The sequence below is a fragment of the Duncaniella muris genome (genome assembly GCF_003024805.1).
Lineage (GTDB): Bacteria > Bacteroidota > Bacteroidia > Bacteroidales > Muribaculaceae > Duncaniella > Duncaniella muris.
Genome location: NZ_PUEC01000027.1, coordinates 1 through 47,629, shown reverse-complemented (window position 1 = coordinate 47,629; position 47,629 = coordinate 1). Strand labels below are relative to the sequence as shown.

Genomic DNA, 47,629 nt, shown 5'->3' with positions numbered 1-47,629 from the left:
CTCAGCGGGTATACCGCTGTCCTGATACATTCTCACATAGCGGCGCACCGTGTTCCGGGATATGTCAAAGGCACTACTGATGCCTTTTATGCCCATCCCTGATGCGTGACATAGGAGAATATTCTTTAATTTTGTGTTCATGTTTTCTTTGAATTATATCCCCCGTCGGCCAAAACGGAACTCAAAGATACATATAAAATCCCCTGCTGACATTACGTCGACAGGGGTCATTTTTATATTGGGCAAAAGGGTCAGTGATATTTTGGCTTAAGGGGTCAATTCAACCTGGTCTAAGGGGTCATCCGAGCCTGGGTTTTCCACATACTGCATCACATTCTTTACACATCGCAAATAGCGTACTGCCGCATTGTTGGCGCATGCCTTCTTCATGCGCAGGAAATGCTGGAAGTCGTCGAGTATGCCAGAAGTCACGTCCTTAATAGGAATGTCAGGAGTGTTGAGACTTGTTTTGAAGAATTCCTCCATATAGTCGGCACAACGACTCCAACGCTGATCAGTGGCTTTCACAATATCGCCACGTTCATACTCTTCTTTGCGTATCTCGTTTGCATTACGGAACACCTCTATCATCATCTTTGGCTTCTCTCCGTTACCGAGGAACAGCGACTTCAGAATAGCCGGGTTGACAGGCTTGTTTTCTCGGATGAGCATATTGTGTATATCACAAAGTTTGGAACGTACCAGTTCAAGGTACTTGTTCAGTTCAAGGTCACGACGAGAGCGACCACGGCACAGATGCTTTTTGGCATCCCAATTTTCCGGGTCAACGGTGCGACCGATTTTGAACTCGGTAGCTTGTCCGGCCACCGATATGCGGGCAAAGATTGGATATTCCGCCCGTCCTGTCTGTGGCTTCCGCACATAGAAGCCAAGAGTGAAATAAGAATCGGATGTCATACGTTTGTGGTTTAATGGTTATATAAATATAATCATTTTTTTCGACACATCAAAACGATGAAGTCCGTTGAAGTATATGTATGTGCGCTGGCTATGATCCTGTCATACCACTACACTCTACTGTGAATTGTCACTCACAGCAAATAATGCTGAAATACGCAGAAATCAATGTTGAGGGTTGAATTTGCGGATGAAACTACGTTAATAAATCTTTCAAGAGTTAAAGTGTGTTTAGAAAACTCTGGAATTGCGACCCAAACCGGGTCTAAGGTTCGTTCCCACGCTGAAAACCCCACTTTGTGAACTGGTATATGATGGTAACATAGTGTGTTTCAGCCAGCTCACAGTCGAGAATTATCAACTGTGAGTGGAATCGCTCACAATCGTGACCACTCACACATCACTCACAGCCGACCGTAATATTTTTCAGTGTTCCTCGATTTTGGCAAAAAGAAAAAGCACTGAAAATCAAGTGATTTCAGTGCTTTGCGGCGTTTTGCCATTTTTGATTGTGACCCCGGAGAGGCTCGAACTCTCGACCCACTGATTAAGAGTCAGTTGCTCTACCAACTGAGCTACGGAGTCTTGCTTTATTGAGCGTTTTTCTCAATTGCGATGCAAAGGTAAGGCTTATTTTTGATTTCACCAAATTTTTTGAAAATATTTTTATAAAAATCTTGCAGAAAGTTTCCAAGAAAGTTTCCAACTGCGTTACGTGTGTCGTAATGACGATAGCCTAACAGAAGGCCTCTCCATAACTTACGCGCTTGTCTCCGTCATGATCATAGTAGTAATCGTAAACCGGATTGCCGGCCCAGCGTTTTTCAAAACTTAGCGGCAGTTTACCGCTGGGGGTCACCTTTTCGAAAAGGATCTCTGCGCTGCCTGACCGCCTTCCTGTCCGGGATACCACAGATATAGCAGGGCCGGGGCTCGTTGCTGCCAGTGACTCATATCCACGTTGCTCCCGGCATTGAACAAGACTATGGTGTTCGGATTTGCATCCAACACACAGTTGACAAGGCTGTTTTGAAACTGAGTAAGTTCAAACGGGCGGTCATTGCTTTCACGCTCAAGGCTTTCATTGAAATCCACACTGTCAATGGCCACATAGATCGGCGTGACGAGCACAGTGAAATCATGAGCGGAGACTGCACCTGCGCCTATCATACCTTGTCTCTCTCCGGACGGATGGTAGATCCGAGCTGTGGTGATCCGTAGTTGACAAAGGCCATTGCGCTGTTCATCAGCATAGAGATCGGACCGATGTCGCTCCACTCGTCGCCATATGCTTCAAATTCGCGGTTGCCGGTCATGTAGGTACCCTCGGAATTGAAAGTATAAAGACGTGCACCTGTCATGTAGCCGGCGAGCGGAAGAATGATGCTATTGCCGTTTCCCGACGCTGTCAGCACCACTGCGCAGGTGTCGCCGAAAGTCATCGCTTCGAAAGTGCATGCGTCGAGCAGTTCCTCGCACTCAGCGGCTGTGGGGAGCCGCCATCCGTCACCAAGCAGCAGCGCCGCAGGATCATAGGCTGTTCCGGCTAAATCCGCTGACCCGATTTTTCTATCAATAAGAGCGATAAGATACAAAAAAAAGAATGAGCAATCAGGACCGAAGTCCAAGAATTACTCATTCTCCTCTCTCCTCAGCGGTATGGACGGGACTCGAACCCGCGACCCCCTGCGTGACAGGCAGGTATTCTAACCAGCTGAACTACCACACCAAGTTGAGTTTTTTTTCGAAACCATAGCCGAGTCCGTTTCTCTCAACGCCTCATAAAGGCTGCCGTTTCGTTTGTGAGTGCAAAGTTAAGCACTATTTTTTAATTGTGCAAATATTTTCTCAAAAATCGAAAATAAAATTCGCTAAATCTTCAGTAAATCTTCAGTTTCTCGGAACGACTGATGAATTTTGCCGCCTCAGTCCTGGTATACTGATCGACAAAATCGACATATCCGGAAAGATTGTCACCGCAGATGCCATGTCAATGCAAAAGGATATTATTAAAAAAATCAGGAAGAAAGGTGGCGATTTTCTCATAGGGCTCAAGGCCAACCAGCCTTCGCTGCGTTACGGAGTGGAAGACAGGCTCAAGGAGCATAAGCCACTGTATTCTTACACGGAAGGTCCCGAACTCGGTCATGGAATAATTGAAACAAGAACCTACGGCATATATGACGGTCTCGGAATTATTGCCGACAAGGAGAAATGTGGCGGAAACATGACGATTATGGAATACAAGGCCGAGACCGTCAGAAAGAAGACCGCGATACATACACGTGAAAAACGTATGTATGTGAGCAGTCTGCCGACCGACACACCCTCCCTTGGCTCTATCGCGCGCCATCACGGGGCCATAGGAAGTATGCATTGGGGACTGGATGTCAATCTGTTGCCTGCTTGAAATACAATTATATAAATTTAAAATCTGCAACCCTGACGTTAACATTTATATGAACAAGGTACTCATTGTAGATGCCTCCGAATCTGACCGTCGGCTTATGGCGTGCTTGCTTGTCAAGTCCGGCTATGAGCCGATTACCGCCGTGCTGCGATATTGGATTTGGCGCTATTCCGAAAATGTTGTTAATTTGCAGCAAATTCGGAATAGGAATGAATAACGACACATTGATATCGGTCTGAGAAACGCAAGGTTGAATTTTCGTCAGCAAAAGCCGACGCATATAATTGGATTCAGTCTCCGTATTCGATACCGTCAGAGGAAACCCGCATCTCTCCTGAAGACCTCCATCGGCGTTTATACGCAGAATATTGAAGTGGAGTGGTGAGCCAAAATGTCGGCTCAAAAGTTGATGGAGTTTGCATTCATTCACAATCAAAGCACTCGGCTTGTCCGAAATATCATCGCTTCTGTCAGATACAGCCCTGTCTGGACAGAGCGACCGGCCAGCACGACATTTCTAATTAATGTCCTTTTCTGGATCATTCTTGTTGTTTCAATATAACAGTGGAGAGCCCCCACGGACCCTCCACATGTAAAATCAACCTTAAAAATCTTCTATTACCTTATATGTATTGTACCTTGGCTATGTGTCTGAGTCGGATCAGAATGCCGGGTAGCCGGGATTCTGGACATAGATACCGCCTGAGAAATTATACTGAGCCACCGGGATCGGGAAGTATTCCTCGCCGGTCTCGAACGAGACGTTCTGATAATATATGCAGTTATCTTTTTCAGCTGCGAAGAAGTTGTTCATGGTCTCCTTGGCTATGCCCCAGCGCACTAGGTCGAAGAAGCGTTCACCTTCCATTGCCTTCTCCAGACGCATTTCGGTGCGGAGAGCCCGGCGGGCATAGTCCTGAGTCCAGCCTGTGGCGGGATAGAGCCCTATCTTATAGTTGGCGGCATCTTTCGAGGGGTCATTGAAATCTTTGACATATGAACTGTTCATGGCGCGGGCGCGGACTCTGTTGATCAGCGTGCGGGCTTCTTCAAGACCGTTGCCACCGAGTTCGATGAGAGCTTCGGCCTTGTAGAGCAGCAGATCGGCATAGCGGATGATCTGCCAGTTGAGAGCCGAGGCTCCCCAGGGCCAGCCCTGTTCGGCATCTTTGGATTCGGGCGAGAGCCAGAATCGCTTGGTATTGTTGTAGCCGTAGACATCGCTGTTGCGCACCCACAGGCCGCAGGCTCTCTCCTCGAATGTCTTGTAGCGGATGGTCGGACGGCCTGTGATAAAGTCCAGGCGCGGGTCCACGTTGCCGTCGGTATTGCCCAGCGAATAACCGCCGTTGCTGTCAAAGACCACTTTGCCGTAGTCGGGACGGTTCTGGTAGTCAAACACCGGCAGACCGTCGGCATCTGTCTGATAGGCGTTGATGAGGTCCTGCGAGGGGAGGAAGAAGCCGTCGCCCTGCCAGGGGCAGCCGGGGCCGGTCATGGAGTTGAGGAGCATACTCCAGTTGATGCGTCCCACTCCGCTTGAGCCGTCGTCTTTCGAGAACTGGATGGCAAACACTGATTCCGGACCGTTTTCATATTCAAGCAGGTCGAGCTGCTGGAAATCAGCGAGCAGGTCATAGCCCTGGATTCCGTCAATCAGATCCACCACTTCCTGCAGCAGTGTGCGGTTTATGCCGGTGACGGCATTGGTCTGCGGATCTTGTTCGTAGGCCTGGTAGAGTTTCACTTTAGCGGCATAGGCAAGAGCTATGCGGCGGTTGATACGGCCTATCTCACTCTGGCTGTCAGGGAGGTCATTGGCGGCTTCGAGCAGGTCATTGGCTATGCGGTCAAGGTGTTCGTCGCGGGTAAATTCATCGTTGCGCACTGAAGTGTAGTCGTTTTCAGGCAGATCGATATCCATGTAGGGGATGCGGTTGAACAGGCGCACCAGCTCGAAATACCAGTGGTCGCGGATCACTCGGACCTCGGCTATACGCGAGGCCTTGTTCTTGTTCTGCGATTCGTCAACCTTGCGCAGGGCGCGGATGGCCGAGTTGCAGCGCGATATTCCGCAGTAGACGTTGAACCACTTCCCGTCGAGAAATCCGTTGTTGGGCTGTATGCGCGAGGTTTCCATGTCGTGTATCTCCCAGAGGTCTGTCTCGCTGCCTCCGCCTTTATAGGCATTGTCGGCGCGGACTTCGCCATAGCTCCAGTTGGTCACCGGGAAGAGATGGGGGTCATTTGAGTCGGCGTAGCGGCATCCGAATGTGGCATAGGCGCCGTTGACAAGCAGATCTACCGCCGAGGGATCGTTCATATTGCCGTCAGAGAGCGAGCCCTGGGGCTTGTTTTCGAGGAAATCATCGCTGCAGGCGCTCAGTGCAAGTCCGGCAAGTGCGATGGTGAATATATTTTTGAGTTTCATTGTGATTTCGATTTAAGATGATGTATTTAGAATCCGAATTGAATGCCGAATGTGTACTGGCGGGGCAGCGCGTAGGGATAGCCGAGGCCTTCGGGGTCAGCGCCGCTGTAGCTGGTGAGAGTCAACAGGTTCTGGGCCTGGAAATAAACGCGGGCATTCTGCATTTTAAGTTTGTTCTGAATGTTTTTGGGCAGGGTGTAGCCGAGCGAGAGGGTCTTCAGGCGCAGGAACGAGCCGTCTTCGATGTAGTAGTCCGAATCTTCGTTCTCCTTGTTGTTGTTGTCGATAGAGGGAGCCGGGACGCTTGAATCGTAGTAGCCGGTCTGGAGATAGCGGTCATAGGCCTTGGCGGCTCCGAGAAGCTGGGTGCCGTGGTTGCCGGTCCAGAGGGGGAAGAAGTCGGTATAGTACTTGGAGTTGTTCCAGGCGTCGCGGATTATGCTTGAGAAGAACAGGCTGAGGTCAAACTGCTTCCAGTTTGCTCCGAAGCTGAGGCCGAACTGGGCTTTGGGAAGGTCGGTGCCGAGCCAGGTGCGGTCACGGTCATTGATCTCACCGTCGCCGTTGGCATCGACGTAGCGCACACGGCCCACTGCCGGACTGCCGAAGCTGACATTGTATCTGGCCATATAGGCGTCTACCTCTTCCTGGGTGCGGAACACTCCGTCAGTCTTGTAGCCAAGCCATGATCCGAGAGCATGGCCGACGATGCTCTTGTCGATGCCGTTGCCGCCGCCCCAGGTGTAGTAGATGTCTTTCATCAGGTCAGTGACTTCGTTTTTCATCGCGGTGACGTTGAGGCCCACGCTGTAGCTGAAATCCTTGTTGAGTGACTGGCGCCATTCAGCAGAGATCTCGAAACCCTTGTTGACCATCGAGCCGCCGTTGTACCAGCAGTAGCCGCCTTCGCCAATAGTGGCGATGTAGGGTTTCTCGACGAGCATGTCATCGGTGCGCTTGTGGAAGTAGTCAACCGAGAGTGACAGGCGGCTGTTCAGCAGTGAGGCGTCGAAGCCCACGTTGGTCTGATAGGTCTTTTCCCATGTAAGGTCGGGGTTGGTGCTGCGCGAGCGCAGTGCGCCGGGCATCAGTGTGTTGCCTCCGCCTGTGGCATAGGCCGCGCGGTCAAGATCCATCGCATATTTAGCATAGAAAGCGTCGTTGGCAATAATATCGTTGCCGTTCACGCCATATGCGCCACGGATCTTAAGGTCGCTGAGCCAGGAGCGTGTGCCTTCCATGAAGCTCTCCTGCGAGATGCGCCATCCTGCCGAAACAGAGGGGAACCAGTCGTAGTTGTGGCTTGTCGAGAGGCGTGATGACGCGTCGCGGCGCAGGGTGAAGGAGACGAGATATTTATTGTCCCATGTGTAATTGAGTTTTCCGAACACGGAGAACATCGAGTAGTTCGAAGCTCCGGAGCCGGTGTTTTTGTTTGAGGTGACATTGCCCAAATAGAGATAGTCAGGATCTTCGATCTCAAGGCCTTTGCCTTCGCCGAACATATCTTCGAAGTGGTTGCGTTTGGCCTCGATGCCGAGGAGCGCCATGATGGAATTCTTGCCGAAGTCGGCGTTATACTGCGCGGTGTTGGTCCAGACCCAGTCAGTGGTCTTGCTTGAGTACTGATAGAGGCTGTTGGTCTTGTCGCGGAGGTTGGCGGGGGTGAATGTCTTGTCGTTGCCGTTGTGGTAGTTGAGACCGAAGTTGGTCTTGATGATGAGGTTTTTGATCGGTTCGACAGAGAGATAGGCGTTGCCGAACACTCGCCAGTATTCATGCTTGTTGTTGGCTTCCTCCGAGATCTGGCGCATGATGTTGGGGGTGTCGTTCAGGCCGAAGGCCACCTGATCGTTGTAGTTGCCTTCCGAGTCATAGACTGTGCGGGCCGGGTGCATCTTGATGGCGTTTTTCTCGATTTCTCCGGGCGCGTTGTGCTGGCGCCACCAGTTGACGGTGACGTTGCCGCCGGCGCGCAGGCGGTTGTTGATGAAGCCGTAGTCTGAACTGAAGCGGGCGTTGGCTTTCTGGAAATCGGAGCCTTTGATGATACCGTCATGGTCGAGCCAGCTCAGCGAAAGTGATGACGAACCGTTTTCATCGCCTCTGGAGAGGCCTACGCTGTAGGTCTGCATAAGCGCTGTGCGGTGGATCTCTTTTTCCCAGTCGGTATTCTGCGGGTTGACCATTACTCCGTTGAGGTTCACGTAGGGCTGGAGTTTGGGGGTGGCGCCGCTGCCGTAGAGCTCAGAGGTCGGGGTGGTGCCGTAGGAATATTTGTAGGCTGACCAATAGACATCGCCCCACTGGTCGGCATTGAGCATGTCAAGGCCGCTCTGATAGGTCTGGAGTGTGAGTGTGGCGTCGAATGTCACGCGGCTTTCACCCTTTTTGGCGCGCTTGGTGGTGATGATGATCACGCCGTTGGCTGCCTGGGCGCCGTAGATCGAAGCCGAGGCTGCGTCCTTGAGCACCTGGATCGACTCCACGTCGTTGCTGTTGAGGATGGTGCCAGGATTCTCGCGGGTCATCACGCCGTCGATCACATAGAGCGGACCGTTGGCCTCGCTGCGGAATGAAGAGGCGCCGCGGATCGAGGTTCCGGTGCTCAGACCGCCCGGTGTTCCGTCAGTGGTGATGTTCATGCCGGCCACACGGCCCTGGAGTGCCTGGATTACGTTGCCGGTCGGGGTGTCAGATACATCTTTCATCTTCACCACAGACACCGAGCCGGTGAGGTCTGATTTCTTTTCAGATGAGTAACCCACCACTACTACTTCGTCAAGAATCTCGATGTCTTCGCTGAGGTGTATGGTCATTTCAGGTTCAGCCACGAGAGTAAGCGGCAGATAACCTACATAAGAGATGGTGATCTTTGATCCTTCCGGAACTTTGAGAGAGAACCGACCGTCGATGTCGGTGCTTGCTCCTGTCTTCATGGCTTCTGACATGACGGAAGCCCCGATCAGAGGCTCGTCATCGGTCTTTGATAAAACCGTTCCGTGCACTGTGATGTTCTGTGCCTGTGCGCTGATTGCGGCGAGCAGCATGAACAGCGCATATAAGATAGTTTTTTTCATTGGTTAAAAGATTGGTAAATTTCTGACGCAAATTTATCACTGAATATATTGTAGTGCATATAACACCTGTTGCATTGGCTATAAAATATCGTGCTATGAATGATTTTTTATACATAAAGCACCATTTTTGACAGCCCTCCGGCGAATCAGACTCTCCCGCCGGAGAAAAGGAAACACACCGGCAGCTCCTTTGCGCAGGAGTGCCGGTGTGTCTTTATGTCAGGAGGTTTGTCTGTGGGGGCTTGACAGTTGTCATGAAACACCCTATTAGAGGTTGTACAAATGTACGGCCTCTTATTTTGATGAAAGCCGTTCGCGCAGTTCGGTAGGGGTTTCGCTGAAGGCTTCTTTGTAGCACTTTGTGAAGTAGGCCGGGGTAGAGAATCCAACTTCATAGGCAATCTCGCTGATTGATTTCCGGGTGGTGGTCAGCAGGTCGCGCGAGCGTTTCAGTCTGAGATTGCGAAGGAGCTCCACCGGACTGTAGTTGGTCAGGGCCTTGATCTTGCGGTAGAACTGCGAGCGTCCGAGCCCCATGCGTGAGGCAAGCTGATCAACGTTCAGATCAGAGTTGCCCATCTCTGCGGTGACTATCGAGAGAAAGCGGGCATAGAATTCGTTGTCAAGATCGCCGTTGGGGGCCGCAGCCTTGTCGGGGGGCAGCGCCGGGCGCGGTCTGTCGCTCATGCCGCCTATCGGGTTTGCCGACCAGAGGTCCTTGATTCTGCGCCGGTTGTCGATCAGATTACGGCATCTCGATTTCAGCACCGAAGAGTTGAACGGCTTGGCCACATAGCCGTCGGCACCGCTGTCGTAGCCCTGCGCCCGCTGTTCGTCCATCGAACATGCCGTCAGCAGGAGCACCGGAATGTGAGATGTCGACACCTCTTCCTTTATACGGCGGCAACATTCAAGTCCGTCCATCAGAGGCATCATTACATCGCAGATGATTAGATCAGGGACATATTTGGCCGCGAGCCGCAGACCGTCCTTGCCGTTGGCCGCGAAGATCATCACATAGTCATCGCTGAGAAGTTCGCGTATCATATGGCGGATGTCCTCGTTGTCATCGATCACAAGCAGCAGAGGCTTGTCGGCGTCGATTTCCTGTGGTTCCGGCTCGATTTCTCCGAGTTCGGCGTCGACAACACTCTCGCTGATGATGCCCGGCGTCACCGTCTCGGCTGTGTCGGAGATGTGTCTGACCGGAATGTTCACGGTGAATTCCGAGCCTACGCCTAACTGGCTCTCTACCGAAATGCTGCCCTCGTGGAGTTCTACGAAGGCTTTGGCAAGAGAGAGCCCTATGCCGGAGCCGTTCGGATGGACTTTGTCAACCTGATAGAAGCGGTCGAAGATATTGCCCAGGTCCTCCACCGAGATTCCGCGTCCGGTGTCAGCCACGGCAAACATCAGTTTTCCGTCGGCCAATGAGGCTGTGAAACGTATGCTGCCGTTAGCGGGAGTGTACTTGAATGCGTTTGACATGAGGTTGAAAAACACCCGCTCGATTTTCTCCACGTCGATCGCTATCGTGAAGTCATCAGGCAGTCTGATGTCCACCGAAAGTTTTATGCCGCTTTTGCGCGCTATGGCGTGGAATGCCTCGGTCCAGTCATGGACGAGCGAGCCGAAATGCACCTCCGTGAGATTGACATCGAGCTTGCCGTTTTCATATTTGCGGAAGTCGAGTATCTGGTTTATCAGCCGGCGGAGTATCCTGACATTCTTGTCAGCTATCTTCATCAGAACCTGCTGCTGTGGGGTGAGGTTTTCGGCCCTGACAAGCTGCTCTACCGGCTCGGCTATCAGTGTCAGAGGTGTGCGCAGGTCATGCGAGACGTTGGTGAAGAAGACGAGTTTCGACTGAGTGGCGGCGTGGAGTTGTTCGTTTAGTTCTTTCTGAGCGTCGCGCTGTTCTTCAAGCAGCCGGTTCTGCTCCATGAGCTGGTGCTGGTGGCGCTGACGTTGCCAGAATGTGCGCAGAAGCAGAAACAGAACGCCGACAAGCAGCACAAGTATGGCTACGGCGGCATAGAACAGTGAGGTCTGTGCCGAATGGCGGCTCCAGAAGTCGTCCACCTGGCTTTTGAGCAGTCTGATTTTTTCGGTCTCTTCATTGAGCGATCCGTTCTGAAGCAGAAGGATGTCGGCGTTGGTGATGTCGACCGGAGAGGAGAGCGGCAGAGTGGACACCCGCTCGTATGGCTTGCCTTCGAGTATGGCAAGCGCTGTCCGGATAAGCCTGTAGCCCTCGGTGGGATAGAGAAAAGTAGCGTCGATCACACTGTCGGCCACAGCTTTGATGCCTATCTCTGGAGCGGCGTCAATGCCTATGATCTTCATTTTCAGTCCGCGGCGGCGGGCAACGTCGGAGGCTGCTATGGCCATGCGGTCATTGTGGGCATAGACCATGTCTGCGTCAGGATGCGCGGTCAGCAGTGAATCGGCTACCGGTACGGCTGATTCGTAAGTCCAGTCGCCTGAAGCAGATGCCACGACTGAAATCCCCTCGGCTGTAGCTCCGCGGTGGAATCCTTCGTGGCGTTCTATGGCCGGGGTGGAACCTTTCAGTCCGCAGATCTCTATGACCTTGCCACCCTCGCCTATGAGGTGTCGGGCATAGTGGGCCGCCGACTTGCCGATTTCGGTATTGTCTACCCCCTGGAACGCTGTGTATGTGTCACCGTTGATCTTGCGGTCAAAGACTATCACCGGAGTTCCGGATTCATAAACCTCTTTTATTATAGGTGTGATGGCGTCGGCCTCGTTCGGAGCGGCGATGATGATGTCAAAACCGTTGTCCATGAAATAACGGATGTCGGCAATCTGGCGTTCATTGCTGTTGTCGGCCGAGCGGATCTCTACTGTCGCTTCGGGATGAAACATGATCTCGCGGTTGATCTCATCGTTCATTTTCATGCGCCATCCGTCCTGGCTGCATTGGGAGATGCCGATGCGGTAAGGCTCCTTCTTCCGGCACGAGGGGAAGAAAAGCAGTGACGTCAACATGAGTAAGAGTATGATGATTCTGTTCATGGCTGATGTTAAGAAGCAGTTTGCTGTGTGTCCGGCAAAGATAAGGATAATATTATGAAAAATAAGTACTTTGCTTGCAATTTTGCGCCCATGCAACATATTTGACAGCGATTGCACTATTTTTTATAGTCATAATCGGCAGGAGTTGATAGTTTTGCATTGTCAAACAACTGCTAACACAATAACATTAATAAAATATGAACCGAATTTCTAATATCGTGATGACGATGATTGCAGCCACGGCAATCGGAGCAGCCGGCTCTCTCCGGGCTGCTGAAAGAGGGGTCGAGATTGAACATCTCGGCGTCAACAATACTCTTGTGCGCGTTACCGCTGACGGTAAATATCTCATACTCCCGGTCCAGGAGTCGAATGACGAGGCCACGGTCAACGTGCTTGTCGACGGCAAGACTGACAAGACTCTCAGCGTGCGTCTGGCCAAGTCGAAGGTCGACTATACCGTGCCTCTGAAAATAGAAGACTATAAAGGAAAGAAAGTTTTGCTCAATGTGGTCACCTCGCAGAGCCGCTCGTCGGTCCGCGAGGCCAAAGAAGATGCCTGCTGGCAGAACATATCTGTTTCCGATACCTTCGATACAAGCAATCGTGAAAAATTCCGTCCGGCCTATCACCACACTCCGCTCTACGGCTGGATGAACGACCCGAACGGAATGTTCTACAAAGACGGCGAATGGCATCTCTGCTACCAGTGGAACCCCTACGGCTCGAAATGGCAGAATCTCTCATGGGGACATTCCGTCAGCCGCGACCTGATCCACTGGGAGCACCGTCCCGACGCTGTGATCGAGCCTGACGGCCTCGGAATGATATTCAGCGGAAGTTCAGCAGTAGACCGCAGCGGCAGCGCCGGTTTCGGCAAGGACGCGGTGGTGGCTATGTACACTTCGGCTGCCGCAAGCCAGATCCAAAGTCTCGCCTGGAGCGATGACAACGGAGAAACTTTTACGAAATATGACGGCAACCCGGTGCTCACGCTTGACAGCGAAGCCCGCGACCCGAATATGTTCTGGGGTGCGGAGCGCAATGTCTGGATTCTGGTGCTCGCCCATGCTCTTGACCATGAGATGCTGATTTTCTCTTCGCCCGACATGAAGGACTGGACTCTTGAAAGCAGCTTCGGCCGCGGTCTCGGCGCGCAGGACGGTGTCTGGGAATGCCCCGACCTCTTCGAACTGCCCGTCAATGGTGAATCCGGCAAGAAGTGGGTGCTTCTCTGCAACCTGAATCCCGGCGGGCCTTTCGGCGGCAGCGCCACACAGTATTTCATCGGCGATTTCGATGGCAAGACTTTCACTTCTGACACCGATGACTCAGGCAAGGTTCCCACCAAGTGGCTCGACTACGGCAAGGACCACTATGCCACCGTAAGTTTCAGCGATGCTCCTGACGGACGCCGCACGGTGATAGGCTGGATGAGCAACTGGCAGTATGCTCCTGAGGTACCGACAATGCAGTTTCGCAGTGCCAACACTCTTCCGCGCGAGATGGGTATCTTCCGTGCGCCCGATGGTCAGCTCTACGTGTCGTCCACACCCTCGCCTGAGGTCGACGCTCTCAGAGGCGCGCTCGTGAAATCAGTATCAAAAACTTCTCTCGGCTCAAAGGCCAGGACATATTCCATCCCCGAACTCTGCGAGATCGACATGGAGATCAGTCCCAAGAAAGCCGAATCAGTGGAAATAGAGCTTTCAAATGCCGCAGGCGAGAAGGTCGTGATGGTCTATGATGCAAAGTCTGACAGTCTGTCATTCGACCGCCGCAAGAGCGGAATAGTGGACTTCAGCCAGGACTTTCCGGCAGTGACCGTAAGCCCGGCCTATACCGACGGCGACAAGGTGGGTCTGCGCATCTTCATTGACCGTTCAAGCATTGAGGTCTTTGGTAAAGACGGCCGTTTCGCCATGACCAACCTTGTGTTTCCCAACAGTCCCTACAGCCGTCTCTCAGTGCGGGCTACCGGAGGGAGCGCCCGTCTCTCCGATCTTAAGATCTACTCGATAACAGTTGAATAAAATCTCCTCAAAATACTCCGAACAAGTTATGGAAATTTCACAGACTTTAGCCGGCGACAAGAAAAGTTCGCTGATACAGATAGCCCCAGTGATGCTCTGCTTCTTCGCAATGGGTTTTGTCGACCTGGTTGGCACCGCATCAAACTATGTGCAGAAAGATCTGGGCCTGACCGATTCGCAGGCCAATCTCTTCCCCTCGCTCGTATTCTTCTGGTTTCTGATATTCTCGGTGCCCACCGGAATGCTGATGAACCGCATCGGGCGCAAGAAAACAGTGCTTCTGAGCCTGCTTGTGACAGCCGTCTCGCTGATACTCCCGATCACAGGCGACAGCTATACCACCATGCTCCTCTCGTTCTCTCTGCTCGGCATCGGCAATGCCATCATGCAGACCTCTCTCAACCCGCTGGTGTCAAATCTTATAAGCCCCAGCCGGCTTGCGTCGACGCTGACATTCGGACAGTTCGTCAAGGCCATAGCCTCGTTTCTCGCACCGGTGATCGCAGCCTGGGGAGCCACAACATATCTTCCGACCTTCGGACTCGGCTGGCGCGCGCTGTTTGTGATCTACGCCGTGATAAGCCTTGTGTCAATCTCGGCCCTCGCCGCCACTCCCATCGAGGAGGAGCGCTCGGACAAAGCTTCGGGCGTGGGTGAATGCCTCAGACTGCTCGGCCGACCCTTCATTCTTCTCTGCTTCCTGGGCATCATGTGTCACGTAGGTATCGACGTGGGCACCAACACAACCGCTCCCAAGATCATCATGGAGCGTCTCGGCCTGCCGCTCGAAGAAGCCGGATTCGCAACGAGCGTCTATTTCATCTTCCGTACAGCCGGCTGCTTCCTCGGAGCTTTCATACTGCGTTCGGTGTCACCGAAACTGTTTTTTGGAATCAGTGTGGTGATGATGCTTGCAGCTATGGGAATGCTTTTCACCTGCGAGTCGCTGACAATGATCTATGCCGCGCTTGGCCTGATCGGCTTCGGTAACTCCAACATATTCTCTGTAATCTTCTCGCAGGCTCTGATGGCTTCGCCCGATGAAAAGAACGAGGTCTCCGGACTCATGATCATGGGACTCTTCGGAGGCACCGTCTTCCCTCTCGCAATGGGCTATGCCGCCGACGCCACCGGCCAGGCAGGCGCAGTGGCAGTGATGACTGTCGGAGTGGCTTATCTGTTGTATTACACATTAAAAATCAAATCGTCAAATAATCAATAAATTATCAGACACCTTCCAAATCAGCAAGATCATGAATAACTATGTAGTAGGAATGGGCGAAGCCCTGTGGGACGTACTCCCCGAAGGAAAAAAGATAGGTGGCGCACCTGCCAATTTCGCTTATCATGTCTCTCAGTTCGGGCTTCCCAGCTGTGTGGTGAGCGCTGTCGGCGAAGATGCCCTCGGCAAGGAAATAGTTGATAATTTCACCTCCAAGGGCCTCAACCAGCTTATAGCCGAAGTGCCTTATCCCACCGGAACAGTGCAGGTTGAGATCGACCAGGCCGGTGTTCCGCAGTATGAGATCAAAGAAAACGTTGCGTGGGACAATATACCCTATACCGCCCATCTCGAATCACTCGCAGAAAAGACAAGGGCTGTCTGCTTCGGATCACTCGCACAGCGCAATGTGGTGTCACGCAACACGATCAACCGTTTTCTTGATGCCATGCCTCAGAACGACGATACGCTGGTGGTCTTTGACGTCAACCTCCGTCAGGGATTCTACAACAAGGAGATTCTCTGCAATTCGATGAAGCGCTGTAACATTCTTAAGATCAACGACGAGGAACTGGTTACCGTGAGCCGCATGTTCGGCTATCCCGGAATCGACCTCCAGGACAAATGCTGGATCCTTCTTGGAAAATACAATCTCAAGATGCTGATTCTCACCTGTGGCATCAACGGCAGCTATGTATTCACCCCCGGCAATGTATCTTTCCAGCCTACACCGAAAGTTGAGGTAGCCGATACCGTAGGCGCAGGTGATAGCTTTACAGCCGCTTTCATATCGTCGATTCTTAAAGGCAAATCCGTGGCCGAGGCCCATTCACTGGCAGTCCAGACTTCGGCTTTCGTCTGCACCCGCAAGGGAGCCATGCCGATTCTGCCTGAAGAACTGACCACAGCGTAAGTTGCACACGCTAATCTCTGATAATCGAGTGAGTCCGGAATAAAAATTTCACGACCAAACAATTAAACAATCAGCCACTTAGCTTAGCGCTAAATGGCTGATTGTTTAATTTTGCCGAAAAGCGGTCATTAACTCCGCTGACGGTTGGTTTGTCCAATCAAGAATATCAGGCCGGCAGTGGTTGGTGACGGTCTTCGCCTGTCGGATGGCTTCTGAACTGGGTGTCACGCAATTTGGCGTAGGCACGCAGATACTTACGCAGGCCCGAAACCATTTCCTGAGTTTCCTGAAGCATGTTCATATACACGTAGAGCACTGTCATTGAGGCCGAATCGCCCTCGCGGAGCTGATCATACAGCCGGTGATACGTCTCAGAAATCAAATCCTTGATCTCGTCACAGTGCCGGCGCAGCATCGGAATCGCCTCTGTGCCCCCGGTATCCATCATGGCCAGAGTGTCGTTAAACAGAATCTCTACCCGCGAGCAGATCTCCCGGAATTCCCCCACATAGGCCTGCGGGAGAGGCAGGAAGTTGTTTTCCACATGCTCCTTGCAGATCTCGCTGATTCGCCGCAGATTGTAGAGAATCCCCATGCAGCAGTTGTTGCTGAGATAGAACCAGGTGCTTTTCTCGATGGCCGTCTCATGGGCCACCTGACGCAGACAGAGCGTCTCCTTTCTGCGGTCGTTTTTCAGTATGCTCTTCTGACGCGTCAGATTCGACTCAGCCTTGCCGAGCGCTCTGACATTCTCGCTCACAAAAGCTTCGGCTATGCCGCGGTATGACTCTCCGGCATATGACAGAAACTTTTCCTGCTGCTGGGTGATGTAGAGCAGAAGCAGATTCCAGTTCTCGCTCTTATCGCCAGAAGAAATGATGGTCTGAAACATCACATCGCCGTTTTCCTCCTCCTTGCGGGCCTTGAAGCGGCGGTTGCTGCGTATGATCAGGAAGATGGTCAGCGCTCCGAGAGCTATCATCACCCAGTGGCCTCCGAGATGCATCAGCAGGGCAATGACTCCGGCGCCCATGAAAGCCGCACCGGCGGTGATGAACCATCCGCCAATGACGGAGATGACACCGGTGATGCGGAACACAGCGCTCTCACGCCCCCATGCCCGGTCGGCAAGCGAAGTACCCATCGCCACCATAAACGTTACAAACGTAGTCGACAGCGGGAGCTTCAGCGATGTGCCGAGCGCGATCAGAGCGCCCGCCAACACCAGATTCACAGCACCTCTGATAAGGTCGAAGGCCGCACCCTGGTCCATGATGGTCTCATCGGTATTGAACCTGCGGTTAAACCAGCGGCGCACATGGGGCGGCGTCACACTCCTGACCCACGCTATAACCCTGAGAGCCCAGCGCACAAGCCGGCGGGCTATGCGCGACGACCCGAACAGCTCCTCGCCTCCCTGCTGCGAGCCGAGCCCGATTTCGGTTTTTGAAACATTGTGGGTCTTCTTCGAGGTGGCAAGCGAAACCACCATTATCACTCCGGCCCCGATCAGGAACCACACCGGAGTGTCTGACGGACCGTTGAGCGACCCCATCAGAAAACCGTGAGCATCGCCGGCACCGTTTGCCATATAATCATTATATGACTCAAGTCCGCTCAGCGGCACTCCAATGAAGTTGACAAGGTCATTGCCGGCAAAAGCCATAGCCAGCGCAAACGTGCCCATCATCACTATAACCTTCAGCACATTGACCTTCAGCATATGGAGCAGCTGCATGACCACAGTGAATAAAACCAGGCTTCCGCCGAGTATCAGCCACGTATTGGCCCCGATCCAGGCTTTTGCCTCAGGAGTCATGAACACCATTTCCTTCACACCCTTGAGAAGAAGGAAGTAGACGATGGCCGTAGCGCAGATACCGCCGAAGATTCCGATTTTCCACTTCATGTGGCTGCGGTAGTTGAACGAGAAAATCATTCTCGAAATGAACTGCACCACAGTGCCGAAGAAAAATGCCACAGCAACCGAAAGAAAGATACCGAGGATGACCGACAGTGCTTTTTCGGTGTTCAGCAGATCATTGAAGCCGAGCTCCGAGCCTCCGGCCATCTTGATCATAGCCACCGCAAACGTAGCGCCCAAAAGGCCGAAAACCATCGAGACGGTGGTCGAGGTTGGCATTCCGAGAGTATTGAACACGTCAAGCAGTATGATGTCCGTGACCATCACCGCCATGAAAATGCAGATCAGGTCATAAAACGCAAAATGCTCCGGCCTGAAAATGCCGTGGCGGGCAATGTCCATCATACCGTTGCTCATCGCAGCGCCGATAAACACACCTATCGAGGCTACGATCAGTATTCGCTTGAACGAGGCCGCTTTAGAGCCTATAGCCGAGTTCAGAAAGTTGACAGCGTCGTTGCTCACCCCCACCGACAGATCGAATACCGCCAGCAGAAAAAGGAAGATCACAACGCAGAGAAACAATATGTCCATGTAGCGTGAGGATTACTTGATGTTTATGAATTAAATCTTGTATTTGTTTTATAACAACAAAGTAAGAGCTTAAACATTTCAAAAATGTTTCAAAAACATCAATCAATTATGAAATTTCGGAGCAAGGTTTCACTAACGGCGGTGGAATGCCTGACGACTTCAAGCACTTTCTTGAACAGAAAATCACCGAACGCCTTTCAAATCATAGCAATATGAGGCAAATGCCCCGGCATGAGCATCGAGGAAGCCTTGCGCTGTTTCTGAAATGAGCACAGAGCAAAATTGCGATGAAAAGGCCATAAACTACACTGACATCAACTGCCATCAAGAGAAGCAAAGATACCGGCCGTTGATCCTATCAGCAGAGGAACACCCTCCGAGAATCAACACAATAAGCATTATTAAGTAATGTCGCGCATTGATGCCTTTGTAAATCCCCGGTGAGAAAACTCCTGTCGAGCCACATCGAGAATACGGCGGTTTATATCTTGTTTAAGAATCTGCATAAATGAACTAAGTTCTATAATTCACTGTAAAATTACTCAAAAGCAATGAACTACACAATACCTAATAGTAGTGAGTGACCGATTGTTGATTGCAAATCAATCAGATAAACTGCAAACAATGAACAAACAAAAATAGTGTTCATTATTGCGTGTCAAGGGCTACGGACAACATGGTAAACTTCTAACCCAATACTACATCAAGTACCATCATAAGGGCAAAACCGACAGCAAAACCGATCGTCCCAAGATTGGAGTGTCCATCTTGGGCTGTTTCAGGTATAAGCTCTTCAACCACTACATACATCATTGCTCCCGCACCAAAAATTTAGAACTTTTTATTTCATACAGCAAAGTTAGATTGAAGTAGAGTATCCCACAATACTTAAAAATTGGATAAATCAGGGCTGAGAGATTGTCTTAATGTATAATTATCTATGTGGGTTTACATCTTTTATATCAACTAAATTATTGAGTATCGCAAAAACCGCCAGTCCCACTGATGAATGGATTTGTAGTTTGGCAGAGATGTTTCTGCGATATGTTGTCACTGTATGTATAGAAATTAATAACTGTGACGCAATTTCTTTATTTGACAAGCCTTTGGCAACGCAGCATATTATATCCTTCTCCCGATCAGTCATAGAATCCAGCAAATCTGTTTTTTCATCGTCGCTGTTGCTGTTTTTTACTGATTCATGACGTGACAACTTCAATGACTTTTCGAGTTTCTCAACTGCCGGGATAAAGAGTTTATTCTCAATCTCACAATGGTTCTTTAACTCATTGCCACAATAAATTATGTCGAATAATGCTGATGTCAGTATTTCATTGTCCTTCACATGATAGTGTCTTATAAACAGGTCTTTAATTTGAGAAAGCTTTTCTGTCATACTACTGTGATGTGAGGAGTAGTCAGTAATTCGGAACTGCTCATTAGTAACGTCGTTCAATAAGTCGGTCACATAGCAAAACACCTCATCGTTTTCATGTTCCATGTGATTGTGTACTTCCTTCACATAATCATCAAAGAATTTCAGAAGCAGAAACGCTACGTCGTTTATATCGGAGCAATTAATAGCCTCTATGAGTTTCCTACGGATGGAAGGCAATAGAAAGTCAAGGAAGTGTGTATGGGCTTTCCTTAGATATCCCATTAAAGCAGGCAGCGATATTTCAAATTGTGAATAGTTTTGTCCGTATAGGAAATTGGAAACTGCAAGGAATGACTCCATATGAACATTGTCTTCCTTACATGCTTCGCCAACTGTCTTATCGCCGAATCCGAAAGACAGTCCAAACCGACTTAAAACTCCTAATATATGAGGTTCATCCTCTATAATGGCTTTAAGGCGATCACCAGGAAATATTGATTGATTCTTTGACATAGTTTGATAGTTGAAACGGGGCTGTAAATCCCCATGCAAAATTACTATGAATATAATACCTACACCATACCTAAAAATGAGTGTTTTTCCCTGGGGAATTAAATCATGACTACCTTAATTGCTCTAATTTATCCGATTTTTGAGTATTGTGTCAGTTTCCGGATACAAATAATTTTGCGCCCAAAATTTATCATCAACATGAAACCAAAGAAGCACAAAAAATGGAAATGGCTCCACAAATGGGCGGGACTATTGGTCTCCGTCTTCATGTTGTTGTTCTGTCTATCCGGGATAATCCTCAATCACAGGGACACGTTTTCACAATTTAATATTGACCGCTCCTGTTTACCTTCATCATACAAATTAAAGAACTATAACTATGGGATAATCCGAGGTACATTGCCACTTGACAAAGATAGAATACTTGCCTATGGCTCATGTGGGGTGTGGTTGACGGATTCGATATTCAGCAATTCTTATGATTTTAATGCCGGACTACCGACAGGTATAGATCGACGAAATGTCAGAAATATCATAAAGGATCAGAGTGGACAAATATGGTGTGCCACAACTTATGATTTATATAAATTAAAAGGTCATGAATGGAAGCCGGTTGATTTACCAAAAAATCACTCAAAGATATCTGATATTTCATCTACACCTGACAACTCAGGAATAATTGTCCTTACTCGTTCAAACATCTATAGAGTATCACATGATGATATTAAGGAGTTAACTTTACAGGCTCCATTTGATGAGGATAATAAAATAAGTCTATTTAAGTCAATATGGAATCTGCATAGTGGTGAGCTGTGGGGGCTACCAGGTAGGATTGCTGTTGACATTATAGCCATAGTATTGATAATCCTGTCTTTGACGGGTATTATCTTGTTTATCTTGCCATTTTCTATTCGTCACAGTCATAAAACAATCCTTCCAGCGAAGATTCTAAAATGGAATTTCAAATGGCATAATCTAATCGGCTATTTCACTATTGTCCTTACGATACTTGTAGTGTTTACAGGAATGTGTTTACGCCCACCATTGATGATACCTTTTGTCATGACAAAGACATCACCGCTTCCCGGATCGAGTCTTGATACTGATAACTATTGGCATGATAAACTCCGTGCTATACGCTGGGATGAAGATAATCAAAATTGGATGATTTCAACATCAAAAGGATTCGTGCAATTAAAGGATTTTTCATCAAATCCAGTCATTATCCCTTCGGATAAAAGCCCGGCAGTAAGTCCGATGGGAGTCAACGTATTTTATAGAGAAGCTCCGGGAGTATGGATCGTCGGGTCTTTTAGCGGAATCTATCGTTGGAAACCCAATGAGGGGAAATGCTATACTTTTCATGATAACACTATTGTTGACCCCAATAGACGAAATTCATTTGGATTGGCAAACGACATAGTTAGTGGCTACAGTGCTGATACCTATAAGCCTATCGTATTTGATTATGCTAAAGGGACTGAAGAACTGCATCCTATGGGCAGTGACATGAGAAACCAACCAATGTCTTTATGGAATTTTGCCTTGGAACTTCATGTCGGAAGATGTTATTCATCATTTCTTGGTCCGGTATCAAACCTTTTTGTCTTCCTGTCGGGCATTATAATATTGTTAGTGTTGGCATCAGGCTATATAATAAGTTGTAAAATCAAAAAATCACATAACATAAACCAATAATTTTTTTAATCACATGAAACAAATCAAGTTTCTTTTTGCCACAATGATGGCGGTTGTCTTCTTGACAACATTCTCGTCGTGCAGCGACGAGAAAGACGAGCCTGCGGTTCCCGCAGCGAAAACAATTCAGGGTACATACGCAGGTGATCTGGAATGTACAGTGATGGGCAGTGCTTCGATATTCGAGGACAAGACGTTCACTGTCAACGCCACGGATGAATCAACTGTTTCTGTTGTGCTCCCTGCTTTTGGCGAAGCACCAATGGCATTGCCGTCCATCACTCTCACCGGAGTAAAAGTAACAGAAGCAAATGGCGTGGTCACTCTGGCTACTACAGAAGTAACCGGTCAGACCGATGCAGGAAAATCCTACACATGCACCTTCTCCGGCACGGTTCAGGATAAAACCCTGAATCTTAAGTTCAATCTTCAATATGGCGCAATGCCTATGCCGATGATTTGTTCTTCAACAGCTCTGAAACAGTAACTCACTCCGGCAATGGAAAGAATTAAAATTTTCCTTGCCATCTGCGGACTAACGCTCCCTTTCATCGGACTCGCCGATACCTTTAACGGCCGGGTGGTCGATGAAACGGGGAGTCCGTTGATAGGCGCAACGGTCAAGGCATCCAATGATAGGATTACGACTACTAATACTGATGGTGATTTCAGTATTAGTGTAGAAGGCTCCACTGCAAAGCTTCAAATATCATATATCGGATTCCTTACAGAGACGTTTATATTAAAAAGCAATACCGGCAAACATGAGTTACGGATGACTCCGGATATAGGTGCCTTAGAGGAAGTAGTGGTCACTGCAACCCGTACACCAAAGGCTCTGAAAGATGTTCCTGTTGTCACACGATTAATAACTGCGGATGATATACGCAAGACTGACGCAACAAATATACAGGACTTGCTGACAGAAGAGCTTCCGGGACTTGAATTTACATACGCAATGAGTCAGGAGACATCATTAAATATGAGTGGCTTTGGTGGAAAATCCGTTCTGTTCCTTGTTGACGGAGAACGGCTTGCCGGAGAGACAATGGACAACATTGACTTCAACCGACTCAATCTTGACAATGTCGGTCAGGTTGAAGTTGTGAAAGGTGCTTCATCTGCGTTATATGGTGCCAATGCCGTAGGTGGCGTTGTCAACCTTATCACCCGTGAGAGTAAAGAACCATGGCGTATCAATCTCAATTCAAGATATAAAAGTCTCGGAAATGAATGGAGATCAGGCGCAGACCTTAACTTTCATTCCGAGAAATGGACATCAAACACAAACTTTCAGTATAATACTTCTGAAACTGTCAAGCTTACTGATGCATTTGATACCGAATCGAATCTGCAAAACTTATATGGAGGACGAACATTCAACGTCAAGGAACGACTGTCTTTCCAGCCATCGAATGCATTACGCTTGACAGCAAGAGGTGGATATTTCAATAGGACGAGCACTCGAATAAATTATGACGACCACTATATTGACTATACTGCGGGGCTCCGTGGAGTATGGAATATAGGAGTCGGAAAGACTCTTGAATTATCATACAGCTACGACCAGTACGATAAGCAACGATATGTAAACGACCGACGCACCCACGACCATGACTATAGTAATCGTCAGCATATCGCTCACGCTTTATATACTCAGTTCTTTGGGAATAACGTATTAACGGCTGGAGCCGACTACATGAATGATTATCTTCTGACTTATCAGTTCGTAAGTGGAGAAACTCATTCACAGTCTTCAGTTGATGCTTTTGTTCAGTTTGACTACAACCCATTGTCTTGGCTGAATATTGTAGCAAGTGTACGTGAGGATTATTTTTCGGAATCAAAAAACAATTCGGTCACAGCCCGACTTGCCACTATGTTCAAATTCAACCGTTTTTCAGTGAGGGCTAACTATGCCGGAGGTTTCAGAGCTCCAACCCTCAAAGAAATGTATATGAATTTCGATATGGCAGGAATACAAATGATTTATGGCAATCCTAACCTTAAACCGGAGAAAAGCCACAACTTCAATCTTGCGCTTGAGCATAATGGTCAGATCCGTAACAGTATTTTTGCCGGTTCCTATAGCATGAATGCAATGGGCTATTTCAACAGGTATGACAGCCGAATCACCACCACTGACTATCCTGGGGATTCGACCAATGAACCGGGAGCCATCTATTGTAACGAGGATGGAGTAAAAGTAGCAGGTATAGATATTTCAGCACGTTACAGACTACAAATGGGATTGGGAATGACGTTGAATTACAATTACCTGCATACAATGGGAAGAACCGTTGACTCTCAGTTTTCCAATCCCCGTCCACACTCCATGACTTGGAGGCTGGATTATGAAAGACGCTTATGCAGTGCGTATAAATTTTATGCCGGTATATCCGGAAGGTATCTTGCCAAGCCGGAATCAAAGTATGACACAGACAATGCTTATTCTGTTTGGAAATTCACGCTCCAACAGGAGGTATGGCGCGGGATAAATGTCAATTTTATAATTGACAATCTGTTGAACTATCGACCTAAAGTATATTACTGGAACTCACTTCCTACGCTTGGACGGACTTGGTCGATAGGAGTATCATTAGATATTGACACAATGTTCAGATGAAAATGACAAGAAAAAAAATAATTCTTGCATCAGTAGCAGTGGTGATTTTAATTACCGTTGCTATTGTTGCGTGGAGAAGTATGGCATCATCCACAAAAATAGCGTTCGTAAACTATCAGCCAATCACTCTCGGAGAAATCGGTAAAGCCAATGATAACTCTTTCATTAAGATAGAAAATCTTGATGTCGAAGATTTAGAAAATGCCTCTAAATTCGACATGGTATTTGTCAATGGAATGGGATTGAGAATCACCGAGGAGCAGCGTGAGTCATTGTCAAAGGCAGCGGAGTCCGGCACACCTGTAATAACGACAGCCGCCACAAATCCCGACAATTATATCGTATCAATCGATTCCGTTGACACGGAATTTCTGAAACAGTATCTTCAAGGCGGTGGTCGTACGAATTATAGAAGTATGCTCAACTATGTAAGAAAATATATAGATGGCAAAAAACTATTTATTGGCGAAATCAGCGACCCCAAACAGGCACCAAGCGGAATGTTTTATCACCAAGACCTCAAGGATCCTGACAATGAAATGTTATATTTCGATTCATTGTCTGAATATAGGAACTTCCTAAATGAAAACAATTTGCTTAAATCCAACTCTCCTGAAATTATTCTGACCGGACAGATGGGGGTCCCCGATGAATTGATAGCCGAATTGGAATCAACAGGCAACATCGTTTACCCCATTTCAAATATCCAGAAGGCAATCAACAACGGAATAACAGACAGTATCTCCCCATCGGCAATGATAAACATGGCTCACGGAAGGATGGGCGATGTCGTCGTGGAGTATCTGAAAGAAAAGAATATACCTCTGTTTTCGCCATTGAATGTCAATCGCGATTATGATGAATGGATGGATGACAAGATGGGTATGAACGGCGGTTTCATGTCCCAGAGTATCGTGACTCCCGAGATTGATGGTGCTATAAGACCTTACGCCCTATTTGCACAGTTTGAAGGTACCGACGGAGTGCCGGTGATAAAAGCTATTCCTGAACGACTGACTGAATTCGTTGAGACTGTCAATAATTATGTGAGTCTAAGGCATAAGTACAATAGAGAGAAGAAAGTTGTAATTTTCTACTTCAAAGGCCCCGGACAAAATTCTCTTGTCGCCGAAGGATTGGAGGTCGCACCCTCTTTATACAATATGCTCAACCGGCTCAAACAGGAAGGATATAAAGTGGATAACCTTCCTTCATCACTCGCAGTGTTTGAGAAATTGATCAATGACCGTGGTCGGGTATTCGGAAATTACGCGACAGGGGCAATGTCTGATTTTGTCAAAAAAGCCAATCCTGAGATTATAACCCGCTCCGATTATGAAAAATGGGCTGTAAATGATCTCGGTCAAGAAATGTCGGAAGAGATAACAGCTGTTGATGGTGAGTTTCCCGGTCATGGTCTTAAGACAGACAACGGAGATCTTGCACTTGCCAGACTTCAATTCGGCAATATTGTCCTTATTCCTCAGACGGCAGCCGGACTTGGAGATGATGATTTCAAAATTGTCCATGGTACGGATATGGCACCCCCTCATGCTTACGTCGCTTCTTATCTTTGGGCACGTAACGGCTTTAATGCCGATGCAATCATCCATTTTGGAGCACACGGTTCACTGGAGTTTACACCGAGAAAGCAGGTGGCACTCAGCAGTCGTGACTGGTCAGACAGACTGGTCGGCACAATACCTCATTTTTATATCTATTCCACAAGTAATGTAGGTGAAGCGATGATGGCAAAACGCCGAAGCTATGCCGGAATCATAAACTATCTTACCCCTCCATTCATGGAAAGCAATGTACGTGGCATTTACAAAAATCTGACTGATGCAATAGCATCCTATAATAAAGAAGTCGAATCAGATAATCCTGACAACAGTCGTCTTGATCCGGCCTCACGACTCGTGAAAAAGTATGTTGTAGAGCTTGGAATACATAGAGAATTGCGATTGGACAGCCTTATTTCAAAACCCTACTCAGCAAGTGAAATTTCCCGAATAGAGAGTTTTGCGGAGGAACTTGCCAATGAAAAAATTACAGGCGCACTCTATGTCATGGGAATACCATACGATAAGGATAAACTAAAATCGACCGTGTTGGCGATGACTGTTGACCCGATAGCGTACAGCCTGCTTTCTCTCGACAAACAACGTGGCAGGATAAAAGGCAATAAGTCTGAAGGACTGGCATTCACCGGTAGATATTTGACACCGGCCCGCACACTTGTCGCAAACATACTTTCAGAGAATCGAGTTGCCACTGATATCGAGATTTGTAAAATTGCCGGCATTTCAATGGATGATTTGCAAAGTGCCAGAGCAATTACTGAAGACCTCAATGGTTCAAAAGACCTATTCTCCAAGATGATGGTAATGGGGTCATCTATGCCGGTAGCCGCTCCAACTGCAAAGTTGTCTGAAAGAAAAGAAAGTCCCTCTACCAAAATGAAGAAAATGATGAATGCCACCGGTATGTCACCGGAGAAAGCTATTGAAATGGCAAAGAAAATGGGAGCAGATTCCACTGCCATTGCAAAAATGAGCGCCGCCATGAAGCGAAATTCATCAAAGTCAAAAGATAAAGGTACAGCTACTTCGAAAGCCATGACAATGTCAGCACAAAAATATACTAAAGAGGAGATAGATAATGCGACGGCAATAATGGAGATTGAACGCGCTGTCAGGAATGTCAGTCTTTATGCCGAAGCGTTGGCCAACAGCCCCGAATATGAATTGGCATCGGTTATCAATGCTTTGAATGGCGGTTTTATCGCCCCGACATCAGGCGGCGACCCGGTTCTCAATCCATTGGTTTTGCCGACCGGAAGAAATATGTTTGCTATAAATGCAGAAGAAACGCCTTCGGCTGTAGCATGGGAAAAGGGAAAAACTCTGGCAGATAATACTCTCAAAATGTATCGTGAGGCCCACAACGATTCACTGCCTCGAAAGGTCAGTTATACATTGTGGAGCAGTGAATTTATCGAAACCGAGGGCGCTACAATAGCCCAGATTCTATATATGCTTGGTGTTGAACCGCTGAGGGATCCTTTCGGACGTGTCACAGATTTGCGACTTATACCGTCTGAAGAACTTGGACGTCCGCGAATTGATGTTGTAGTCCAGACCTCCGGACAATTACGGGATCTGGCAGCTTCCAGATTATTTCTGATTACAAGAGCAGTAGAAATGGCATCACAGGCAAAGGATGACAAATATCCCAACTACGTTTCGGAAGGTGTAGTTGAATCCGAAAAGCATCTTGTAGATAAAGGAGTATCACCCAAAGAGGCTCGTGAGATGTCAACTGCAAGAGTGTTTGGAGGTGTAGATGGGAACTATGGAAGTGGAATACAGGAAATGGTTGAGGCTGGAGACAGATGGGATGACGAGACTCAGATAGCCGAGACTTATATCCATAATATGGGAGCTTCTTACGGCTCAGAGAAAGATTGGGAAAAAATGCGTGATTTCGCATTTGAGGCAGCTTTGACCCGTACCGATGTGGTAGTTCAGCCTCGACAGAGTAATACTTGGGGTGCGCTAAGTCTCGATCACGTGTATGAGTTCATGGGTGGTATGAATCTCGCTGTACGTAACGTAACAGGTAAAGACCCGGATGCTTACCTTGCCGATTACCGAAATCGCAGTCATGCAAAAATGCAGGAAGTAAAAGAAGCTATCGGCGTAGAAAGCAGGACAACCATCCTCAATCCGACATACATCAAGGAAAAAATGAATGGCGGTGCCGGGGATGCCTCAGGAATTGCTGATGTCGTAAGGAACACATACGGCTGGAATGTGATGAAACCTGATGTCATTGACAACGAATTATGGAACGACATCTACGACACATACATCGCTGACAAGCATAATCTCGGAACAATAGATTATTTCAAGTCTGTCAATCCCGCAGCCATAGAAGAAATTACGGCTGTAATGATGGAGACTGCGCGAAAAGGAATGTGGACTGCTACAGACGAACAGCTTTCTGCGCTGGCCAAACTTCATACGGAAGTCGTAAACGAGTATCAGCCCTCTTGCTCCGGATTTGTATGTAACAACACCAAACTCCGTGAGTATATCGCGTCAAATGTTGACAAGGCTACTGCCGATGCATATAACAATTCCATCAGCAATATTCGTGCGGAAAATGCCGGGGGCGATGATGGAGTAGTAATGAAGAAAGACGAACTAAACAACATCGATAAGGTCACACGTCGCATTAATAGCGGACTTGTGCTCGGAATAGTCGCGATATGTGCTCTTATCGTGTTCCTTGTCATAAGACGTCGCAGAAATTTGAATAAGTAATGGAGACGGTTGTTATTCTCATCATGTTTATGGTCGGTTTGAGCTTCGTGCTCAAACTGACCTTCATGCGCCCATGGCAAATGATAGCCGAAGCCGTGAGTCTGGCATTTGCTACCATATCAACTACAGATATTGCAATCAGCCAGTCGAAAATACAGATTTCAGAATGGCTACAGACTCCGGACTTGATGCTTTACCTGGCGGTAATCCTCACGATTGACGTTACATTACAGATTGCATTTTGCCTATTTATGATTAATAAACCGGATAAACTCAAGGGTAGAATTATAAAGAGTCTGCTTCTGTATATTCCCGGTTTGCTTATATTCCCCGTAGCATTTTATCTGCTCGTCCAAATTATATTCTCTAATGCCGGAATGGATTTTGACAATCTTGGCTACTGTCTGGGGATAGCAATAGTGATTATGATTCCATTGCTTGCTTATGGCGTAAGATACTTACTTCCTGAAAAGTCAGAACGGCTCGAACTGATTTTCTACATTAACTGTATCATTGGGCTTCTTGGAATTATAGCTACCGTAAATGGTCGGACTGCAACAGCCGGTGTAAATGAGGTTAACATTAATTCTTTATTGGCAATTATTGGAATCGCTGTAACCGGCAGTATTTTAGGGTACTTGCTATTTCGTAAAAATCAAAATAAACACTATAAACAATCATGAACGTAATTTCTAATATCCTCTACTGGATTTCGACGGGACTGCTTGTGCCTGTCATCGTATTGCTAATCTATTTCTTCATAAGGTCAATAATCCTCATAGGCGGATTCTTCGGACAGTATATGACAGAAAAGAAAACCGCAACAATGTTGGATGAGAAAGTCAAGGACCTCAATCTTTCAAACATTACTGATTTTCTTGCATCTTTTTCAGAGAGGAAAGGGATCTTGGTCATCAACTATCTGAATGAAATCTATAAATCAGCAGATAGCCCTGCGAGATTGGATATGCTCGTTTCAGAATACGAGCTTACCGCAGAGAAAAACATCGCGACATCTAAGATTCTTACTAAAATGGGCCCGATACTTGGTCTTATGGGGACACTGATTCCGATGGGACCGGCACTCGTAGGTCTCGCTACAGGAGATATAGCTTCTATGGCATACAATATGCAGGTAGCTTTTGCTACAACTGTGGTTGGGCTTGTGGTAAGTGCTATAGGATTTGTAACACAGCAGGCTAAGGAACGCTGGGCGTTGCATAATCTCATGATTCTTGACTTCATTGTTCAAACACTCAAAGAGAAAAAATAATGGCACGAAGACGTTCTATACTCCGGCGCGGAGAGGATTCTGATCCTATGAGCGTCGTGAGCAATCTTTTTGATGTGGCAATGGTGTTTGCCGTAGCTCTGATGGTTGCTCTTGTCAGTCGTTATAATATGACCGAAATGTTTTCTCAGGAGGATTTTACAATGGTGAAAAATCCCGGTAAAGAGAATATGGAAATCATTACAAAAGAAGGCGAAAAAATAAATCGTTATACACCTTCGGAAGAGCAAAACTCTTCCGGTAACAAAGGGAAAAGAGTTGGAACAGCCTACGAACTTGAAAACGGAGACATCATTTACGTACCCGAATAAATAGTTATAGCTGAGCGTTTGCATAAGAAGATACTTCACACGATGCATGGTATTTCGTCGAAGCGCAGGAATGTCTACTATGTAATATCGTTTGAAAAATCGATAAATATTGCTTCAAAACGAAAGACAGCCGACAGCATAACATAAATTATGACTGCCGGCTGATCTTTTAGAGTTTGGGACCTGCGGCGCGAAAGCCTCCGGGTGGAGTGGCTCCGCACACTCCGATTACTATGCGAGAACTTAACGGCTCACGCTGGTACGGATTGGTAGGCTCAGCCACTTCGGCATAGTGGAACGGACTTTGTACAATTATTTGAAGCGAAGCGCGTTTATATGATATAACAGCCCTCCGGGGATGGCAAGCTGGCAATTTAGACCTAAGCGCCGCCCGGAGGGCTTCTATTTTGAACCTATTTTGCGGATAGACGGCGTGAGGAGCTATAATAATCCTCTCGCCGTCTATTTGATTGCATTGGAAGTTTTATTACCTTTGCAAAGTAAGACCACCGAAAAGGCGCGACAACTTCAAGCCGTGTGGCAAAATAACGATTCCGTAGCTAATGACTACCGATTCGTTGCAGAAGGAGGAGCGGATTTTACCGTTCCTCCGACTTTTTAGAATTGGTCAAAAAGTCGAATGTTCCCAAATGGAACGCAACCCCAATTTTCTCACGTTTCGTTTTATTTTGTCACACTACTTGGAACTGTCAAAAAATCAGAATCATCTATTACACTGATTATAAATATGATAGATAGGAACTGCCGATTTTACGCCATATAAGTGTCTTTAAAAGGCATGCTCGGTATAGACTTTATAATCAACAACTTGGCAGAGGACCTAATTTTTAGCGGCGTGTTCCGTTTTGCACTTTATGTTTTGCGGATTACAAATAATTAAGTTAAACAGATATGTAATATTTATTATTCTGTCATGTTTTCAATATTCCCAGCCATAATGAATGGTAGATTTCTTTTTATTCTATCCTTTGTCCAATCCCACCACCGAAGCGACAGTAGTTGCTCAATAATATCCGGGCTATACCGTTTGCGGATTACTTTTGCCGGTATGCCGCAAACGATAGAGTAAGGAGGAACATCCTTGGTTACGACTGCTCTTGTTCCTATAATGGCACCATCTCCGATTTTTACACCGGCAAGAATAACTGCCTCAAGACCAATCCATACATCATTGCCTATCACGATGTCACCTTTGTTATCCCAAGCGGAGGCTACATTTGACTTTTCCAATTCCCAATCTTCATAAAACAGAGGGAAGGTATAGGTTGACAAAGATTTTAGAGTATGGTTGGCACAGTTGAACAGAAACTTTACACCACAGGCAATGGAACAAAACTTGCCAATTATCAGTCGCTCATGATTAATAGGGTAATGATACAGCACATTATTCTGCTCGAACTGACGAGGGTCTGAGATAAAATCATTGTAAATCGTGTAATCACCTACCTCAATCGACGGATCTTTAACCACTGCGTTCAGATAAACGGTTTGTGTGTCACCCTTACGGGGATATATTTTATTCATCATATCCTGTTGTTTTTTGAATTGTATAATTTCAGATAAATAAAAGATTGAATACCGAGCATTATCACATATAGATATTCTACGCTCCAATAAGTTGCCAATCGGACATTGAGATTACTCAATCCCCATAAACAGAATAAATAGGCGATAGTAGTGATTACTTGAAAAAAGAATACGGTCTTTGTCGCACCGGTACCTGTCACCGCATTAAGATAAATATAACCCGGCAGTGCGAAGAAGTAATTCAGAAGCATAACCACATATGGTTGCCATGCGATTTGCTTAACAACCGGATTTTCAGTATATGCCCCGATAATTAATTGATGAAGTGACAACGCAATAATAATCAATGGGGTACCGATATAAAGCCCCAATCGGATTACCTTATGACAAAGCGGAAAAACAGCATTTCTCTCACCTGCGCCAATTGAATTGCTTACCAAAGAGCTTGTGACAGCCCCCAATGCAGTTACTATAACAGAGAATAAAGCGGAAACACTTCTTACAATATTAGATACCGCCAATTCGATTTCTCCCAATCTCTCAATAGCGATAAAAAACAAGAACCAGATGGCTACGCTTGTAAAAAACTGGAGCATACTCCAGACAGAGACAGAAAACACCTCTTTTAGTATTTTTATGTCTATACGCCAAGATAAACCATACTTGTGTTTTCTTACGAAAAGAAACATATAAGCTACCAATATCAACAATGAGCACAACTCTGCAAATGAAGAGCCGATAGCGGCTCCTGATATACCCATATCATATCTGAAAATCAAAAGCCAGTTGAGAGGAATGTTCATCAATACGGCAGTTAAAGCAGCTAAATTCAGAGGTTTTGTTTCTGTAATGCCGACTAAAAACGAGCGGATAGCAAGAAACGGGAAAGAGAAGAACAATCCTATTATACGCCAATCCAGATACTTGACAACTGCATTATAGACTTCGGCAGAGGTAATCAGATACCTTAATAGTTGCGGAGAAAAGAACTTTGATAACAGACAAAGTAATGACGCAAGTATCAGTAAGAAACACAAGCCTTGAAAAAACGTTTTTCCAGTTTCTTCGTATTTTTGTTCTCCGTTGCGTCGTGCAATTACAACTTGCAGCCCTACACTGAACCCTAAGCCAAGCATATAGATTGCCAAGAACCATATTCCGGCAAGTGCGGATGCGCCAAGTTCGATTTCACCGACATGCCCCAAGAACAAGGCATCGGTTATATTTATCAGCTGTTCAATAAGAAAGCTCATCATCACAGGATATGCGATGAGCCATATTTGTTTATAGCTATAATTCACTTGTTCAAATCAATATGATAAGATACAGTAAGCCACACCACATAATGCGGTGTAACGCTGCCTAATGTAAAATGAAATTGTAAAATGGGGATATACGGCAAAGCAATAAAGGGCAGGCTTCGATAAGCCTACCTATTGCTGAATAGCATTAGTTGAGAGTGCTATTCGTTGAGCGTAGCTATATGCACAACTGCCATTTCATATTGTTGAACTGTGCTGTATTTTCGATTTGTTCCACAAAGTTAATCATTATATATGAGTTTGCAAAATAATCCCTTTTTGAGTGAGTGTTATGACGGCTACGGTAAATCCGTATCCCTCAGTCTTCTGCCAGTTGGTTAACTCCTGCGCTGTGCCACGGACGAATTTAATCGCCGCGACAACCTTTAGCTCAACGAGTTTACGAGTTAATCACTGCGCCGGGTGGAAGTTTCTCTCTACGCTTCGCTGAGAGCGCCAAGGCGATAACACCACCTCGTCTTTTGCAGCCTCCATCGTCTCGACTGCTATCGGCTCGTAGCCGGCTCGCGTAAGCAAGCCAACCATGAGCCGACGGTCGGAGCCGGAGGCATCTACAATGAGGATTTTGTCCATTGTTAGATAAATTTAGATTATTAAAATACACAGTCAGATACGTTCCATGAAAGAGCATGAAACGTATCTGAGTTTTGTAGTTATTTGTCAGAATATCACATAAGCCACGCACTATTTGGTGCGGCTTACCACATGTATGGTTTTGCCTTCTTTATCGAGCAAATTCAGTTTAAGATTCTCTTTGTCGGCGGTCAGGACAGAGAATCCGGGAGAATCGTTGCAAAATACGGTGCCCTCGATTTCTTTCGGAGTCCGTGTGAGGGAGCCGGATGTGTTGACCACATAGTCGATTTTTGAATCCGGGCGGCGGATGTGCTGGTAATTGTGGATATGACCGCAGATATACATGTCCACATTGTGCTTCCGCAGAATTGTGTCAACTTTCTTCTGCATGTCTGCCCGCTCAGATTCCGACTTGTCAGTATAGGCATAGATGGGATGATGACCGACCACAACGATCCAGTCTTCCGTCGCCTCTGTCAAAGTCTTTTCGAGCCATTGCAACTGGGCTTCGGTATCCTGATTCACAGCATCGGGATATGTGTCGGTCTTTTTCCTGTATTTGTCAATCAAAGGAGTAGTGTCGAGAAATACCACCTTGACAGTTGTCCCGTCATCTTCAAAGGTCTTGGTGTAATATCTTGCCGGCATCTCCCAACGGCGGGATATGCCGGAATAGTCGATAACCGCTTGGGGGTTGCCGCGATATTCATGGTTACCGCAGACGGGATACCAGTTCACCATAAGCTCCGGGTGGTCGTAGATAAGCTCATAGTTGGTCATCCACAAGGGATCTGTCACACTCTCCACTCCGCCGTAGTGATGTGTGTCGCCAAGAGCAAGAATAGCATCGGGTCCTATTTGTTCTGCAATTCTACCCATCGTCGCGGCAACAGGCTTCTGGTCATAGTGACCATTACGTCCGAGGTCTGACACTACCATCAGGTTCACATCGCCTTTGGCGATTTCAGTTTGGGCAATGGCTCCAAAAGAGGGGATGAGAGCCAAAGCCGCGATAAGTAATTTACGAATCATTGTTTTGTATTTTTAGAATGTTACTTTTACACCGCCGTTGAGTTTCACTCCGTAATATTCCTGCTGCATCGTGTAGTCCTTGCTACCTTGATAATAGCGCAGAGGCTGGTTGAGGAGGTTATTGCAGTCGGCATATACGGTTATTTTTGTTTTGCGCCCGAATGTGTAGCTGACGTTCAGGTCCAGATATTTCACGGCATCATAGTATCGGTCGTAGAACGAACTTGCGCCCATTTCATCGATAAATGCCGAGGCATAGTTGAATGAGGCTCTTGCGGAGAAACCGCACTTGTCGAAATATAGCGAGAGATTGGCTGTATGCTCGGGAGAACCGGGCAAGCTAAGGCCTTTCTCGTTTTCACGACCCTCGAAGTTGAAGTCGGTAATGCGTGAGTGGGTATAGGTGTATGTAGCGTAAAGTCCGAGACACTTCATCGCCGGTGTGATGAAACTGAAATCGCGCTGCCATGCCATTTCCACTCCGAAAAGATTAGCGTTTCCACCGTTTTTAGGTTGTGTGAACTTAGTCCAGACAGTACCCTGATACTCCTTGTTATAAGCCACCTCATCAACGATGAATCCTTCTATTCTTTTATAGAAAATTCCGGCGGAAACAAGTCCGATTGATTTCCAGTAATATTCAGCGTTGAGGTCGATATTGTGAGATGTCGTTGCTCTCAGACCGGGATTCCCGATCCTTATCTCATTGTCGCCACGTTTGATATTCATGCCGGGAACGAGTGCGGAATATTTTGGCCGGGATATGGACTGGTTATAACCGGCACGCAGCATGAAATCCTTGTTGATGTCCCATTTCAATAATAATGAGGGGAGGAAATTTATATAATTTGAAGTCTCAGGCTCGGTCTTGGAGACGCTGTTGGATTCATCATCGTAATTTCTGCCTATGTAACGCAGTGATGTGTTCTCGACACGCAGACCGCCCATAAAGTTAAGGTGGTCGGAAAGTCTGGAATCAATACGCACATAACCTGATGCCACATTCTCCCTCGCATGGAAATTGCCCGCAAGTTCCTCTGCAATTTGCTCTCGCTTAAACAAATTGGAATCGTCAAGATTGAGGGAGCCAAGAAATTTCTTGTCAACGAATGTGCCGGCCTGATATTTTGAGGAAGGCATGAATCTGTCAGTACTTTGGTCTGTGGTATGTGCAAGCGCATCTGCGTTAAATGCCTTTTTGTCAAGCGGAGTGTATTCGTAATAGTCTATCTCCTTATCTTTTGTCTTGTTCACGAACTTGCATCCAAACTTGATTTTTGAGCGTTCGCTAAGTCGGGCCTTGAAATCCAGTGCCGCCTTGAAGTCCTGCTCCACAATATCCTCCTGCTGCTGTGTAAGCTCTTTGAGCGAAAAGTCATCATTCAAGGTCATTGTATATCCTTCATCGGGAGTGGCAAATGGCTCTCTCGGATTACTCAGGTCGAAACTGAACCTCTGCGATTTGAGATGGTAGTCGATGTATCTCTCATTCGGGCGTTTCTCCGTAGCCCGTGCATATCCCAGTTTCCAGTCCATGCCAAGGATACCTAAACGGTTTTCACCTCCCAAAGTGAAATCCATTGTCCGTTGGCGTTCAAGACGGGCGTTTCGTTCGTCACCCGAACCTCCTTTTGTCTGGACACGCACATCGGCTTTCCCTTCGGGCGTAATGTCTTTGAGTGTTGTCCTGTAACGGTTTTCCCAATCATTGCGGTTGTTGAAAATACCCTTGAACCAGACCTTGTTGAAGTCATTGAACTTCCAGTCGAGCGACAATGAGTAGCTCTGTCGCTCTCGTGTGACATAATACTGCCTTATCTGATAGTCGTTGACATAGATTTTGCCGTCGTCATCCTTTTCCCATATAAATTCTGTATTATATGATCCGGCTGGCGCATTATTATAGGAGGCCGCAAGCATCACTCCGAAGCGGTCATTGAAGAAACGGTTACCGAGAGTGAGGCCGAAATTCATCTGAGCCTTACGGCTTATCCAGTTGTAGCCTGTTCCCGCTACGGCTCCGACAGTAAATCTGTGTGGCGAATTTTTAGTAACGAGGTTGATAGAACCGCCGATAGCATCGCCGTCCTGATCCGGCATAAGTGTCTTGCTGACCTCTATTGTCTGAATCATATCGGACGGTATAAGGTCAAGCTGAACATTGCGAATGTCTCCCTCGGCCGATGGCAGTCTTGACCCGTTGATTGTCACTGAACTGAACTCAGCCGGAGTGCCGCGTACCTGACCGAAGCGGGCCTCGCCCTGATCATACTGCACATTGATACCGCTTATCCGTTTCAGAGCGTCTCCGATATTCGAGTCGGGGAATTTGCCAATCTGGTCGGCAGACACCACATTGGTTATATTGACATTATTCTTCTGGGCATTTATGGCTCTCTGCTGCCCGGAGAAAACGCCGGTCACTACAACTTCATTCAGTTCCCGTGATGTATCCGACATTACAATGTCATCAACCGTCGATTTTTCCGAAACCACGATTGTTTTACTGACCGGAAGAAAACCGATATAAGTTACTTTCAGATTATGATTCCCGGATGAAAGGTTGGCAAACGAGAAAAAGCCGTCGAGATCTGTAACCGCCGACAGCTTGTTGCTGTCAATGATAACCACCGCCCCCGGCAGTGGGTTCTTCTCATTGTCAAGGATGCGGCCTTTAAGTTGTCCGTATTTCGGACTGTCAGCCGCCATAATGGTCAGACTTGAAGCAAGTGCGACCCAAAAAGTTGACATTACTTTTTTCATTGTGATTGTTGTTTTGTTTCTGATTCACGCTGCAAAATTCGCCAACTAATATTTCATGGGTTTATCAGATTTGTTTAGATTTTATGAAATAAATTGTGTCATTAAACTTTTATTAAACTTTTGATCATTAGGATAGTATTTAACCGATTATTAGTAATTTTGCAGCATGGAAACAAAAAAGAAGATACTTGTTGTCGATGATGAGGAAGCCCTGTGTGACGGCCTTGGATTCAATCTTGAAGCGGAAGGCTATCAGGTCGACATGGCGTATAGCGCGGAGGAGGCTCTTGCCCTCAATCTTGCCGCCTATGACTTGATACTCCTCGATATTATGATGGGGGAAATATCCGGGACTCAACTGGCACGCATAATGAAGTCGAATCCGGCAACGGCCTCCGTTCCCATCATATTCTGCACAGCAAAAGACACGGAGGAGGATATGATTTCGGGACTCGATCTCGGGGCTGATGACTATATCATGAAGCCATATTCTCTTAATTCTGTGCTTGCCCGAATAAGGACTGTGCTTCGCCGTACGGCGGCTTATGTCGCACCTGCCAAGACTGATTCTGACCTTGTTTCATACAGGGGGCTGGTCCTGTCTGCAAAAAACAGGACCTGCACGGTTGACGGGACAGAGGTGAGAATGCCCAAAAAGGAGTTTGAGATACTGCTCAAACTAATCTCCAACCGGGGGCAGGTTTTCACCCGCGCGGATTTGCTCAACGAGATATGGTCCGACGAGGTTGTGGTGCTTGACAGGGTTGTAGATGTGAACATAACCCGTATACGCCAGAAAATCGGCATCTACGGCAAGAATATTGTAACTCGCTCGGGCTACGGTTATGGGTTTATTGAATAAGCTCTCCTATCCGCAGCGGCTGTTCGTGTGGCTTCTTGGATATTCCTTGCTGATGGTCGGTTGCTTTGTCGTGTTTCAGTATCACAGGGAAAAGGAATTCAAGGCGGAGGAGATTGACAAGCAACTACAGCTTATCAACACATATATCCTTACCGAACTTGGTGAGGGACACGATGTGCCGGATATCAGACTGGACGATTTCAAACCGTTTGACGATATCCGTGTCAGCGTAATTTCCGACAAAGGACATATAATATATGACAACACACTTGATTCCCTGCCTAAAACCAACCACCTTGACCGTCAGGAAATACGGGATGCCGTACGGCATGGGGCGGGCTACGCTGTAAGACGGCACAGCGAGAGTACGGGCAACTACTATTTTTACTCGGCGAAAAAGAGCGATGACGGGAATATTGTCCGTACTGCGGTGCCATATTCGGTTTCATTCAGAGGACTGTTGCAGGCCGACTATGGCTTTCTGTGGATTATGGGGATTATCACAATGGTGATGTGCGTACTTGGCTATTTCGCAACCCGAAGGGTCGGCCTCCACATAATCAGGCTGAACAGATTTGCGGAAAACGTAGAAAACGGTGCCCAGATTTCCGACACAGAACCGTTCCCTCATGACGAGCTTGGCGAGATTTCAAACCACATTGTCCGCCTTTATGCCCGTTTGCAACAGGCTGTCGCCGACAGGGACAGCGAACATCGCGCCGCCCTCCATGAACAGCTTGAAAAGGAACGCATCAAAAAGCAACTCACGAACAACATAAATCACGAACTGAAAACCCCGGTCGCATCAATCAGGGTTAGTGTGGAGACGATGCTGGCACACAGGAATATGAGCGATGAAAAGCAGATATTGTTCCTGCAACGTTGTCTTACAAACACAGAAAGGCTCCAAAGGCTTCTGACCGATGTCTCGCTCCTGACACGCATGGACGACGGAAGCGCCTCTATATTGAAAGAACTGGTTAATCTCACGGATATAATAAATGACGTAGTTGAGGACCGACAGATAATCGCCGCCACAAAGGGCATAAGGATTGAGAATTTTGTTTCTCATAACGTAATCATGGCCGGTAATGCTTCTCTGCTTGAGGCCGTTTTCAACAACCTTATAGACAATGCGATTGTTTATAGTGGAGGAACCAGAATAAAAATAGAATTAATCAGTATCGACAACGATAAAGTTGTAATTGCATTGTCCGACAACGGATGCGGCGTTCCTCCCGAACACCTGCCAAGACTGTTTGAAAGGTTCTATCGCATTGACAAGGGACGGTCACGAGCGGCCGGTGGCACCGGACTCGGGCTTTCGATAGTGAAAAACGCCGTGATTCTTCATGGCGGTGAAATCTTCGCCGAAACTCAATGCTCAGGCGGATTATTGTTCAAAATAACATTTTTAAGAAACTCAAAATGAAGACAAAACTAAAAATCGCGCTTGTAGCTCACGACCAACGCAAAGCCGATATGGTAGATTGGGTAAAATTCAACGCCCAATACCTTTCACAGCATGAGCTGGTATGTACCGGCACGACTGGAGGGCTTGTAAAGAATGCTTTCTCAGAAGCCGGAATAGATGCCCAAGTCGAATGTATGAACTCCGGACCGATGGGCGGTGATGCCGAAATAGCGGCAATGGTGGTAAGAAACGAAATTGATCTTGCCATATTCCTGATAGACGACCTCAATGCGCAGCCCCACGAGGCGGACATTCAGATGCTTTTGCGTCAATGTCGTCTCCACAACGTGCCGATTGCCTGCAACCGAATAAGTGCGGACCTGATGATTTCAAGCTGTCTGTGGAATGACCCGACGTATAAACCCATCGAACAGAGCTATATAAGGTTTGACCGCAATTAAACACTCTGTCAGTCCGGCAGTTTTAATAAATGGTTAAGGATTTTGAAATAATCATGAAATGTTTTCTTAGTTACTTTGCGGCAGAATAAGTAATTGAGAAAACAATGGAAATACTGTTTCTTTGCGTAGTAATTTTTCTTTTCCTGCTGGCCGTGTTCGACTTGTCAGTGGGTGTGAGTAACGATGCTGTCAACTTCCTGAACTCGGCTATCGGGTCTAAGGCGGCATCATTCAAAAGAGTCCTGATTGTCGCTTCCATCGGTGTGTTCATCGGTGCGGCAATGAGTAACGGAATGATGGAGATTGCCCGGCACGGAATTTTCCGTCCCGAGCATTTTTCGTTCTATGACCTTATCTGCATCTTCATGGCGGTAATGGTCACGGACATCATCCTTCTCGACGTGTTCAACTCGCTGGGTATGCCTACCTCTACAACCGTGTCAATGGTTTTCGAGCTGCTGGGAGCCACCTTTGTCGTTGCATTGATTAAAATGGCAGGAGGCATCGGTCTCGGTTTTGATGACTTGCTTAACACGGAGAAAGCCCTGTCGGTGATTCTCGGAATATTCCTGTCGGTGGCGATAGCCTTTTTCTTCGGAACGGTGGTGCAGTTCATATCCCGTATGGTGTTCTCGTTCAATTACCGGAGCAACCTGAAATGGAAGATAGGAATATTCGGAGGTATATGTGCAACTGCGATTGTTTACTTTCTTCTGATTAAAGGAGCTAAAGATCTTTCTTTCATGACCCCTGAACTGAAAGCGTGGATAAAAAACAATACTGCGCTGATCATACTGTCCTGTTTCGCAGTTTTTACAGTGCTGATGCAACTGCTCCATGTCTGCAAGGTTAATGTGCTGAAAGCAATTGTGCTGATGGGTACATTCTCGCTTGCCGTGGCATTTGCAGGTAATGACCTTGTGAACTTCATAGGTGTTCCCTTGAGCGGTCTGGCTTCATATCAGGATTTTATGGCTAACGGCGGAGGGGACTCCAAAGGTTTCCTTATGGATTCACTTAACGGCCCGGCAAATACACCGATATATTTCCTCATCGGTGCCGGAGTCATAATGGTGGTGTCACTTGCAACGTCAAAAAAAGCCCGGAATGTGACCAAGACTGAAATCGGTCTCGGAAGCCAGCAGGGTGGCGATGAGATGTTTGGTTCTTCCCGCATTGCCCGGCGGCTGGTAAGATGGACCTTATCATTCCTTTCTTGGTTAAGGCGTGTCACACCCGCGAAAGTACGCCGTTGGTTCAACCGTCGTTTTAATGTGGATGAGACCATTATGGATCAAGGTGCGGCTTTCGACCTCATACGCGGCTCTGTCAATCTAGTACTTGCCGGAGCACTCATTGCCCTCGGCACCTCACTGAAACTGCCCCTGTCAACCACTTTCGTAACATTTATGGTCGCTATGGGTACTTCTCTTGCCGACAGGGCATGGGGGCGTGAAAGTGCTGTGTTCCGCATCACCGGCGTGATTTCCGTAATCGGCGGTTGGTTTCTTACTGCGGGTGCGGCGTTTATCGGCGCAGGACTGATTGTTGCAGCAATGCACTATGGTGGTCAGTGGGTGATGCTTCTGTTGGCGGCTTTGACGATATTCATAATCATCAACAGCAACCGGAGGTTCAGAAAGAAGACACAAGAAGATAACGGTGATGCACTGTTCCAGACTATAATATCCACTCAGGATAAAACACAGACATGGCCGTTGCTTATGATGTATATCACCGAGCAACAAGAGAAGTTCATGACCTATGCCGAGGAAAAATACCGGGATATAACATCGGCTTTCATAACTGAGAGCGCCGGGATTCTCGGCAAGACGGAATCGAGTCTCGCCCGCCAGAAAACCACGCTTAAAAACGCCCGCCGTAAGGAAACTCTATGTCTGCGTCATTTGACACGCGAGATGGCGATAGAAAAAAGCACTTGGTTCTATCTCAGCAACAACTGCTGTATGGGCATACTTTACAACCTGCGCCGCATCAACGAGGTCTGCAAAGAGCATGTCGACAACAATTTCCTTCCTCTGCCTCCCAAATATACTACTGAATACGAGATGATACGGACACAAATAAGTACACTGTTCAATGATACCGTCAAACTTATGGGGAGCGGGGATACAGATATGATAAGTACACTTCGCCGACACTGTGACGAGATAAAGGATACTGTTTCCGACACATATCATCGTGTGCATGACCAGCTCCGCGACGGAGACACATCGGCAATGGCTGTTCTGTATGTCTATGTCAATCTGCTTCAGGAAACGCAGGAAATGGTATCGTCAATAAGGAAATATCTGCGGGCGTTTGCCAAGCTGCGCGACTCGGATTTCCGCACACGCCCTGCCAAAATCATGGTACCAACAGCATAAAGTCTAAGGTAAAAAAGATTGTTCCTAAGATTGAGATGGGAGTGCATATCTCCCATCTTTTTTATGTCGTAATTGACTGATAGATTTAATGTTTATCTAATATTTCCGATATAAACTTGAAATAAAAATGCGGTTACTTTGTATCAAAGAAATACTATAAATCATGTACGTTACAGTTCTCTCGATAATGGCTTTGGCCGGAATCATCATTATGTTGCGACGGCATATACGCAGACGTAAGGTCAAGGAAATGTATTGTTTTATCCCCGCCCGTCCTGTTGAAAAGTCTTGCTTGACTATGACGATGCAGTCATGCGGTCCGATTATCGACAAAGCGTTGGAATGTCTTTCAAACAATGATAATATTGCGGTATGCAAGAATCATCGAATCGGTTCGCAGACCATTGATATAATCAGCGATAAAGTCCGGAATAGTTCGGCAGACACTGACGATACTATCGGCAAGACTGCGCTATATTGTGAATATATGCTTGAGGCTACGGACAAGATTGCCGAAACCACACGTCATCTTGTCACGTCCCCGGATGGCTATATACCTATCTCTTACAAATGTGAGATCGAAACAATTCGTGGAGGGATTGTCCGACTGTCTCAATTAGCTGACAGCATACTCAGTTCAGATGTTGATACAGTGAAGATTAATGGAGATGCGGGCTTGGAGAAAGATTTTATCGAACACAGCATCGCCATACATTCCAAAGGGATGACCCATGAAGATTTTGATGAAGGAGCCCCCTCATATTCCTATCTGATGCTCTTGTATTATCTTCATTCCTTTATCAGTTCCTTTCTACAGGCAATCAAAAACATTAAAACAAGCAATAAACCAATGACAGCATGAAACGGATTTTAATTATGACGGCATTGTCAGTATTTGCATTGTCTGCCGTGGCTCAGGATAAAAATCCATTTATCCCTGAAATACACGGGACTATCCGGGCCAAATATGAATATGAGCCTCAAATAGATAAGGGACGCTTTGAGATACGCAATGCGCGTCTGAGCGTGGAAGGCAAGGTGATTCCTATTGTAAGATACAAAGCCGAGATAGACCTTTCGGACGAGGGTACTATAAAGATGCTTGACGCATATATACGTCTGCAACCTAAAGACGTGTTAAAGTTCACCTTCGGTCAGATGAGAGTGCCGTTTACCATTGATGCCCATCGTTCACCTCATCTACAGTATTTCGCCAATCGTTCTTTCATAGCAAAGCAGGTCGGCAATGTGCGCGATGTAGGGGCATCAGCATCGTGGACATTCAACGACCGTATGCCCATTACGCTTGAAGGAGGTATATTCAACGGCTCAGGACTGACAAATCAAAAACATTTCTGGACCAACAACTATAATTTCTCGTTCAAGGCGCAGACAATGATTGCCCGGCAATTTAATATCACACTCAGTTGCCAGAAGGCAAATGCCGGGGATGTGAACGTGATGATGTACGATGCAGGGGTCTACTGGCAAAACCGGAGATGGCACATCGAGGCGGAATATCTCCGCAAGCACTATGCCCACGGCTCTTTCACGCCTGTAAATGCGGTTGACGCATTTGCCGCATATCGACTTCCGATGAAAAAAGGTCTGACTTCCATATCATTCCTCGGAAGGTATGACTATATGTCAGATCACAGCAAAGGTACGAAAGATGAATCCGGCAATCTCAAAGTAGATGATCCTGAAAGGCATAGACTGACTGGAGGTGTTACATTGAGTCTGGGAAAGAAATCATTACAGGCAGATATTCGCCTCAACTATGAACAATATTTTTATAACAAAGGAGTAACTCCGGCAATTTCAGAACAGAATAAGATAGTCATGGAATTTGTAGCCCATTTTTGACTTATGGCAAAAAAAGACAAAACCGACAGCATTTGATTACACCTGCTGACCGATGAGATAACCGCTGTCAAAAGATAGTCGCAGGAAGCGTTTTCGGCTGAAAACATCACGGCAAATCAACCGTGAGTCGGCAAAAGCCATTCTCTTATGGAATATATGGATTTGGCATTTTGAACCGTGAGCCGGAAAATTTCTATACCCGTGAGTCCGAAGGACTTTTAACGCTTTGGCTCTTTGATGATTGGAAATAAAGCATTACCTTTACATTACCGTATCATCATAACGGTGAAGAACATTGAAGTAGCGGAGTGAGCCATTAGTGAGTAGGCTCTATACTCTTGCTTGCAACTCTTTGATAGCCAGTGCTAACAGATGAAATAACCCCGAAATCTCCGGGGTCACAAAACAAAGCATCAAAATACAGAAAGCCTCTGAAATCCAGACGATTTCAGAGGCTTTTCGTTATCCCCAACCGGCGTTTCTACGCAGAATTTTCGACTTTGGGCAAAAACAGGGTCAGCGGATTTTTCCGGTGGGCGGAAGGGGGATGTCGGAGTATAGTGTTATCTTTGCAAAATGAAACCAGACCAACTACTCAGATCCATCCTCCCCGAAGTCCTGATAGACAACTTCGACATTGACCGCTTTGAAAAAAGCGAGAGCCGTTTCGACATTTGGCTTGATGAGAAGAATGAACAACTTAGCGAAGACAAGTACAATAAAAACATAATCTGCTACGGTTTTGGTGATTACCGGACTATACAGGATTATCCCATAAGGGGGCGTGCCACATACCTGCATGTGCGGAAGCGCAAGTGGCTTGACAAATCCACCGGCGAGATATTCAGCTATGAATGGGATGTATCCGAGTTCGACGGCACAAGGCTTAACGCCGAGTTCGTCGCTTTTTTAAAAGAGGGAGATTGAGAGCACTCCCGTCAGCATCTCCACTCTTGCCGCACGCAACGGTCTGAACGGACAGACACTGCGCAAGCAATACAAGGAAGTGATCAGCGACTATCGGTCATGGGACCAGCTTGACCATGCCGATGAATACATATTGTATCCTGAAAATTTCGGCGCGGACATGAGTCTTGACGAGACCTGCCTGAGCAATGGTGATGTCTATACCATACTGACCAACAAGGCCGCGCATGGAGGCAGAGGAGCTCTTGCGGCGATGGTCCGTGGTGTGTCAAGTGACACAGTGTCGGCAATACTGCGGAAAGCGCCTTTGAGGCAGCGCCTTAAGGTAAAAACGGTTACGACAGACCTTTCTTCAGCCATGATGCTGACTGTCAGAAACGTGTTTCCCGGCACATCGCTTGTCAATGACCGGTTTCATGTCCAGCAGCTCATTTCCGAAGCCGTTGACCAGCTGAGGATACGACACCGCTGGGAGGTACTCGATGCCGAGAACAAGGCAATCAGAGAGCATCGCCGGAGGCGAAAGAATGCAGCCTCAAAAGAAGAACGCGGACTGATCGGACAGTGGCAACCCGAAAGGATGGAGAATGGCGAGACCATGCCTCAGATAATGGCACGCAGCCGGCATATCATACTCAAGCACAAATCAAAATGGAACGGGCAGCAGAAGATACGCGCCGGAATATTGTTCAGGATATTCCCAGATCTGGAAAAGGCATACGGACTGTTTCTAAAGCTTGTGGACATATTCAACGAAAAGACTTCTGCCGGAGTTGCCAGACTGAATCTCGCCAGATGGTACAACGAAGTGGAGGCCATCAGGAACAATGAATTCAACAAAGTCCTGGAGACTTTCGAGAACCACAACACCACAATAATCAACTATTTCGAGCGAAGGCTCACAAATGCCTCGGCAGAATCCTTCAATGCAAAAATCAAGGCGTTCAGGACACAGTCCCGGGGTGTCGGCGACATAAAGTTCTTTATGTTCAGACTGTCCACTCTATACTCTTGACATCTCCCTTCCGCCCACCGGAAAAATCCGCTGATCCGGATTCAAAACCGACTGAAATAATATCTCGAACGCTATAAGTTCGACACATAATTCGAGCCATCCGGAACACCGAATGGCTTGTTTGTTTTCGTAGGAGCCTCCGATTGCCAAAGGGTTGTCAACGTAACTATTCAGCGAATCGAACACAATCAGGTCGGTCAGCAACAATTTTAGAATAATTCTCTGAGTATCATCACGGCTTTTTCATTTAAGATAAAATAAAGTGTATACCTGCCCTTACCCGTTTCGAGCTGAAGCGGGTAATCTGTTGTATCTGTATTTCAGTTGTTTATCTCTTCGTTAAAATCTTATTTTTTTCATTTTTGGCTTAAAAATCGCATTAGTCGGGTAAAGCTCGTCGAGATATGTCTGATCAGTTCGGCCATGCCTTTATTCTTATCCGATTGTTTTTTGCGAAGTCCTTTCCATATTGAGAACACCGAGTAAACTATTCTCTGTATGGTGTCGAGGTTTCGGGCAGCTCTCGACGACTTGCGTTTTATATTGTCCTGCTGAAGATTGTGGTCCAGCCCCCAGTGCATGCATTCTATCGACCAGTGGTTGCGTACGATGGTTCCGGGCTGCGGAGTATCCGTGGGCATACTGCTGACGTACAGGCTTTTTCTGAGGTGTGTACTCCTGTTGACTTTTTGACTGTGGACGATTCATACTCTATGATGGTCATGTTTCCGCCCCATTTCTTCTTGTCTGCGATAATGTCCAGTCCGTCATATACGCGGTAGGTTCTCGTCTCTATCCTGCCGTGGG

At 47.2% G+C, this 47,629-nt stretch carries 35 protein-coding genes, 2 tRNA genes and 1 pseudogene; 20 read left to right on the top strand and 18 right to left on the bottom strand.

The annotated features are described in order from the left end of the window. The 6 genes from C5O23_RS11045 to C5O23_RS11020 all read right to left on the bottom strand — a co-directional run. On the bottom strand, nt 1-141 hold a 141-nt coding region (locus tag C5O23_RS11045), incomplete at its 3' end, for a helix-turn-helix domain-containing protein (protein ID WP_133166553.1). Nucleotides 142-267: 126 nt separating this feature from the next. After that, the gene (locus C5O23_RS11040) at nt 268-918 is read right to left on the bottom strand and encodes a phage integrase SAM-like domain-containing protein (protein WP_107033000.1); all 651 of its coding nucleotides are present in this window, start codon (nt 916-918) and stop codon (nt 268-270) included. A gap of 512 nt (nt 919-1,430) precedes the next feature. Next, nucleotides 1,431-1,503: transfer RNA gene (locus C5O23_RS11035), tRNA-Lys, on the bottom strand. Between the two features lie 270 nt (nt 1,504-1,773). Then, a complete protein-coding gene (locus C5O23_RS11030; RefSeq protein WP_107032999.1) occupies nt 1,774-2,088 on the bottom strand; it encodes a glycoside hydrolase family 3 protein in 315 nt (104 codons plus the stop codon). Further along, nucleotides 2,085-2,513 (bottom strand): hypothetical protein, encoded by a 429-nt coding sequence (locus C5O23_RS11025; protein ID WP_133166552.1) that lies wholly within the window; start codon nt 2,511-2,513, stop codon nt 2,085-2,087. Before C5O23_RS11025 ends, C5O23_RS11030 begins: the two co-directional genes overlap by 4 nt. 60 nt (nt 2,514-2,573) lie before the next feature. Beyond that, a tRNA-Asp gene (locus C5O23_RS11020) sits at nt 2,574-2,647 on the bottom strand. Nucleotides 2,648-2,752: 105 nt separating this feature from the next. Between C5O23_RS11020 and C5O23_RS11015 the strand changes: the two genes are divergently transcribed. Continuing rightward, nucleotides 2,753-3,328 (top strand): ISAs1 family transposase, encoded by a 576-nt coding sequence (locus C5O23_RS11015; RefSeq protein ID WP_161553601.1) that lies wholly within the window; start codon nt 2,753-2,755, stop codon nt 3,326-3,328. 661 nt (nt 3,329-3,989) lie between these two features. Here C5O23_RS11015 and C5O23_RS11005 read toward each other — a convergent pair. The 3 genes from C5O23_RS11005 to C5O23_RS10995 all read right to left on the bottom strand — a co-directional run bounded on the left by C5O23_RS11005 (nt 3,990) and on the right by C5O23_RS10995 (nt 11,878). Further along, the gene (locus C5O23_RS11005) at nt 3,990-5,759 is read right to left on the bottom strand and encodes a RagB/SusD family nutrient uptake outer membrane protein (RefSeq protein WP_107032995.1); all 1,770 of its coding nucleotides are present in this window, start codon (nt 5,757-5,759) and stop codon (nt 3,990-3,992) included. Between the two features lie 26 nt (nt 5,760-5,785). Next, complete coding sequence (locus C5O23_RS11000; protein ID WP_107032994.1) at nt 5,786-8,839, bottom strand: SusC/RagA family TonB-linked outer membrane protein; 3,054 nt, start codon at nt 8,837-8,839, stop codon at nt 5,786-5,788. A gap of 294 nt (nt 8,840-9,133) precedes the next feature. Then, a complete protein-coding gene (locus C5O23_RS10995; protein ID WP_107032993.1) occupies nt 9,134-11,878 on the bottom strand; it encodes a substrate-binding domain-containing protein in 2,745 nt (914 codons plus the stop codon). Nucleotides 11,879-12,075: 197 nt separating this feature from the next. On the opposite strand from C5O23_RS10995, the gene C5O23_RS10990 reads away from it, so the two are divergent. The 3 genes from C5O23_RS10990 to C5O23_RS10980 are packed head-to-tail and all read left to right on the top strand — an operon-like array spanning nt 12,076 to nt 16,046. Then, on the top strand, nt 12,076-13,911 hold the full coding sequence (locus C5O23_RS10990; protein ID WP_240597805.1) for a DUF4980 domain-containing protein: 1,836 nt from the start codon (nt 12,076-12,078) through the stop codon (nt 13,909-13,911). Nucleotides 13,912-13,939: 28 nt separating this feature from the next. Then, a complete protein-coding gene (locus C5O23_RS10985; RefSeq protein ID WP_240597803.1) occupies nt 13,940-15,133 on the top strand; it encodes an MFS transporter in 1,194 nt (397 codons plus the stop codon). 31 nt (nt 15,134-15,164) lie between these two features. Beyond that, complete coding sequence (locus tag C5O23_RS10980) at nt 15,165-16,046, top strand: carbohydrate kinase family protein (RefSeq protein ID WP_107032992.1); 882 nt, start codon at nt 15,165-15,167, stop codon at nt 16,044-16,046. A 166-nt stretch (nt 16,047-16,212) separates the two neighbouring features. On the opposite strand, the gene C5O23_RS10975 is transcribed toward C5O23_RS10980, so the two are convergent. The 3 genes and pseudogenes from C5O23_RS10975 to C5O23_RS10960 form a co-directional block, all read right to left on the bottom strand. Further along, nucleotides 16,213-18,504 (bottom strand): inorganic phosphate transporter, encoded by a 2,292-nt coding sequence (locus C5O23_RS10975; protein WP_107032991.1) that lies wholly within the window; start codon nt 18,502-18,504, stop codon nt 16,213-16,215. Nucleotides 18,505-19,191: 687 nt separating this feature from the next. Further along, a pseudogene (locus tag C5O23_RS14555) lies at nt 19,192-19,332 on the bottom strand (ZIP family metal transporter); the annotation flags it as partial. 106 nt (nt 19,333-19,438) lie between these two features. After that, nucleotides 19,439-20,395: a LuxR C-terminal-related transcriptional regulator gene (locus C5O23_RS10960; RefSeq protein ID WP_107032989.1), complete on the bottom strand. Its 957-nt coding sequence runs from the start codon at nt 20,393-20,395 to the stop codon at nt 19,439-19,441. A gap of 198 nt (nt 20,396-20,593) precedes the next feature. On the opposite strand from C5O23_RS10960, the gene C5O23_RS10955 reads away from it, so the two are divergent. From C5O23_RS10955 to C5O23_RS10920, 8 genes are all read left to right on the top strand, one after another. Further along, nucleotides 20,594-22,093 carry a PepSY-associated TM helix domain-containing protein gene (locus tag C5O23_RS10955; RefSeq protein WP_161553600.1) on the top strand — a complete coding sequence of 500 codons (1,500 nt, stop codon included), beginning with the start codon at nt 20,594-20,596 and terminating at the stop codon, nt 22,091-22,093. A 13-nt stretch (nt 22,094-22,106) separates the two neighbouring features. Beyond that, nucleotides 22,107-22,580, top strand: coding sequence for a calycin-like domain-containing protein (locus C5O23_RS10950; protein WP_107032987.1), 474 nt, complete (start codon nt 22,107-22,109; stop codon nt 22,578-22,580). A 12-nt stretch (nt 22,581-22,592) separates the two neighbouring features. Continuing rightward, the gene (locus tag C5O23_RS10945) at nt 22,593-24,719 is read left to right on the top strand and encodes a TonB-dependent receptor (RefSeq protein ID WP_107032986.1); all 2,127 of its coding nucleotides are present in this window, start codon (nt 22,593-22,595) and stop codon (nt 24,717-24,719) included. Nucleotides 24,720-24,721: 2 nt separating this feature from the next. After that, nucleotides 24,722-29,047, top strand: coding sequence for a cobaltochelatase subunit CobN (locus C5O23_RS10940; protein WP_107033001.1), 4,326 nt, complete (start codon nt 24,722-24,724; stop codon nt 29,045-29,047). Beyond that, entirely contained in the window at nt 29,047-29,730 is a 684-nt protein-coding gene (locus tag C5O23_RS10935) for a hypothetical protein (protein WP_107032985.1), read from the top strand. The genes C5O23_RS10940 and C5O23_RS10935 overlap by 1 nt, the downstream gene beginning before the upstream one ends. Then, nucleotides 29,727-30,320, top strand: coding sequence for a MotA/TolQ/ExbB proton channel family protein (locus C5O23_RS10930; RefSeq protein ID WP_107032984.1), 594 nt, complete (start codon nt 29,727-29,729; stop codon nt 30,318-30,320). The genes C5O23_RS10935 and C5O23_RS10930 overlap by 4 nt, the downstream gene beginning before the upstream one ends. After that, complete coding sequence (locus tag C5O23_RS10925; protein ID WP_107032983.1) at nt 30,320-30,649, top strand: DUF2149 domain-containing protein; 330 nt, start codon at nt 30,320-30,322, stop codon at nt 30,647-30,649. The genes C5O23_RS10930 and C5O23_RS10925 overlap by 1 nt, the downstream gene beginning before the upstream one ends. 358 nt (nt 30,650-31,007) lie before the next feature. Continuing rightward, entirely contained in the window at nt 31,008-31,271 is a 264-nt protein-coding gene (locus C5O23_RS10920) for a hypothetical protein (protein WP_107032982.1), read from the top strand. Nucleotides 31,272-31,573: 302 nt separating this feature from the next. Here the strand turns inward: C5O23_RS10920 and C5O23_RS10915 are convergent, their stop codons facing one another. The 5 genes from C5O23_RS10915 to C5O23_RS10895 form a co-directional block, all read right to left on the bottom strand. After that, nucleotides 31,574-32,197, bottom strand: a complete 624-nt coding sequence (locus C5O23_RS10915; protein ID WP_107032981.1) for a CatB-related O-acetyltransferase — start codon at nt 32,195-32,197, stop codon at nt 31,574-31,576. Beyond that, nucleotides 32,194-33,498, bottom strand: coding sequence for an MATE family efflux transporter (locus C5O23_RS10910; RefSeq protein ID WP_240597799.1), 1,305 nt, complete (start codon nt 33,496-33,498; stop codon nt 32,194-32,196). Before C5O23_RS10910 ends, C5O23_RS10915 begins: the two co-directional genes overlap by 4 nt. Before the next feature lie 411 nt (nt 33,499-33,909). Beyond that, the gene (locus tag C5O23_RS14595) at nt 33,910-34,044 is read right to left on the bottom strand and encodes a hypothetical protein (RefSeq protein WP_262497271.1); all 135 of its coding nucleotides are present in this window, start codon (nt 34,042-34,044) and stop codon (nt 33,910-33,912) included. A 159-nt stretch (nt 34,045-34,203) separates the two neighbouring features. After that, on the bottom strand, nt 34,204-35,127 hold the full coding sequence (locus tag C5O23_RS10900; protein ID WP_107032978.1) for a metallophosphoesterase: 924 nt from the start codon (nt 35,125-35,127) through the stop codon (nt 34,204-34,206). Nucleotides 35,128-35,139: 12 nt separating this feature from the next. Beyond that, nucleotides 35,140-37,890 (bottom strand): TonB-dependent receptor, encoded by a 2,751-nt coding sequence (locus C5O23_RS10895; RefSeq protein ID WP_107032977.1) that lies wholly within the window; start codon nt 37,888-37,890, stop codon nt 35,140-35,142. Nucleotides 37,891-38,056: 166 nt separating this feature from the next. Between C5O23_RS10895 and C5O23_RS10890 the strand changes: the two genes are divergently transcribed. The 8 genes from C5O23_RS10890 (at nt 38,057) to C5O23_RS10855 (ending at nt 46,822) form a co-directional block, all read left to right on the top strand. Continuing rightward, on the top strand, nt 38,057-38,752 hold the full coding sequence (locus C5O23_RS10890) for a response regulator transcription factor (RefSeq protein ID WP_107032976.1): 696 nt from the start codon (nt 38,057-38,059) through the stop codon (nt 38,750-38,752). Further along, nucleotides 38,736-40,184 carry a sensor histidine kinase gene (locus tag C5O23_RS10885; protein ID WP_107032975.1) on the top strand — a complete coding sequence of 483 codons (1,449 nt, stop codon included), beginning with the start codon at nt 38,736-38,738 and terminating at the stop codon, nt 40,182-40,184. Before C5O23_RS10890 ends, C5O23_RS10885 begins: the two co-directional genes overlap by 17 nt. Continuing rightward, nucleotides 40,181-40,627 carry a methylglyoxal synthase gene (locus C5O23_RS10880; protein ID WP_107032974.1) on the top strand — a complete coding sequence of 149 codons (447 nt, stop codon included), beginning with the start codon at nt 40,181-40,183 and terminating at the stop codon, nt 40,625-40,627. The genes C5O23_RS10885 and C5O23_RS10880 overlap by 4 nt, the downstream gene beginning before the upstream one ends. 104 nt (nt 40,628-40,731) lie before the next feature. Then, entirely contained in the window at nt 40,732-43,014 is a 2,283-nt protein-coding gene (locus C5O23_RS10875) for an inorganic phosphate transporter (protein ID WP_107032973.1), read from the top strand. Nucleotides 43,015-43,177: 163 nt separating this feature from the next. Continuing rightward, complete coding sequence (locus C5O23_RS10870) at nt 43,178-43,876, top strand: hypothetical protein (RefSeq protein ID WP_107032972.1); 699 nt, start codon at nt 43,178-43,180, stop codon at nt 43,874-43,876. Then, a complete protein-coding gene (locus tag C5O23_RS10865; protein ID WP_107032971.1) occupies nt 43,873-44,880 on the top strand; it encodes a porin in 1,008 nt (335 codons plus the stop codon). Before C5O23_RS10870 ends, C5O23_RS10865 begins: the two co-directional genes overlap by 4 nt. Before the next feature lie 576 nt (nt 44,881-45,456). Beyond that, entirely contained in the window at nt 45,457-45,807 is a 351-nt protein-coding gene (locus C5O23_RS10860) for an ISAon1 family transposase N-terminal region protein (RefSeq protein WP_107032970.1), read from the top strand. Next, complete coding sequence (locus C5O23_RS10855; protein WP_107032969.1) at nt 45,803-46,822, top strand: ISAon1 family transposase; 1,020 nt, start codon at nt 45,803-45,805, stop codon at nt 46,820-46,822. Before C5O23_RS10860 ends, C5O23_RS10855 begins: the two co-directional genes overlap by 5 nt. A 356-nt stretch (nt 46,823-47,178) precedes the next feature. Here the strand turns inward: C5O23_RS10855 and C5O23_RS10845 are convergent, their stop codons facing one another. Further along, nucleotides 47,179-47,463, bottom strand: a complete 285-nt coding sequence (locus C5O23_RS10845) for a hypothetical protein (RefSeq protein WP_107032967.1) — start codon at nt 47,461-47,463, stop codon at nt 47,179-47,181. Nucleotides 47,464-47,629 lie beyond the last annotated feature (166 nt).

What these genes read in the sequence shown, in the direction of transcription:
- C5O23_RS11040 (WP_107033000.1), bottom strand. Translation starts at nt 918, where the DNA reads ATGACATCCGATTCTTATTTCACTCTTGGCTTCTATGTGCGGAAGCCA.
- C5O23_RS11030 (WP_107032999.1), bottom strand. Translation starts at nt 2,088, where the DNA reads ATGATAGGCGCAGGTGCAGTCTCCGCTCATGATTTCACTGTGCTCGTC.
- C5O23_RS11005 (WP_107032995.1), bottom strand. Translation starts at nt 5,759, where the DNA reads ATGAAACTCAAAAATATATTCACCATCGCACTTGCCGGACTTGCACTG.
- C5O23_RS11000 (WP_107032994.1), bottom strand. Translation starts at nt 8,839, where the DNA reads ATGAAAAAAACTATCTTATATGCGCTGTTCATGCTGCTCGCCGCAATC.
- C5O23_RS10995 (WP_107032993.1), bottom strand. Translation starts at nt 11,878, where the DNA reads ATGAACAGAATCATCATACTCTTACTCATGTTGACGTCACTGCTTTTC.
- C5O23_RS10990 (WP_240597805.1), top strand. Translation starts at nt 12,076, where the DNA reads ATGAACCGAATTTCTAATATCGTGATGACGATGATTGCAGCCACGGCA.
- C5O23_RS10985 (WP_240597803.1), top strand. Translation starts at nt 13,940, where the DNA reads ATGGAAATTTCACAGACTTTAGCCGGCGACAAGAAAAGTTCGCTGATA.
- C5O23_RS10980 (WP_107032992.1), top strand. Translation starts at nt 15,165, where the DNA reads ATGAATAACTATGTAGTAGGAATGGGCGAAGCCCTGTGGGACGTACTC.
- C5O23_RS10975 (WP_107032991.1), bottom strand. Translation starts at nt 18,504, where the DNA reads ATGGACATATTGTTTCTCTGCGTTGTGATCTTCCTTTTTCTGCTGGCG.
- C5O23_RS10960 (WP_107032989.1), bottom strand. Translation starts at nt 20,395, where the DNA reads ATGTCAAAGAATCAATCAATATTTCCTGGTGATCGCCTTAAAGCCATT.
- C5O23_RS10955 (WP_161553600.1), top strand. Translation starts at nt 20,594, where the DNA reads ATGAAACCAAAGAAGCACAAAAAATGGAAATGGCTCCACAAATGGGCG.
- C5O23_RS10950 (WP_107032987.1), top strand. Translation starts at nt 22,107, where the DNA reads ATGAAACAAATCAAGTTTCTTTTTGCCACAATGATGGCGGTTGTCTTC.
- C5O23_RS10945 (WP_107032986.1), top strand. Translation starts at nt 22,593, where the DNA reads ATGGAAAGAATTAAAATTTTCCTTGCCATCTGCGGACTAACGCTCCCT.
- C5O23_RS10940 (WP_107033001.1), top strand. Translation starts at nt 24,722, where the DNA reads ATGACAAGAAAAAAAATAATTCTTGCATCAGTAGCAGTGGTGATTTTA.
- C5O23_RS10935 (WP_107032985.1), top strand. Translation starts at nt 29,047, where the DNA reads ATGGAGACGGTTGTTATTCTCATCATGTTTATGGTCGGTTTGAGCTTC.
- C5O23_RS10930 (WP_107032984.1), top strand. Translation starts at nt 29,727, where the DNA reads ATGAACGTAATTTCTAATATCCTCTACTGGATTTCGACGGGACTGCTT.
- C5O23_RS10925 (WP_107032983.1), top strand. Translation starts at nt 30,320, where the DNA reads ATGGCACGAAGACGTTCTATACTCCGGCGCGGAGAGGATTCTGATCCT.
- C5O23_RS10920 (WP_107032982.1), top strand. Translation starts at nt 31,008, where the DNA reads ATGGCAAGCTGGCAATTTAGACCTAAGCGCCGCCCGGAGGGCTTCTAT.
- C5O23_RS10915 (WP_107032981.1), bottom strand. Translation starts at nt 32,197, where the DNA reads ATGATGAATAAAATATATCCCCGTAAGGGTGACACACAAACCGTTTAT.
- C5O23_RS14595 (WP_262497271.1), bottom strand. Translation starts at nt 34,044, where the DNA reads ATGGTTGGCTTGCTTACGCGAGCCGGCTACGAGCCGATAGCAGTCGAG.
- C5O23_RS10900 (WP_107032978.1), bottom strand. Translation starts at nt 35,127, where the DNA reads ATGATTCGTAAATTACTTATCGCGGCTTTGGCTCTCATCCCCTCTTTT.
- C5O23_RS10895 (WP_107032977.1), bottom strand. Translation starts at nt 37,890, where the DNA reads ATGAAAAAAGTAATGTCAACTTTTTGGGTCGCACTTGCTTCAAGTCTG.
- C5O23_RS10890 (WP_107032976.1), top strand. Translation starts at nt 38,057, where the DNA reads ATGGAAACAAAAAAGAAGATACTTGTTGTCGATGATGAGGAAGCCCTG.
- C5O23_RS10885 (WP_107032975.1), top strand. Translation starts at nt 38,736, where the DNA reads ATGGGTTTATTGAATAAGCTCTCCTATCCGCAGCGGCTGTTCGTGTGG.
- C5O23_RS10880 (WP_107032974.1), top strand. Translation starts at nt 40,181, where the DNA reads ATGAAGACAAAACTAAAAATCGCGCTTGTAGCTCACGACCAACGCAAA.
- C5O23_RS10875 (WP_107032973.1), top strand. Translation starts at nt 40,732, where the DNA reads ATGGAAATACTGTTTCTTTGCGTAGTAATTTTTCTTTTCCTGCTGGCC.
- C5O23_RS10870 (WP_107032972.1), top strand. Translation starts at nt 43,178, where the DNA reads ATGTACGTTACAGTTCTCTCGATAATGGCTTTGGCCGGAATCATCATT.
- C5O23_RS10865 (WP_107032971.1), top strand. Translation starts at nt 43,873, where the DNA reads ATGAAACGGATTTTAATTATGACGGCATTGTCAGTATTTGCATTGTCT.
- C5O23_RS10860 (WP_107032970.1), top strand. Translation starts at nt 45,457, where the DNA reads ATGAAACCAGACCAACTACTCAGATCCATCCTCCCCGAAGTCCTGATA.
- C5O23_RS10845 (WP_107032967.1), bottom strand. Translation starts at nt 47,463, where the DNA reads ATGCCCACGGATACTCCGCAGCCCGGAACCATCGTACGCAACCACTGG.